Source organism: Maritimibacter harenae, assembly GCF_009882975.1.
GTDB classification, from domain to species: domain Bacteria; phylum Pseudomonadota; class Alphaproteobacteria; order Rhodobacterales; family Rhodobacteraceae; genus Maritimibacter; species Maritimibacter harenae.
The window spans coordinates 309-53,669 of the sequence record NZ_WTUX01000013.1 but is presented as its reverse complement, the minus strand read 5'-3'; the positions used below and the strand labels follow the sequence as shown (position 1 = coordinate 53,669).

Genomic DNA, 53,361 nt, shown 5'->3' with positions numbered 1-53,361 from the left:
TGAGGAAGCTTCTGAACAGAAATATCAGGGGGGTCACTTTTGGACGCCGATTACCCCAATACAGGGGTCAATCTTGCATGCCGGTTCACAGGAAACACTGCGCCAATCGCTTCTTCAGTCGGGGGGTTGTCGATCGGCACAGAGAGGTTGAGCTCAAGGTACCCAAAGGCCGGTATCATGCCAGCCATCGACGATGCAACGCCCATCGCAGCCGGTACGACACCGCTTTCAAGAGCATCCAGCGTTTCCGGGATCGACACGAGCGCGGCGTTCGTAACCGGCTCAAGTGTCAGCGCGCCATCGGTGGCTTCAGCAACCTCTGCCGCCCATTCCTTGCCAATCTTGGTGAACTGGCTTTCGTCGTTAAACGGCAGCGAATACGGTAGGTCTGCGGCAACAGCCTGCGAGCTGATAAGACACGTGGTGGCGACGCCAGCTTTCAAGAACTTCATCGGATTTCCTCCCTTAATGACCGCCAGTGAAGGCGGCTTGGATTTCGTCTTGCCCAATGTGTAGGCGGAGACCAGTGGGTGGCCTTCAGCCGGCATGGGTGAAAATCACTTCACACTGAGGGCCTACCCCCTAGAAGAAGCGGCATCTCGTGCCACGTTTCCGGAGGCATTGTCAGATGTGCCCACCAGCCAATGCGATTTCCGGGATTCACAAGTTCCTGGTCCTCCAAGCTTCAAACGCGGCCTGCGAATTGGTCAGAAAGCCCATGCTGCTTGCCGGTCCGCTTCAAAGCTTAGGCATCTTACTTGCTCCTCCCCCTGCAATAATGCGGAATTGCTTGCCTTAATCAAATTGATATAGCATGGGCATACTATGTCCATCGTGAATATTGGTATGCCATGAGGAACCTAAACAGCCTCGACCTGAACCTACTGAAGGTGTTCGACGCTATCTACCGCGAGCGGAGCGTATCGATCGCGTCGGAGCGACTGAACATGACCCAGCCTGCGACATCGAACGCCCTGAATCGCCTGCGCCACGCCTTAGACGACCAGCTTTTCGTCCGCACGCGCAATGGGATGGAACCCACGCTCTTTGCGCAATCCATCGCAGCTTCGGTCCAGCGGGGGCTAAGAGAGATCACCGAATCTATACTGCAAGGCTTGTGGTTCGATCCGACGGAGACGCCTCGCCGCTTCACGATACTCGCAACGGATGTAGGCGAAGAGACCTATATCGCCGAACTAGTGCGGCGACTCGAACGGGAAGCCCCCTTCATAGACATCCGCGTGCTGGAGGCGCCGCTGGACGAATACGAAACGCTGCTTGAATTCGGTTATGCCGACCTCGCTATAGGGCGACTGACTCTTCCCGAGAAGTTCATGCAAGAGAAGATTGCGGCCTGTGGCTATGCCATCGTGATGTGCGAAAATCATGCGAAAGCTCTGGGCCTTTCCGATGGCGAAACGATGCCCTACGATGTCTATATGCAACAGCGTCACTTGCATGTCTTGCCCAGAGCGACTGGCGCCAAACATCATCCGGTCGACATTGCATTGGGTATCGAAGGACAGAACCGACGCATAGCGGTCACGCTGCCGCATACCTCGGTGTTGTCTGAAATCCTACCCGGTACAAGCCTGGTCGCCACCGTGCCGACACCAGGCGTCGCGCCAATGAAAGGCCGGGCACGTCTTGTTCGGCTAGAACTTCCCTATGAAACCGAGCGGTTGGATATTCTGCTTGTCTGGCATAGACGCCACCAGCTCGACAAGGGCCATGCATGGTTGCGCGAACAGGTGCGGGCTTTGCCGATGTCGGACTGGAACACCATGCAACAATCTAATTCCTAGATGCGCCACCGAATCCTTTATTCACCCTGTTGATTTACGGTCCATCCAAAATCAATTTGAGATACAACTACAGCTGACAGTAGCTTCCACCCAAGCTTTGGAGAGCCAACTCTGGCCATGCCGTGATCACCGATCCAGCAGGCCCGACGAGTCCAGGGAGTGACTGGCATGGGCAAGCAAGACAGCGTCGCGGTTGCGCCGCCGCGAGACCGCAGAACAATCAACGGCGCCGATCTCGTAGTGGAAGCGTTGTTGGAGGTCGGGGCCGAGAAAGTATTCAGTATCATTGGCTTGGGTATGCTCGGATTGGGCCGTGCCTTCTATGACCGGCGCGATGAAATCGGATACGTGGGCCACCTTAACGAAACGAACTTGACCATGATGGCGCAAGGATATGCGCGCCAGACGGGCAAACCGACCTTCTGTTTCGTCTATCACGCCTCTGGCACCGCCCTGTCGATGATGTCGATGACAACAGCTTGGGCCGACAATGTCCCTATGGTGTTCGTCTCGACCTCAAGCGCCCGTTCGACCATTGGTCGGGATCAATATGCAGGCATCCCTCGCTCACCAATTGAAATGAGTTCCCAGTTCACGAAATGGAGCCACGACATCTCCGCTGCGGAGCGTATCCCTGAGATTCTCGCACGCGCATGGGAAATTGCATCGACCGTGCCCATGGGGCCTGTGCACATTTCTATCCCCTCGGATCTGTATGACGTGGAGGTTGCCACCCACCTAGCCCGCAAGTCTCTCAAGGATACCCAACGGTTTGTGGAAACCGCGCCGGACAATGCAGGAACCGCCGAAGTCGCAAGACTTCTGGCGAACGCAGAGTACCCCGTCCTCCTCTGCGGAAGCGAAGTTGGAAATCTCAAGGTGTGGAAAGAGATGGTAGCGCTTGCCGAAGCTACCGGCGCGCCTGTCATATGTGAGCAGGATCCCTCATATCTTGGGTTTCCTACTAGCCATGCGCAATACATCGGGACACCAGCTTCGAATGCCGACGTGCTTGCGGAGGCCGATCTGGCGATTGCGGTTGGTTATGAGTTCACTGAGAAAGGTATTCCGGGCGAAGCTCCCATTCTGCCGGCCTCGGTCAAGCTCGTCACCGTCTCGTCCGACCCTCTGCTCCACGGTAAGCAACTCAGGCCTGACGTCGCCCTTCAGGGACATCTGGCGAAAAGCCTGCCTCTGCTGGCGCAAGAAATCCAAAAGGTGCCAGCCACCCAAAAGACGATGAAGGCCCGCGCCGCAGTTTGTCACGCAAAGCGTGAGGCACGCGCCGCTGCCATTGCCGAGGCTGACGCCATGTCGCGCGATTTATCGCCGATCCCACAAAAGCGCGTTCTGCGCGAACTTTGCGATAAAGCCGAGAAGGACTGGATCGTGGTTCAAGCGGGCAGCACGCTCGGCTGGCACCTTGAGTCTATGTACGAATTTGACGATCCGACCAACTTTCATGCCGTCTCCGGAAAAGCAAGCGCCCAAGGTTGGGGCGCGCCCGCCGCACTTGGCATACAGCTTGGCGAACCGGACAGGCGCGTCCTTGCCGTATTGGGCGACGGGAACTTCATGTTCAGCGCCACCTGCATTTGGAGCGCCGCGCAGCAAGACCTTCCCGCTATTTTCGTGGTGAATAACAATTCTGGATGGGTTTGTGTGCCGGACGCCATTGACGCCGCTTACGACCGGGAAACCGATGGCCCTGGCCGTGATGCAATGGCATGGACGTGGGGCGAGGCAGAGATTGATTATGTCGGTTTTGCTCGCAGCTTCGGGCTTGAGGCCCGCCGTGTCGCCACCTCCTCCGAGCTTGGCGATGCGTTGGAAGAGGCAAAGCAAAGCAACCGTGCATGGCTGATCGAAGTGTGCGGTGTTTAACCTTGGCGATTGAAGAATAGATATATTGAAAAACCACTCCGTCTATCCTGTCCGGCGCCGTTGGCGAGCGAAAGCGGGACCTGAGTGGTGTATGCCTCGTAGGTAGCTGCGCCGATCGAAGCGACCCGTACGCCGTCGGGCGGCTGTCATGACGCTTTTATGGGCGGGCGGGTGGAAGGGGTACACGACCTCCCGCTGGCAACTCATGTTTCGGATGGTCTCGCGTGCTCGGCGTCTTATCCTCGTTACAGGAAATCTAATTGCTACGTTAGATGTTTTCGATAAGACGGCGGGCCATTTCCGAGCGAGCTTCGTGCGCTCCTGCTTGATCGCATAAAATGATCCTTGAATGCGCCTTAATCCGGCGACCGAAGGATTGCAGCACCTCGGCACAATCCGGCGGAAACCCTGGATAGGAAGTGCGCCACCGGCTCCCGCACTAGCACGCGAATTTTGCGGGTTTCCTCCAGCGTGAACAAGTCCGCAGCAAGCGCGGCGGCTACCGGCGCCATGATCAGCGCGACCTACCACAATTCCAGGAAAGGCACTTGCACTAGGCTCATGGCGCGGCTGGCGCGGGTCGAAAGCCGGTCGATACTGGACAGGCGGACCTCAATCCGTCGCGATATCGGCCGCACGACCAGCCCCTAGCTTTCAAGTTGCTGCGATCCTTCGCGGGCCGTTGACGCGAGACCCAGAGAAGCTCAGCCAGCTCGATTTCGCCGGTCCTGCGAATGATCCCCGCGACCGGCATGTTGGCCACCGGGGTCTGTGCGTGGACGGCATGGATGTTGCACGGATTAGACTGCGAAATGACCGGGCCGAACAGACCATCTGCACAAGTTGTCCCAGCAGCATCCGCGTGGGATATCCGGCCTTGTAGATCTCCGATACCATCACGCCGCTCATCACTGCGGTCGGCACGATAGCCGCAGCCGATGACGGCGGATATAAATGCATTCGCGAGTATGTTACCATAGGTCCGATCCGCACGTACCGGCACGACCGCCATCCGGCTGATGGCGATAAGGCGCGCCGTGATCCACACTCGTTTATCAGCGTGTTAGTGATGAATAATAGGTATCGCGAGCAGGCCCAAGTTCCCAAGAAACGTCGAAAAGCTGAAGCAAGAAGTCATCAAAGAGCGCCTTGACCAAGGCGATGTCCGGGCCCACCTCGGTCGAGATGGCCAAGGATCGGGTGCTTTTGAAAGCCAAACTCTTTTTCATGGACCAACCGGTCAGCAAAGTAAGTTTCGCTCTCGGTTTTTTCAGCCCGATTGCAATCGGTTCTTTAACTAGGCTGCCGGCGTCGCTTTGTGCGCGTAGCCGATCGGAGGTACCTAAAGGGCATCGCCCATCGCGACTGGTTCTTGGGCGATGCCCAGCCCGAAACGCGCGCCGACGCGCTCTTTCGCAAGGCTGGGGAGGGCCGCGAAGTCCTTATGGCGGGCCGCGCCGTGGTTCACCAGCACCAGCGCGTTTTTGTCCGAGAACCCGGCGCCTCCGATCCGGTGTCCCTTGAGGCCCACGGCCTCGATCAGTCACGCGGCCGAGAGCTTGCGCCCACCCGGCACGGAATGGCCCGGAAGATCGGCGAACTCCGGGGCGACGGGCACGATGGCGTTCATGAAAAACGAGCCTGCATTGCCCTGTTCGCGCCAATCCGGCAACTTAGCGGCCCGCAGCGCCAGAACCCTGTAGCGCCCCTCGGCCGGATCCTGCGCGCGGGCGAGATCTTCGAGGCCCGCGTAGGTCGTGACGGGCGTCCATGCCACCGGCAGTCGCAGCGTGACTTGGATGACGACAAAACGCCCCGGCTCGTACTTGAACCGGCTGTGGCGGCAAGTAAACTGGCACTCGTCGCGGGAAAATTCGACCGGGGCGGCGGGTCCGGGTGTCGAGCGCGGTTAGGTGTTCAATGAGATCGGACAGCTCGCGCCCATAGGCCCCGATTTTCGGGATCGGGGCTACGCCGAGAGTGCCGGGTATGCCCGCGAGGTTTTCCGATCCGCCTATGCCCTCGGCCAAATTCCAATCGACAAGGCCGGGCCAGTCTTCGCCCGCCGCGGCGATGATGCGGACCGCGTCGCTATCGCCGCGGTCGATCCGCATGCCCATCATCCGGTTCAACCCGACGATGCCCGGTACATGCGGCGCAAGGACCACGTTGCTCCCCCCCGCCGATCACGTGAAACGGCTGCCCTGTTTCGGCGGCATGGTCGAGCGCGAACACGAGGTCGGGCAGGTAGGCAAGCGGCTTCACCGCGTCCGCCCGCGAGGACAGACCCAGCGTGTTGTAGGGGGTCAGATCGCCCGCGTCGCTCATTCCTCGCCTTCGGTGATCCGGTAGGTACAGCGCCGCCCGCCACCGACGATGTGTTCGACCCGTACGATATTGGCCTCGGGGCCGAGAAGCTCGGAGAACACCGCCTTTTCGGCGCGGCAGAACCGCTGACAGGTGGTCGCGGCGGCGCAGATCGGACAGTGGTTCTCGACCAGAAGAAGCGCGCCGTCCTCGTCCGCGCCAACCTCGGCCATGTACCCCTCTTCGGCGCGTAACTCGGCCAATTTCGCAACCCTGTCGTCTAGCGTGGTACAGTCGGCCATTTCGACCCGATACCGGGCCTGCGTCGTCGTTTCGCGCGCAGCGATGATACGATCGAGCGCTTCGGTGCCGAGAACGCCCTCGATGGACTGGAGCAATTCGACGGTTAGGTCGGCGTGCGTGTCGGGAAACCGCGTCTGGCCCAGATCGGTGACGTGCCAGTAGATGGCGGGCCGCCCCCGCCCGGTAGAGCGGCTTTCGTCGCGCACTAACCCCGCCTCGCCCAGTTTGACGAGCTGTTGGCGCGCGGCCTCGCCAGTGATGTCGAGCCGCTGCCCGACCTGCGCCGAGGTCAGCGCGCCGTGCATTTTCAGGGCCATCAACACGCGATCCGAGGGCGAGCGGGGCGCCCAAGCCGTTTTTTCCAAGCTAACACTTGACATATTGTCGCCGATAATTTTCAAAGCCTTTACTTGATTAAATATCAGTCCGCTGCGATCGACGCAAGACGAGCCTTGGAAAAGGAGACCGACATGGCTTTCGAACTGCCGAGCCTACCCTATTCTCACGCCGCTTTGGCCGAACGCGGGATGAGTCAGGAAACGCTGGAACTTCACCACGACAAACACCATCAGGCCTATGTCACGGCCTTGAACGGTTTCGTCGAAAAGGACGCTGCGCTTCAGGGCAAATCGCTCGAAGAGCTGGTGACGTTGACCTATGGTGACGACGCCCGCGCCGGGGTGTTCAACCAAGCCGGTCAGCATTGGAACCACCTCCATTTCTGGAATGCGCTGTCGCCCACGGGGGGTGGCCTGCCCGGCAAGCTGGAGGGGCTGCTGGTCGAGGGCTTTGGATCGGTCGATGCCTTCAAGGACATGTTCAAGACCGCCGCGACCACGCAATTCGGTTCGGGCTGGGCCTGGCTCATCCAGAAGGATGACGGCAGCCTTGGCGTGACCAAGACGCCCAATGGGGTCAATCCGCTGGCCACCGGCGAAGGCACCGCGCTCCTCGGTCTCGATGTTTGGGAGCACAGCTATTACGTCGATTTCCGCAACCGGCGGCCCGATTACGTGACCAATTTCCTCGACAACCTAGCGAATTACGAATTCGCAGAAAGCAACCTGCGCTGAACGGGCGCCCCTGTCGCCCACGCGCGGCGGGGGCACCCTTCGGAGCTGCGCATGACCTATATCGTCAACGACAACTGCATCGCCTTCAAACACACCGATTGCGTTACCGTATGCCCGGTCGATTCCTTTTACGAAGGTGAGAGTATGCTGGTGAACCACCCGGACGAGTGCATCGACTGTGGAGTCTGCGAGCCGGAATGCCCCGTGGATGCGATCCGACCCGACAGCGATCCGGAGGCCAAGGATTGGGTCGGCTTCAACCGCAAGTATGCCAAGCTTTGGCCTATCGTCATCGAGCAGAAGCCGCCCCTGCCCGGGCCCGACGAAATGGACGGGGCTGTGGGCAAGTTGGAGACGCATTTCTCGGAAAAGCCCGGAGGAATTTCGGAGGGGCAGGGGCGCACGATGTCCTTGTTGGTGCCGATCAGCTTGATCACCGCTTGTACCTCGGCCTGCCAATCGCGAATCGGTGCGGCGAGCGCGACGAGACAGGGGATATAGTCGCCTGACACCGGGGAATAGCCCCCGGCGCGAATGCTGCCGCAAAGCGCCTCGACCCTCGCGCGGCTGGGGGTGAAATCGGCATAGAGTTCCGGCGCCTTACGGGCACGGGCGAGTTCGGTCGCCAGCAGTTTTTCAAGAGGAGGTCGCGGTCCATAGATGAGAAACACGCGACCCGTGGACGAGTTCAGAAGCGGCAGCGTGGTGCCAAACCTCATGGAGGTCACGACCGGCGAGGCGGCGCGTTCCCACTGGACGACCGTCGGGCCCGCAGCGCCCAGACCGACAGCAGCACGGTCAGCCCGGTGTCCTCGCGAAGTTCGGCCAAGGGGCCTGTCAGGGGAACTTGTCTTGAGGCAAGGTATGATGCTGGCTAGCGTTCGAGCATGCCCAAGCCAAGTTTCTCTGACAGACCCTGCATTCGGAATTGCTATAACTTCCATCCGCGATCCACATAACGGTGCATCGGGGCACTGTAGCTAAGGTCGTCATCGACACAACACCCATCCTACGCGAAGACAGGAGACATGCGATGTCAGACAAGGTGATCGTAACCGTTGCGCCGACGTCGAATTTCCACGGCAAGGACGCGAACCCCGCATTGCCCGAGCAGCCGGCCGAAATCGCCCAGTCGGTGCGCGAAGCGTACGACGCCGGCGCCTGCCTCGCACATATGCACGCGCGTGATGCGAACGGGGTGCAAAGCACCGACCCCGCGATCGTCACGCAGATCAACGCTCAAGTGCGCGCCGCCTGCCCTGTCATCATCCAGAACTCTATCGCGCCTGCGATGGGGGCGAATGCGGAGGATGCCGGCACCGGGATGCGAACTCTAGACGCCTTTCCCGAGATGTCCTCGATCGACCTTGGCTACGCAGTGATCAATCTTCCGCAGGGCGAGCACCATATCGGCTGGTCCCTGTCTTTTCTGCGCAAGGCCGCCTTGATCATGAAAGAACGCGGCATTCGCCCCGAGATGGAGATATTCAACAATAGCCAGCTCGACCTTGCTGCGACCTTGATCGCCGAAGGGCTGATCGAGCCGCCGCTGTCCTATTCCTTCGTCATGGGCATGAACCGCGCGAACCAGAGCGCCATGGGCTGGCATCCGGCGACCCTGTTCTCGATGGTGCAACTTCTGCCCGCCGGCGCCAAGTTCTCCACCCTCGGGGTGGGTCCGGCGCAGCATCCGGCCACCGTGCAATCGCTGATCCTCGGCGGCGGGGTCCGGGTCGGGTTCGAGGATTCCATCACCTACCGCAAGGGCGAACCGGCAACATCGAACGCGCAGCTCGTGGAGCGCATTGTGACGATCATTCGCGATCTGGGGATGGAGCCGGCAACACCCGCAGAGGCCCGGGAAATGCTGGGCGTGCCCCAGCTCGGGACGCCGGAATCGATCGAAACCCGACATCCGGAATACCGCGTGATCCGCGAGCCGGCCTGAGACGGCCCACACAAAGGCCATAGGCAGAGTTACGCCCTTCTCCTATCGTTATGCAGATTCTGATGAGTGACCGGGCAAGGTCGGGGGGAGCGCGTGGAAGTCCGACAAGTCGAGATGTTCCTGAGAATCTGCGAGCACGGGAGCATCAACAAGGCCGCCGCCGCGCTGCGGATGTCGCAACCGTCACTGTCGCGCTGGATCGCGCTGCTGGAACGCGACCTCGGCACGCAGCTGTTTGTCCGCACGCGCCAGGGCATCCGGCTGACCGATGCGGGCCAGGTGCTCGCCGATCGTGCGCGCCCCGTGTTGCGGCAGTTCGAACTCCTGCGCGATGATGTGGGGAACAAGTCGCTGCGGCAGGTAAACCTCGCCATTCCGCTTTCGATGCAGCGCTTGCTTACTGCCCCTTTCGCGGACCGGGTCCTGTCACGAAGCCCCGAACTCAGGATGCGGGTCTACGAGGGGATCAACAATTCGATCCGGGTGTGGATGGAAAACGGGCTGCTGGACACCGCGGTGATCGTGGAGACGGAACGCGTACCCGAGAATTTCACCAGCCGTCCTCTCCTGCGTGAGAACCTCATGCTCGTCGGGGACCACGCAGCGGGGCTTTCGCTCGATGCACCGGTGCCATTGAGCAAGTTGGACGACCTGCCGATCATCCTGCCCGGGCCGCCCAACTCGATCAGCGCGCAGGTGGCCCACGCGCTCGCGCGTGCAGGCTACAGCTACAACAACGTTTTCGAAGCCGAGATTCTGTCTCTGTGCCTTGAGCTCGCCGGTCGCGGCCGCGGATATACCGTGATGCCCTATTGCGCGCTCGAAGGACGCCTTGGTCCCGATGCCGCCCTGACCGCTGCGCCAATCGAGGGCCTGAATGTCGTCTGGAAGCTCTGCATCAACAAGTCACGGGCCTATGCCGTGGCGAACCGCTCGCTGGTCGACGAACTGACCGAATTCATCGCGACGCAGGTCGAAAACGGTGCGTGGACCTTCACTGAACTCTTTTGAGGCCCAGGCCAGCTATACGCCGGTTCTATAACCGAGATAGCGACTGAGTATTCATGGCCGAACGCCCCGCCTGACATGCTGAGCCGGAACGGTGCCTCCGGGCACCCGGGCTATTACGAAAGGTCGCGTGGTTCGGTGGGCATCGACAGTCAGAACAGGGTATTTCATGTCGGCACCGATGTCGGCGGCACGTTCACAGACCTTTGGGTCAGTGATGGCGCGGGACCTGCACGGGTCTTCAAGACGCCGACGACACCGGACGTGATGACCGGCGTGATGGATGCGGTGGCGCTGGCCGCCGGGACGCTCGGCCTTTCGATCGGTGACTTCTGCGTCCGCATCCGGCGGTTTGGTCACGGCACGACCGTCGGACTGAACGCACTTCTGACCGGCACTTCTGCACGTACGGGCGTGATCGCGACCGAAGGCTTCGGAGATACTCTCGAGATCGGGCGTATCCGACGACAGACCTCGGGTCTCAGCGAATACGAGGTGACGGATTTCCACCTCCACAACCGGTATCCACCGATCGTCCCGAGACACCTCGTGCGAGAAGTCCGCGAGCGTGTCGACGCGACGGGTCGCGTGCTCATCCCGCTGGACGAGGCGCAGGCGGGCGCGGCCCTCGAAGAGCTTGCCGAAGCCGGTGTCGAAGCGCTCGCGATCTGCACGCTCTGGGCGCAGGCCAACCCAGTCCACGAGGCCCGCCTTAAGGACATGGCGCGCGAGGTGCTGTCGGACGCCTTCCTGTGCGTCTCGCACAAGATCGCCCCTGTGGTGGGAGAGTATGGGCGCATGGCCACCACTGCGGCGAATGCTGCCCTCGGCCCGGTTGCAGGACGATACCTATCGCGGCTCGAACAGTCGCTGCGCGATCACGGGATGACCGTGCCGCTGCTGGTCATGACCAATGCGGGCGGTGTGCTGCCGACCTCAGCGCTGAACGACCGCCCGGCTTTCACTCTGTTTTCCGGACCGGCGGCGGGCGTCATCGGCTCGCGGGTGATGGCGGACCGGCTCGGTCGCGACAACATCCTGACGACGGATATTGGTGGCACCAGCTTCGACGTGGGCGTGATCGCCGAGGGGCGTCCATTGGCAAGCACCGAGTTTTCGGTCGCGGGCGCCGACCTGCGCCTGCCCTCGATCGACATCGCCTCGATAGGCACCGGAGGCGGCTCCATCGCGTCGGTCGAATTCGGAGACCTGACGGTAGGACCCCGCAGCGCCGGGTCCACACCGGGGCCCGTCTGCTACGGGCGCGGCGGGCAGGAACCGACCGCGACCGATGCCGACCTCGTGCTCGGGATCCTCAATCCGGACGATTTCCTCGGCGGTCGAATGCGGCTCGACACCGAAGCGGCGCGGGAGGCGATCGAGACCCGGATCGCCCGGCCCCTCGGGCTCGACACCATCCGGGCGGCTTGGGGCATTCGCGAGATCCTCGACAACAATATGGCGGACCTCTTGCGCCGCGTGACGATCGAGCGCGGGCATGATCCTTTGACCTTCACCCTCCTGGCCAACGGGGGTGCGGGGCCGTCGCATGCCTGGTCGATCGCGCGAGAACTCGGGCTCGGCGGCTTCGTCGTGCCCGCCGCGGCCACCGCGCATTCCGCATTCGGGTGCGGTACCGGCGATCTCGGCATGTCCGAAAGCACGGCCGTCTATGTCCGCGTAAGGCATGGGGAGCGCCCGTCCGACGCGGCGCTCGGAGCGGCGCGTGACGCGTTGGAGAGGATCGAGCGAGTCGTGACGTATCACCTTGCCGCCGCCGGTGCCGAAGGGGACGTGACACTCGAACGCTTCGCCGCCGTACGCTTCCGCGGACAGACCAACGCGCTCGACGTGCCGTTCGGGGGCGCTGGCTTCGACGCCACCATCTACGACACGGTGATCGACGGGTTCGAAGCAGCTTACGAGCGGTTGTTCGGACGCGGTGCCGGGTACCGGCAGGCCGGGTTCGAGATCGTGGAACTGCGTGTGTCGGGCACGGCGGCGCTTGCGGCCGCGACGGCCACGGGCCACGGCGACACGCCGCGCGCACATGGAAGCCGTCCGGTCGTCTTTGACGACCCCGATGCGCCGGTGGACACCACGATCTACCATGTCGACTACCCCGCACCGGACAGCGAGGTCCATGGCCCCGCGATCATCGAATTCCCGGGCCAGAGCGTCGTCGTGCCCCCGGGTGCGATCGCCCGCGCGGATGCGTATGGAAACCTGCATGTTACGTTGGAGGCACGGCCATGACCGACCAATCCCCGATCCTATACGAGATCATCCGCTCGCGGCTTATGGCGATCACCGAGGAGATGCGGATCGCGCTTCAGAGCGTGTCGGGTTCGCCCACCGTCACCGACGCGTCGGATTTCTTCACGGGGCTGTTCCGCCCGAATGGCGACTTCGCGACCATGGGGTTCCAGGTCACCTACCAGGCCCCGGTCGTCGGACACCTGATCCGTCACATCAACGCGGCCCCGGACAAGTACCGTCCCGGTCCCGGTGACATGTTCCTCGGCAACGACCCCTATGTCGGGGCGCTGCACCAGAACGATGTGCAGATGTGCGGCCCGATCTATGCCGGGGACCGGATCATAGCCTGGGCCGGCGTGGAAGCGCACGAGACCGACGTGGGCGGCATGGATTTTGCCAGCTGGTCGCCGAAGGCGCGCGACGTGCGGCAGGAGGGGTTCCGCGTCCCATGCATGAAGCTTATTGACGCGGGCGTTCTGCGCGAGGACGTACTCGACACGATCCTCACGGCTTCGCGTCTGCCCGATCAGCTGGGGCTCGACATCCGAGCCTTCATCGCGACGATCAACGTGGCGCAGAACCGGATCGACCAGCTTGTCGCCCGGTACGGCGCGGAGGTGATCACCGGCGTCATGGAGCGCATGATCGACGGGTCCGAAGCGCGCGTCCGCGCGCGGCTGGCGGATCTCCCGGACGGGACTTTCCGGGCGACGGATTTCCTCGAACATGACGGGCACGACAACCGCCTCTACCGGATCAGCGTCGCGATGACCAAGACCGGCGACAGGCTGACGTTCGACTTCTCGGGGTCGAGCCCACAGGCCCCCGGTTTCGTCAACTGCACCCGGTCGGGGCTCGAAGGCGGGGTGGCCGGCGCAATGCTGGCCATGCTCGCCTACGACGTACCCTGGAACGAGGGCGTTCTAAGGACCGCGGCGATCGAGGCCCGCGACGGGCTGATCTGTACCGCGCAGTTCCCTGCCCCGGTCGGCGCCGCGACGGTGGAGGCGATCTGGGTCGTTTCCAATGTCGCCGTGGCCGCGATCAACAAGATGCTGGCCTGTTCTGCCGGGCATGCACACCGCGCACAGGCGGTCAGCAGCGGAACCATGGCCACCTTCAACCTCGGTGGCGTGAACCAGTACGGTGAACCCTTCGGGCTTCACCTGATGGATCCGCTCGCGGGGGGATCGGGGGCCTTCGCCGACAAGGACGGGATCTGCGCCGGCGGACCGATCAACGCGCCGATGCCCAGCATCGCGGACGTGGAGCGCAATGAACTCGTCGCGCCACTCTTCTACCTCTACCGCCGCATGGGCCACGACACCGGAGGCGCAGGCGCGATGCGCGGCGGGCGCGGCGTCGAGATCGGGCTCACTCTCGGCGGCATCTCCGAAGCCGAGGCGCTGATCATGACCCACGGGGCCGAGGTACCCAACACCGCCGGCGGTTTTGGCAGCTGGCCGGGCGCGACAGTCACCCAGGCCATGGTCTGGGGCGGCGTCGAGGCAGGCGCGCGCGCCACGGGCGAAACCGAGAGCTTCGGTCCGAAACCCGGACTGATGCGGATGACCGACCGCGACCTGTTCTGCGTGACCTGGCAGGGCGGTGGCGGCTGGGGTGACCCGCTCGACCGAGAACCCGAAGCAGTCAGGGCCGATATCGCCTCCGGCGCCGTTTCACCCGAAGCCACCCTCACCCTGTTCGGCGTGGGCGAAAACGAGGACGCGGCAACCACGGCCCGGCGCCGGTCGGATATGAGGGCCGCCCGGATCGGGCGGGCGCCCTCCTCTGCCGAGGTCTCCGGCCGAACGCGGATGTCGATCGGCCCGAACCTGCGGGTTGTCGAGCTGGACGGCGCATATCACGTGGTGTCCGCCGCCGGTGCGCGGCTGTCGACCGATCACACCCGCTGGCGCGAGGGCGCGATTACCGTCGACCTGACCGGCGAAACAGGGGCCCAGCGCATTGCACTGCACGAGGACTTGCGTATGACGGGCTACTATTGTCCCCTTTCCGGCCAATGCCTTGCCATCGACGTACATGAAAGGGACGGTCTGCCCGCTGACGACATCGACCTCGCTCTGCCATGAGGGTCGCAGGTCATGCCGCCGCGCGCCTTCCCCGGGCTCAGTTATGCCGATCCGATATAACGGTTATTGCTTTCAACCGGCTACGATCTCGGCCCGTCTGTTCTTTAGATGAGCATACCGAGGGGAGGAGCGCGGTGCGCCACTCGCACGCCCCGCAAGGGTTGCAACTCAAAGCCGCCGCACAGACAAGCCCGCGACAAGGCCGCGCCGGAAGCAGGCAGGAGGTGAAAAGACCGCCGGATGACACGAAAGGTGCGCGGCGACGGGGCAGACACCGGAGGGACAGCGACCCGGTCCGCGCATGATGCGAGACGGGCAAACGCTGACCATTCGGCATTCCGGGCGGACGTTGCGCCGGCCGGCCGGAGGTTCGGGAGGAACCTTCGGGCACAGCAACGACACTTAGGGAGGACACCATGAAGTATATGATTTCCGCGATGTGTGCGGGTTCACTGTTCCTGACGACGGGCGCCGGCCATGCCGAGTCTCTCGTCCAGCGTTATCTCGACGGCGACCCCGCGGTCGCACTGTCGACGCAGCTTGACTACGACGGCCCAACCGTCCGCATCCGGTATTCCACGCTCGCGCCGAGCGCGGGGATGTCGGGCGAGTTCTTCGGGGCTCTCTTTGACCGGCTTGAGGCGGACACCGACGGCAAGATCGTCATCGATCCGTATTACTCGAGCTCGCTGGCCGACACGCAGGCGGGCGGGTTCGAATCCGTGCGGTCGGGTTTGACCGACATCGGCACCTGCTACATGCAGTTCAACCCGTCGGGCTTCGACCTGCAATTCGGCATCCAGCTGCCGGGGATCGTGTCCCAGGCCGATGCCGGGCTTCTCGTCTACGAAGAGGCCTATGCCGAGTATTTCAAGGAAAACTACGAGCGCCGCGAGGTCTACCTCGCCCATCTCGGGCTCGGTGCGCCGAACCAGATCTACTCCAAGGAGCCGCTCGCCAGCCTCGAGGACTTCGAAGGTCAACGGGCCTGGGCAAATGGCGACGTCGCGAGCCGGACCCTGACCGCCCTCGGCATGGAGCCGACGAACGTCAACATGTCCGACTTCTACCCGGCGTTTCAGACCGGCGTGTTCGACGTCGCACCGTTCCACGACCTCGGCGCTGTGGTGTTCCGGCTGCCGGACATCGCCGACTATCGCACCGGCGTCGATCTGTGGGGCAACCCGAACGAGAACTGCATGAACATCGACTTCTGGGAAGGGCTGGACCCGGCCGTGCAGGAATACCTGTACCACTGGTTCCAGGTCTGGGGCATGGCCTATACCCAGTCGCTCATGGTCGAAGGCGGGGACTACGTCCGCGAGAACGTGCTGGCGGAGCAAGGCATCAACTTCGTCGAACTGTCCGACGAGGACCAGGCCGAGATCGACGCCGTGCTGACGCAACTGGTCGATGACTGGGCCGCCGAACGCGACGCGGACGGTCAGCCGGGCAGCGAACTTATCGCCATGATGCGCGACCGGTACGAGCACTATAACGCCATGACGGCCGACGAACGGTTCCAGAAGGTTCTGGACGAACCCGTGCCGGGCCTTGTCAACGGCTTCTAAGACCGGCTTAGAAGAGGATAACCCCGACCGGCTCTGCGCCGGTCGGGGCATCTTTGTGGAGTCATTCGCATGCTGTGGTTCATAGAAAAGACGGCCTATGCCCTTGGGGTCATCGGGGGGATCGCGCTGCTTCTGCCCATGTGCCTTGTCGTCATCTTCGACATCGGAAGCCGGCTCCTGCTCGGCAGCGGACTGCCATGGGCGGTGGATGCGGGATCGGTCATGATGGTCAGTTTCGTGTTCGCCATTCTCCCGTGGTCGCTGGTACGAGGCTCACACATCCGGATGGACATCCTCTACATCATGGCAGGACACCGGTTCCGCATCGTCGCCGATTTCATCGCGATCCTCGGCGCCGCCACGTTCTTCGGCCTGATCGGCTGGGGCGCCATCAACACGATCCCCCGTTACCTGAGGATCGGCACCGGTAGCCCCAACGTCTCGATCCCCTATTGGCCCTTCGCCGCGCTCATTCTTTTCGTATGCGCCCTCTCGCTCGTGATCCTCGTGCTTCAGATTTTCGGCCGCATGAAGAAACCGGAACAGATCCTCCATGATTGACCCCACCCTCATCGGCTACGGCACTTTCATCGTCCTTGTCGCGCTGATCCTCATCGGCGTGCCGATCGCTTGGGCGATTTCCGGCGTGTCCTTCGGCGCGCTTTTCCTCATCTACGGGATCGGCCCCACCATTTCGCAGTTCTACACCACCGCTTTCTCGAGCGCGGGCGAGTTCCTGTTTTCGGCGGTGCCGCTCTTCATCTTCGCCGGGCAGCTGATCAGCAAGGCGCGCATCGGCGAAGACCTGTTCGACACGATGCACAAGTGGTTCGGGCGCCTGCCCGGCGGCCTTCTCGTGTCGACGGTGTCCGCTTCGGCCGCCTTCGGGGCTGTCACCGGCGTCAGCGCCGCCGCCGTGGGCACGATGGCCAAGGTCGCGATGCCCGAGATGATCAGGTACAAGTACGACGTGAAGATGTCGGCCGGCGCGATCGCCTGTGCATCGACGATCGCGATCATGCTGCCGCCCAGTCTTCTGCTGATCCTCTACGGACTCCAGACCGAGACATCGATCAGCAAGCTGTTCATCGCGGGCATCGTGCCCGGCCTCATGATGGCCTTCGTCTTTTCCGCATACAACGTCATCCGGTGCAGCCTGAAGCCCGAACTGGGCCCGCCGGGCCCCCGGTTTTCGTGGCGCGAGCGGCTCGTGTCGCTGGGCAAGCTGTCACCGGTCGTCATCATCTTCGGCGTGGTGATCGGCGGACTCTACAACGGTTTCTTCACACCGGGCGAATCCGCCGCCGTCTGCGCGTTCTCGGTCCTCGTCTACGCGCTCGTCACGCGTCGCGTGAAGCTCAAGGAGATCATCGAAGCGGCCTATGACGCGGTCAGCCTGTCAGCGATGGTGTTCGCCATCCTCATCGCGATGACCGTTTTCTCGCGTGTCCTGATCGCGACGCGGGTGACGAGCGACCTCGTCGACCTGATCTCGTCTGCAGGCCTGAACAGCTATGTCGTCTTCGCCCTGTTCATCCTTCTGCTGCTCGTCCTCGCCATGTTCCTCGACGCGCTCGGTATGATCCTGCTGACACTTCCGTTCATGTTTCCCGTCATGATGGGGCTGGGGTTCGATCCGATCTGGTTCGGCATCGTGCTGGTGCTGATGAGCGAAGTCGGGCTGATCACCCCGCCAGTGGGAATGAACATCTTCATACTATCGAAGTCGTTACCATCCGTACCGACGATCCAGATGTTCCAGGGCGCTTGGCCCTATGTAGCGCTGTGCATCGGGCTCGTGATCCTGTTCACCATCTTCCCGCAGCTGGTCCTGTGGCTCCCGAACTCGATGTAGGCAACGAGGCCGGATCAGAGCAGTTTAGCGAACTTCCACTCCCCGTCCTTCATGCGCTGGCGCATCAGGTCGGTCATCGCGTTGATCAGCGAATTGTTTGAGGTCGAGAATGGCCGGGAACTGTTCACGCAGAGCTTCCACACGATGTTCAGCCCCCGGATCGGGGCAGCGTGTAGGTCGGGATCACGGTCCAGCCGGGAACTCAACGCGCAATAGGGCATGACGGTGTACCCCATCCCCCGCTGCGCGAGATCGATGCACAACGACAGGCTGTCGGCCTCGAACGCATGATTGAACCGGTACCCCTGCCGCTTCACCGCGCTTGCGACATGGCTGCTGATGGAGCTGGGCGGACCCGGCAGGATGATCGGCAATTCGTGGATGTCAGCGATCTCGACCGGAGTTTCCAGGCTCAGCTCGGTCTCCGAGTTGCCCACCAGCATGAGACCCTCGGAGAGGATCGGCGTCGTACTGAAATGCTCCGGCACCGACTCCATCTCGACGATCAGCGCACTGTCCAGCATGCCGTTTTCCATCCACACGCGAATGGTATGATTGATGCCCTCGAACACGCGCATCGAGATTTCGGGACGATCCCGGATGACCATCTCGGCAAAAGGCGCGGTCAGCAGGTGCTGCATCGAGAAGGGGAACGCCACGTTGATCTGGCGCTGGGACTTATTGCCGATCTGTTCACGCAAAAGGTCGAAATGGCGCAACATCTGCGGCGCGTGGTCGGCAAGAACCTTGCCCGCGTCCGTGAGCTGAATGCCCTGGCGCGTCCGCACGAACAGCTGCGCACCGAGATCGCGTTCGAGAAGTGCGAGCCAACGCGACAACGACGGTTGAGACATGCGAAGTTCGGCGGCGGCCTTGTTGATGCTGCCGTGTTCGCAGGTCCTCATGAAAAGCTCGATCTGACGGACTTCCATGTCCCCTCCTCCCGGTCGACATGCGGCAACGCACCGATGACGACCTCGACCTACTCGCGGAATCGATAACCATTATAGGCGATCAGAGTGACCCTATAGAACAACTCCGGGGCGGTTCAAAGGCCCTCGGAAACTGGGATCAGCAGTATTGCACGGCCATCCGGATCCATAGAGATCATTCTTTCTTTAATTCTACATTTTGAAGAATTTTTATTCTGTTTTTGCGAAACTAAGCAGAATTTCCAAAGGACATTTTCCGCCTCTTTCGCCTAAAAAAACCGAAGGGAAGGAAAGGTCATTCAGTGAGATTCAACTGCACAGAACCCGTCCAGACAGCGAGCCGAGTACTCGATATCGCGCGCCGACTCGGGCTGGAATTCGACGACTACCGCTTCACGCGCGAAGGCGCCGGGCGCAACGTGATCGAGCTTCGGCTGAGCGACCCGGACTGCCATGCCGCAACGATTTTCGAGGCCCGCCTCATGGAGATGGTCGACCTCGAACGGGAGCACGCCGATGCCTGAAGAGCGCGCACCACACCTCAACGTCCCTGCCCCGGGAATCCGCCCCGGCGGTGAACCCGATTTCACCCATGTCAGCATCCCGGCCGCCGGCGAGGTCGATCGCCCTGCCCCGGACACGCCGCCTGAAGAGATGCGCGACCTGGCCTTCACAATCATCCGCGTTCTGAACCGCAAGGGCGAAGCGGTCGGGCCATGGGCCCCCGAGGTCGCGCCCGAGATGCTGCTTCAGGGCCTGCGCGACATGGTGAAGCTGCGTACCTACGACGCGCGGATGATGACGGCGCAGCGACAGGGCAAAACGTCGTTCTACATGCAGCACCTCGGGGAGGAGGCGATTTCCTGCGCCTTCCAGCGGGCCCTGCGTAAGGGCGACATGAACTTCCCGACCTACAGGCAGGCGGGGCTCCTGATCGCGGCGGGCTATCCGCTCGTGAACATGATGAACCAGGTCTATTCCAACGACGCCGACCCTGTGCGGGGCCGGCAACTTCCGGTGTTCTACAGCTCGAAGCAGCACGGATTCTTCTCGATCTCCGGCAACCTCGCCACCCAGTATCCACAGGCGGTTGGATGGGCGATGGCGGCCGCGATCAAGCGCGAAAAGAAGCTAGCGGCGGCCTGGATCGGAGACGGCTCCACCGCCGAGAGCGACTTTCACGGCGCGCTCGTCTTCGCCTCGACATACAAGCCGCCGGTGATCCTGAACATCGTGAACAACCAATGGGCTATCTCGACGTTCCAGGGCATTGCCCGGGGTGGCGCGGGGACCTTCGCCGCCCGCGGCCATGGCTTCGGAATCCCGGCCCTCAGGGTCGACGGAAACGACTACCTCGCCGTCTACGCCGCCGCGCAATGGGCCACGGAACGCGCCCGCGCCGACCTCGGCCCAACCATCATCGAATTCGTCACCTACCGCACCGGCGGCCATTCCACCTCCGACGATCCATCGGCCTACCGCCCGAAGGAGGAAGGCTTGGCCTGGCCGCTCGGCGATCCGATCCTGCGCCTCAAAGCCCACCTGATCGCGCTCGGCGTCTGGTCCGAAGACCGCCATACGCAAGCCGAAGCCGAAATCAAGGCCGAAGTCGTCGCCGCCCAGAAAGAGGCCGAGGCCATCGGCACGCTCCACACCGGGCGCCGCCCCTCGCCGCGCGACATGTTCGAGGACGTCTTTGCCGAGATGCCCCCGCACCTTGTCCGCCAGCGCCACGAAGTGGGGTACTGACATGACGCGTATGACGATGATCGAGGCAATCCGCGACGCCCACGCCGTCGCCATGGAGGCCGACGACGACGTGATCGTAATGGGCGAGGATGTCGGGTTCTTCGGTGGCGTGTTCCGCTGCACCGCCGGGCTTCAGCAACGGTTCGGCGTGGACCGGTGCTTCGACACGCCGATCAGCGAGTTGGGGATCGTCGGCACGGCGGTCGGCATGGCCGCCTATGGCCTCAAACCCGTGGTCGAAATCCAGTTCGCGGACTACATGTATCCCGGCTACGACCAGATCGTGAGCGAGGCGGCACGCCTGCGCTATCGCTCTGCGGGCGAGTTCACCTGCCCCATGGTCGTACGCATGCCCACCGGCGGCGGTATCTATGGCGCGCAGACGCACAGCCAGTCTCCCGAAGCGCTGTTCACCCACGTTGCGGGGCTCAAGACCGTGGTGCCTTCGAACCCGGCCGACGCCAAGGGCCTGTTACTCGCGGCCATCGCCGAGCCCGATCCGGTGATCTTCCTCGAACCCAAACGCCTCTACAACGGTCCCTACGACGGCCATCACGACCGCCCCTCGGTGCCCTGGTCGAAACACCCGGATGGCGAAGTTGGGAACGGGCATTGCATTACCCCGCTCGGCAAGGCCCGGGTAATGCGCGAAGGCACGCAGGCGACACTTCTCACGTACGGCACCATGGTGCACGTCGCGCTCGCCGCCGTGGAAGAGGCGGGCGTGGATGTCGAGGTCATCGACCTGCGCACCCTTCTGCCGCTGGACCTGGACGCCATCGTCGCCTCCGTCAACAAAACGGGGCGCTGCGTGGTCCTGCACGAGGCGACGCTAACCTCTGGTTTCGGGGCGGAGCTTGCCGCACAGGTACAGGCCGAATGCTTCTACCACCTCGAGGCGCCCGTGCTTCGCGTCGCCGGCTGGGACACGCCATACCCACACGCGCAGGAATGGGATTACTTCCCCGGCCCCGACCGGGTGCGCCGTGCCATCGAAACGGTGATGGAGGACTGAGATATGGCCGAAAGGACGTTCAAGCTCCCCGACATCGGCGAGGGGATTGCCGAGGCCGAGATCGCCGACTGGCTCGTCAAGGTCGGGGACATTGTGCAGGAAGACGACCTGATCTGCGAGGTGACGACCGACAAGGCGACGGTCGAGATCCCCGCCTCGGCTGGCGGCCGCGTCACGTGGCTGGGCGGTGAACCCGGCGAAACGATGGCGATCGGCGGCGACCTGATCCGCATCGACACGGACGACGCGGCGGCGGATGACGTGGGCCGCGAGGCGAAGGCACCGGAGGAGCCGGACGCTGTGCACTCGCCGGAGCCGGTGGAAAGCCCTCCCGCCCCCCAACCGGCTCCGTCACGAGCCCCCCAGTCCACAGCGCCCTCGATGCTTGGCGCACGGGACGCGACCGGCAATCCGCTTGCCGCCCCATCGGTGCGCGGGCGCGCCCGGGAGGCCGGGGTCGACCTCAGGCGCGTGCGCGGCACGGGGCCCGCGGGGCGCATCCTTCACTCGGACCTCGAGGATTTCATCGCGCATGGCGCCGCCATGCAGGGCACCGGCCCGGAACCACGCACCGCCACGACCGAGATCCCCGTCACAGGCGTACGTCGCGCAATCGCGGAGCGAATGGCCGACGCCAAGCGCCACATCCCGCATTTCTCGATCATCGAAGAGGTGGAAGTCGAGGCGCTGGAAGAGCTGCGCGGTCGGCTCAATGACCGCTTCGGCGCTGACCGGGGCAAGCTCACGCTGCTCCCGTTCATCATCCGCGCCGTGTCGGAGGCGATCCTCGACCACCCCGAGATCAACGCGCATTTCGACGACGAGGCGGGGGTCGTCACCCGGTACGAGGCACTGCATGCTGGCATCGCGACCCAGACCTACCAGGGGCTCATGGTCCCCGTGATCGAACATGCCGAAGCCTTGTCGCTGTGGGAGACCGCGGCCGAACTGCGCCGCCTTTCCGATGCCGCCCGAGCACGGCGCGCAGGCCCGAAGGAGCTCACGGGTTCGACCCTGTCGATCACGTCGCTCGGCCCCCTCGGCGCCATCGCGACGACACCGATCATCAACCGGCCCGAGGTCGCAATCGTCGGCATCAACAAGATGTCGGTGCGCCCGGTTTGGAACGGTGGCAAATTCGTGCCCCGCCGCATGATGAACCTGTCATGCAGCTTCGATCACCGCGTGGTCGACGGCTGGGTTGCGGCGGAGTTCGTGGCCAAACTCAAATCCCTACTCGAAGTGCCCGCAATGCTGTTCATGGAGTACCGCGATGAATGAAGTGAATACCAGCCTGCTCGTCATCGGCGGCGGCCCCGGCGGATATGTCTGCGCGGCGCGTGCGGCACGGCTGGGCGTCGATACCTTGCTTGTCGAAAAGGACCGTCTGGGGGGTACCTGCCTGAACGTCGGGTGCATCCCGTCGAAGGCGCTGATCCACGCGGCGGGCAAATACGCCACCGCATTGTCGCAGGCAGAGGGCGGCACCTGCGGTGTGTCGGTGGCCGACCCTGTGCTCGATTTCGCAAAAACGCGCAGATGGATGGACGAGGTGACGGGAAAGCTCCGCTCGGGTGTGACCGGGATGATGGAACAGCATGGGGTCAAGACCATGCAGGGTGTGGCCCGGTTTCGCGACGGAAAGACCGTCGAGGTGACGGGCGAGACCGGAACGACGCTGGTGCGCGCGGATCACGTGGTCATCGCCACCGGGTCCCGGCCGGTCGAGCTGCCCGGACTTCCAACCGGCGGCAAAGTGCTCGACAGTACCGCCGCGCTCGCACTCAACGACGTACCAGATCGGATCGCCGTGATCGGCGCAGGATACATCGGCCTCGAACTCGGCACCGCCTTCGCCAAACTGGGCGCGCAAGTGACCTTGATCGAGGCCGCCGATGCCCTGCTGCCGCAATACGACCGGAGGCTCACCAGTTCTGTTGTGAAACGGCTGGGCGCGCTCGGCGTCACCCTGATGACCGATACCCGCGTGACCGGCTGGGACGAGGGCGGCGGCACGCTCGATCTCGAAGGCGCACGGGGCAAGAGTGCGCTTGAAGTCGACAACGTGCTCGTCACCGTCGGGCGCACCGCAAACACGGATGGCCTCGGGCTCGAGGAGCTTCAGCTACGTATGACCGGGGCATTCATCCGGATCGACGACGAATGCCGCACATCCATGCGCGGGGTCTATGCGATCGGGGACGTTACAGCGGGGCCCATGCTGGCCCACCGCGCCACCGCGCAGGCGGAGGTGGTCGCGGATATCGTTGCAGGGCATCCGGCGGCATGGGACAAGTCCTGTGTCCCAGCCGTGTGCTTCACCGACCCCGAGATCGTGAGCGTTGGACTGCTTCCGGACGAACCGGAAGGAGCGGTGGAGAACTCGGAGTTTTCGTTCCGGGCCAATGGGCGCGCCCTATCGCTCGAGGACGCCGAGGGCTTCGTACGCGTGATCGCCCGGCGCGAGGACCACGTGGTCTTGGGCGTCCAGGCGACGGGACCCGGCGTGTCGGAGCTGGCCGCGGGCTTCGCCATCGCGATCGAGGCCGGACTGAGGGTCGAAGACGTCGCCGCGACGATCCATCCGCACCCCACCCTGAGCGAAGCATTCCAGGAAAGCGCTCTCGGACTGGCTTCCTTCCCAAACCATCGCTGATGTGGATGGCCATCAGCCAGATTCCGAAACAGACTTTCTCTCGGACCTGATTTCAAAGTAGAATATCTTCGGATTTGTTGATGCCGGAGAAGAAATGACCAGCCGTCCGCTCGACCGCCTCGACAGCCGTATCCTCGCCATTCTGTCCGAGGACGGCCGCATCTCGAACGCGAATCTCGCGCAGGCCGTGGGCCTGTCGCCCAGCCCATGCTGGCAGCGCGTCCGGCGGCTCGAGGAAGAGGGTGTGATCTCGGGCTACCGGGCGATCGTGGACCGTGCCAAACTCGGCAGCTCCGAGATCGTGATGATCGAGGTCATCCTCGACCGCCACGACGACGAAGTGCTCGAAAACTTTGGCCGCGCGATGCAGGAGATGCCCGAAGTGCTCGAGGTCATGTTGACCACAGGGGAGTACGACTACCTCATCAAGGTCGCCGTGAGCGGTACGCGCGCCTACGAGGAATTCCTGCGATCGAAGCTCTACCGCGTGCCGGGTATACGCCATTCGCGGTCCAGCTTCGTGCTGCGCTCGCTCAAGGAACGCCAGTACGACCCAAGCCTCCAGGCCGGTTGACGCACGCGGCCAGCGCCATAACGCGAAATCGTTATAGCACCTATAGACCAAGTTTATTATCGCCCTCCCTTCATCTCGCTAGCCTGCAACATGGACAGGTCCGGAGCACGGCTTCGGGCAGGTATTTCCGAACGTTGGGAGGAGCGTATGACGCAAGTTCGTGATGGTATGATGATCGATTGGGACGTGCCGATCGAAATGGACGACGGGATCGTGCTGCGTGCCGATATCTATCGCCCCGAGAAAGCCGGCAAGTACCCGGTGCTGATTTCGTACGGGCCCTATGGCAAGGGGCTCGCGTTCTATGACGCGCATTTCAAGGTGGTGTGGGACTCGCTAACCGAGGCCTACCCCGAGGTCGCGTCGCATTCATCGAACAAGTACATGGCCTGGGAGCTCCCCGATCCCGAGCGTTGGACCCGCGAGGGCTATATCTGCGTGCGCGTGGACAGCCGTGGCTCCGGCCGCTCGCCCGGCGTGCTCGACATGTTCTCGCCGCGACAGGCACAGGATTTCCACGACTGCATCGAATGGGTCGGGGCGCAGGACTGGTGCACCGGTGATGTCGGGATTAGCGGCGTATCGTACTACGCCAGCACGCAGTGGCAGGTCGCCGCCCTTCAGCCGCCGAGCCTCAAGGCCATGTTCGCCTTCGAAGGCGCGTCCGATTTCTACCGCGAGCTCGCCCGCCACGGCGGCATCCTGACGACGTTCTGGGACAACCTGCTCGCGCAGGTCGAGAACCTCCAGCATGGCATGGGCAAACGTGGACTGCGCAGCAAGGTGACGGGCGATCTCGTGTCGGGGCCCGAAACCCTGTCGCCCGAGGAGCTGCACGCGAACTACCGCAACATCTACAAGGAATTCATCGAGCGCGAGACCGAGGACGAGTACTACACCGCGCGCAACCCTGACTGGAGCAAGGTGACCGTCCCCTTCGTCTCGGCGACCAACATCGGCGGCCAGGCGCTCCACCAACGCGGTAATATCGAAGCGTTTGCGAACGCCGCGTCCGAGGAGAAGTACCTCGAAATCCACGGCGGCGAGCACTGGACCCACTTCTTCACGGACTATGGCTTCGAGATGCAGAAGGCGTTCTTCGACTGCTACCTGAAGGGCGACAAGGAAGCGTGGAAGAACCACCCACGCGTCTACCTGCAGGTGCGAAAGCCCGACGACACTCTGTTCCAGCGTGACGAGCAGGAATGGCCGCTGGCACGGACGGATTGGACCAAGTTCTACATCGACGCCGAGAACATGCGCCTGAGCACCACGCCCCCGACCGGAGAGGCAACGGTCAGCTACGAGGGCTTCGGGGACGGCGTGACCTTCCTGTCAGATCCGTTCGAGGAGACCACGGAGATCACGGGACCCAGCGTGGCGAAGGTGACGGTGTCTTCGGAAACCGAGGATGCCGACCTCTTCCTCGTTCTGCGCCTGTTCGGTCCGGACATGAAGGAATGCAACTTCATCGGTGCAGCCGATGCGGCCACGCCCCTCACGCATGGCTGGCTACGTGCGTCACACCGCAAGCTCGACGAGGAGAAGTCGCTGCCATGGCGCCCGTTCCACAGCCACGATGAGATCCAGAAGCTGACGCCGGGCGATCCCGTCGATCTCGACGTTGAGGTCTGGCCGACCGCCATCGAGGTTCCGAAGGGCTACCGCATCGCGCTCAGCATCCAGGGCAAGGACTATTCCTCGCCGGCGGTCAAGCTGATGCCAAAGGGCGTGATGCCCCGCATCTCCAACAACGGCGTCGGGTTCCTCACGCACCAGAGTGGCCGTGACCGCCCGCCGGAGGTCTTCGGCAAGACCGTGACGCTGCACACCGGGCATGACGGCGAAAATGCACCGCACGTGATGCTCCCGGTCATTCCGGCCAAGTGAGAATGACGTCGGCAGGTCCTTCAGGGTCTGTCGACCCTGCCATCACGATGGCAAATCCCGATCCAACCTGCGAATAAACCGAGCATGAGAAGCACCGACAGCTATTTCTGCATTGACGATTTCGTCGCCGGAGCACGGCGATACCTGCCCCGCATGATGTTCGATTTCGCGGCGGGCGCGGTGTTCGACGACGTGACATTCCGGCGCAACCGCTCGGCTTTCCAGCGCTACATCCTGAAACAACGTGTCCTCGTCGACATGTCGACACGGGACATCGGCATCGACCTGTTCGGCAAGCGCCGCGACCTGCCGCTCATCATCGCGCCGACCGGCCCGGCCGGCATGGTGCGCTACAAGGGCGAAGTCGCGCTCGCCCGTCAGGCGGCTGCGACAGGCATCCCCTTCACCCTGTCCTCAGCCTCGTCCACACCCCTTGAGGAGGTCGCGCGCGACGGCGGTGGAGACTGCTGGTTCCAGCTTTACGTCAGCCCCGATCTCCCGCGGTCCTATGAGGTGGTGAGGCGAGCGGAAACGGCCGGATACGAGGCGCTCGTGCTTACGGTCGACAGCAATTTCGGCCACGCCCGCGAACGGGACCTGAAGAACGGGCTGACCATTCCCTATGGCCTGAACCGGCGCAACGCGTTCGACCTTCTGTCGCACCCGGGCTGGCTGACTACGACCGTTCTGCCCTATCTCATGCGCGGCGGCATTCCCGGCTTTCCGAATTTCGCGACAGCGCGCGACGACCAGGGGAACGAGAGGTTCCTGAAATTTCCGGGCTTCAACTGGAGCCACCTGGACGAGCTGCGGTCGGCCTGGCCGCGCAAGCTCATACTCAAAGGCATCCTGACGCCGGAAGACGCCCGGCGCGCCGCCGATGCCGGGGCCGACGCGATCATCGTGTCGAACCATGGCGGGAACGTCTTCGATGCCGCACCCGCGACGCTCGATGCCTTGCCCACCATTGTCGAGGCGGTCGGCGACCGCATGACGGTAATCGTGGACGGCGGCGTCCGGCGCGGGTCGGACGTGGTGACGGCGATGGCGCTCGGCGCCGATGCGGTGATGATCGGGCGCGCCACCCTGCTCGCTCTCGCCGCCGCGGGCGAGCCGGGCGTGAAATGTGCACTCGACATTCTAAGGGGCGAGATCGACCATACGCTCGCAATGATCGGCCAGCCCGAGCTGGCCCGCGTGGACGACAGCATCGTGTCGCGCGCCCCGGCCTGATCCGGGAGCGACACCGGGTGCAATCCCTGGGGGAGAGGACGCTATGATACGGACCATGTCATTGGTCGGGGCCGGCAACGTCGGACGCACCCTGGCCAGCCTTTTCACGCAAAACGGGATCGACGTGACCGGCGTGACCAGCCGCAGCGCGGGCTCGACCAAGCGGGCGGCCGACTTGTTCGGGGCCACACCGGTCGAGCGGATCGAGGATCTGCCCGAAACCGATCTCGTTCTCATCACCACGCCTGACGACCTGATCGCCGACGCGGCGGCACGCCTTGCCGGATCGGGACGGCTGGCCGAGGGAGCGGTCCTTCTGCATTGCAGCGGCGCGACGCCGTCCTCCGTCCTGCGCCACGACAGCCCCCGCCCATACCACGTGGCGAGCGTTCACCCGGTCAAGACCTTCACCGATCCGATCCGTGACGCGGCCAGTTTCCCCGGCACGTATTGCGGCGCGGAGGGCGATCCAGAGGCGCTCGATGCGCTGTTGGCGCTGTTCGAAAAGATCGGTGCTCGATGCTTTCGCATCCGTGAAGAGCACAAACTGCTCTACCACACGGCCAGCGTCTACGCGAGCGCCTACCTCTTCGGAATCATCAAGATTGCCTTTGACCTCTACGAGGTCGCGGGGGTGGACCGCGACGTGGCAGCGGAAATCCTCGACCCGATCATGCACGCCACCGTGTCCAATGCCCTGACGCACGGACCGGAGAAGACCGTGACCGGTCCCGTCTCGCGTGGCGACGTGGGCGTCGTCGAACGTCAGATCGCGGCACTCGAGAAGAATTTCCCGGACCGTGCGGCGCTCTACAAGGCGCTCGGCCGCGAAGCTCTCGACCTGTCCGAAGCCAAGGGCGCGGCCTCTCCCGAAAGCATTGCTCGTCTGAAAGATGTGCTGGGGTCCTGAGCCCCGGTGCGACAAACAAGAAGGATCATCGCCATGAGCGCAGACACCGGAGACTCCGCCCGACGCGCCTCTACAGAAACGCGGCATCAGAACCTCGGTCGACTGTTCAACCCGCGCTCGATCGCTGTGGTCGGTGCTTCGTCCGATCCGGCGAAGGCAGGGTCACAGGCCCTGTCAACCCTTTCGCGGTTCCCCGGCACGCTGGTCGGCGTGCACCCGCGCGAAACCGACATCCGGGGGGTGCCTTGTTACCCGAGCTTCGCAGATCTGCCAAAACCCGTCGACCTCGCCGTCCTCGCGATCCCCGCGAAAGCCTGCGTCGCAGCAGCGGCTGACGCAGCCGAAAGTGGCGTCGGCGGTGTCTTCATCGTCTCTGGCGGCTTCGGCGAAAGCGGCGAAGACGGCGCACGTCTTCAGGAAGAGCTGGGCGAAATCTGCCGACGCACCGGCATGCGGTTGCTGGGACCCAACACATCCGGCTTCGTCAAACCCTCGACCCGGTGCATTGCGAGTTTCGTGCCTGGTGTCGATACGATCGGGGCCGGACACATCGCCGTTGTCGCGCAGTCCGGCGGCGTGAACCTGAGCATCGGCTACATGCTCGACACGCTCGGCGAGGGTGTGTCGATCGCCGCGGGGCTGGGAAATGCCGTGGACATCGGTACAGCCGACATGCTCGACCTTCTCGCCGACGACCCCGACACCAAGGCCATCGCGCTGCACCTCGAGGGCGTTACCGAAGGACGCGCCCTGTACGAGGCGCTGTGCCGCGTCACCCCGCGCAAGCCGGTTGTGGCCGTTGTCGCGGGCCGCTCGGATATTGGGGAGTTCGCCGTGTCGCATACCGGCAACCTGATGGGGTCGCGCGATCGGCCAGTGGCCGCGCTCACACAGGGCGGCGCGGTCGTGGTCGATACGCTGGACGATCTGGCGCAGGCTGTATCGGTGCTGGCGCATCGTCGCCTGCCCGCCCGACCCGCGACGGGGTTGGCGCTGATCACAGGCCAGGCCGGGCCCGGCCTCCTGATCACAGACGCGCTCAAGACCGCCGGTGTCGGGGTTCCGGAACTCGCCCCCGCCACGGTGGACGATATCCAGGGCCGGCTACCTCCGATGACCTTCGTGAAGAACCCGGTCGATACGGGGCGCCCCGGCCCGGGCTTTCCCGACATCGTGAAGGCCGCGGCCGCAGATCCGGGCGTCGACGCGGTGCTGGTCTTCGGGATCAGCGAGCCATCAGTCCTGAACCCATCCGAGGCGCTGACGCCCGCATACACTGACACAGGCAAGACGGTCGTCTTCGGCACGCTCGGCCCGGACGAGGACGTGGCGGTCACGCGCGCCGGCCTCGAAGAGGCAGGCATCCCGATGGTGCTGGGCCCCGATCGGCTCGCCCTTGGCGGCATTGTGCTGGCCCGTGACGCCCGGCACCAATGGTTGCTGTCCGAACGCGGTAGCGCCCAGCCGGAGCCCCCCGCCGCTCCTTTGACCGGAGCCTTCGACGAAGCTCGAGCCAAGGAATTGCTGCGCGACTACGGCATCGCGGCCCCTCAGAGCCGCCTGTGCGAAACCCGTGCCGAGGCCGAGGCTGCCTTCGCAGAGCTGTCCAAGCCCGTGGTCGTCAAGATTGCTGCGGCGGACATCGCGCACAAGACCGAGGCGGGCGGTGTTGTCCTCGACGTCGCGACCGACGCGGACCTCGCGGCCGCGCTGAACCGGATCGCGGCCATCCCGACAGCCACACCGGAACGCGTACTCATCGAGGAGATGGCCCCCGACGGCATCGAGCTCATCATCGGAGGTATTCGCGATCCGTCATGGGGTCCTTGCGTGGTGCTGGGACTGGGCGGCATCCTCGCCGAGGCCGTGTCGGACAGCGCAGTAGGCATCGCCCCCCTGTCGGACATGGACGTGGACAACATGCTCGAGGGGCTTCGTGGCAAGGCGCTGCTCGACGGCTTCCGGGGTCTTCCCCGGGCCGATCGCAGCGCGGTCTCGGCAGCCGCGATGGCCGTGGGGCGCATCCTCGCCGAGCACCCCGAGATTGCCGAGATCGAGATCAATCCACTGCGCGTGAACGAAGCGGGCGCGGTCGCGCTCGACGCGCTCGTCGTGATTGAAGACTGAAAGAAAAAAACCGCGGCCCCTCGGGCCGCGGTTCTTTTTGCCTGCCTCAGTCGAGGAAGCCTTCAGGCGGCGGGCTGCCCCACATGTTCGCAGCGAGCTGGATATCTTCCCAAGTCTTGCCCTTCTGCGGGAATTCCTGGTGCGTGCGGCGCGGCTCATAGGTGCCGAGCTCCTCGTTCACGCGGTCGAGTTCGCAGAACAGCTCGATGATCTGGCCATCCGCGTTGCGATGGTAGGTCGAGATGTTGTGCCCGATCCCGTGGCGCACCGGCCCCCAGACGAGAGGGATGCGGTCCTGCGCGAGCCAGTCGCAGGCATCGCGGATATGGGTCCAGTCGCGCAGCTCGAACGCGATGTGGTGCATCTTCGACTTGGCCCCGTCCACGAGGTTGATCGTGTGATGATCCGGCCCGCAGCGCAGGAAGGCAAAGAAATCGCCCATCCAGTCGCTGACCGTGAAACCCAGAACGTCGCAATAGAACTTCACCGTCGATTGCGTGTCGGTGCAGTTGAACGCCACGTGCCCGAGCTTGTTGGGCGAAATGCCCGAGGGCTGGAACCCGACGCCGGCCGGCTCCGCCTCGACGAAGGCTTCGACATTGGTGCCGTTGTTGTCGGAAAATATCAGCGCGTCCTTGATGTCCGGCTGTGCGTCGGTGCGGCGCTCGGTCTTGATGCCGTGCGCCTGCACCTGCTTTTCATACGCGTCCAGATCGGTGCCCGGCGGAAGCTGGAACCCGACGGCATCGCAGCGCGCCTCGCCCCCCTTGCGCAAGGCTACCGTGTGGTGGTCGCCACCGGCCGACAGGTAGGCCGCGTCGCCATCCTGTTCGACGAGCGTGAGCCCCATGATCTTAGTGTAATGTTCGACCTGCGCTTCCAAGTCCGGCGTCTCGAACGCCGTGTATACGATGCGGTTGACCTTTATCATCTCCGTCTCACCCTTTGATTAGACAAACCTGTTTTCCAATGTCCCCAGACCGGCGACCGTCACCTTGACGGTATCACCGGATGCGAGGAATTCCTGCGGATGCTGACCATAGCCGACGCCGGCCGGTGTGCCCGTGGCGATGATGTCGCCCGGCTCGAGCGTCATGATCCCGGCCAGGTGGCGCAGGATAGGAGCGACGCCGAAGATCATGTTGCCCGTGTTCGACTTCTGTTTGACGGCCCCGTTGACCGTCAGCTCGATGTCGAGGTTGTCGGGATCTTCGACGAAGCGCGCGGGCGTGATCCAGGGACCCGTCGGCTGGAACCCGTCCCAGGCCTTCTGCATCACCCAGTCGATACCGACGAAGGGACGGCTGGCGATCCAGTCGCGCGCGGAGACGTCATTGATGACCGTGTAACCCGCCACCGCTTCCATCGGGTCGCGCGTGTCGCCGGGGCCATATGCCTGTCCGATGACGATGCCCAGTTCGGCCTCCCAGTCGTTCATCTTCGCGCCGGTCGGCAGCGCCACTTCTTCGCCATGGGCGGCGAGACAAGTCTGCGGACGCAGGAACGCATAGGGAAAGTCGGGCAGCGACGTGACTTTCATCTCCTCGACATGGTCGTGGTAGTTCGTCCCGATGCAGACCACCTTGCGCGGGTTGGACAGCGGGGTTAGGAACGTCACGGCGTCGGCCTGCAACGGCGAGGCATCCGGCGACACCACGCTGGTCCCGATTGTCTGGTCCATCGCCTTCCAGTTCGCGAAAACCTCCTCCAGCGTCGCCGGGGCATGCCCTTTCAGGATATCCGACAGACGATAGATGTCCTTGCCGACAAGGACGAGCGGCGTGTGCACGCCATCCACGTGCCCCATGCCAAGCTTGTATTCACTCATGATTTCTTCTTTCCTTTTGGCTCTGCAATCGGCAGCCCCGCAGCCTTGGCGAACGCGGCATAGACCGCGGCGACATCGACATCGCCGTATCCGTCCTCGATCGCGGTCTCATAGAAGGGCCGCACATTCTTGAGGATCGGCATCGGCGCACCAAGCTCGGTGCCAGTTTTCTCAATCATGCGAATGTCCTTGGCGAGCAACGCTGTCGAAGCGAGGACGTTATCCCACTCCCCCCGTGCCATGCGCCCCGCGCGGGCCATGAATTGGATCGATCCGCCGGCGCCGTCGCGGAGCGCCTCGACAAGCTTCTCTTGGTCGAGCCCCATCAGCGCGCCGAACGCCAGCGTTTCCGCCGTGGAGGCGATGTTCGCTGCGACCAGCATGTTGGCGCAGAGCTTGGTCTTCATCGCCGCGCCGAAGTCGCCCATGTAGAAGTGCTTCCCGGTCAGCGCATCGAAGACCGGACGCAGCTTTTCATAGGCCGCTTCCTCACCGCTCAGCATGTAGACGGCCGTGCGCGCAACCACCATCGGGGGCAGGCCGCTGATCGCGCCGTCGAGCATGAGACCGCCCTGCCCCGACATGGCCGCCGCCTGCGCCGCCTTGACCTCGGGCGTCAGCGTCGACAGCTCCGCCAGGATCTTGCCGGTGCAATCCGCGCTCGCGATCCCTTCCGGCCCGCTGACGATCTCCTCCAGAGCCGCGTCGCTGGGAATGCAACACACGATGATGTCGGTCTCTTCGGCCACGGCGCGCGGCGAGGTCATCGCCCGGCCGCCCAGCGCCTCGAAGTCCGACGCATCGCCGCGCCGATAGCCCAGGACATCGTAGCCGGCATCGATCAGGATCTTCGCCATGGGCATACCCATGTTGCCCAGACCGATGAGTCCGATTGCCGTCATATCGTTTCCTCCCTCAATTGGGCCTTGCCCGTTCGGATTACGCGAAAGGCCCCGCCGGGGCCGTCGCGCCGCACGCAGTGGCGTCCGATCGCAAACCGCACAATTTCCAAATATTTCCCTCTGTTCCAAAATCATGGACTTATCGGAAAACGTCAAGCATGTTCGGCACGGACCGGACACATCGTCGGCGCCTCGCGCCTGTGAACCGGAACAGCCCCCACGCGTGAAAGGAGACACCATCATGACTTTTGCACAAAAGGCCGGCGAGCCCCCCGTGATCCGCGCCATCGTCTTTCCCGGCGGGTTCAATTGGCCGATCTTCGCGGCACGGCGGCTGGGATTCTTTGCTGCGCAGGGCATTGAGGTCACGCTGGAACCGACCACCGATTCCAAGCACCAGATGGCCGGCTTGATCGACGGGGAATACGACCTCGCTATGACGGCTATAGACAATGTGTATGCCTACAACGCCGGTCAGGGCGAGGCACCGACACGCAACGTCGCCGACCTCATCGCGGTCATGGGCGCCGATTCGGGTTTCCTGAACCTCGTGGGCGTGCCCGGGACGGAAAGCATCGCCGGGCTGGCCGGTCGGCGCGTGGGCGTCGATGCCCTGACCACCGGCTATGCCTTCGTGCTGCTCCGGATGCTGGAGCAGGCGGGCGTGGGCCGCGAGGATGTCGACTTCGTGGGATCCGGCGGCGTGATGGCGCGCTTTGGCGCTTTGATGAACCGCGAATTCGACGCCACGCTTCTGGTCTCCCCGTTCGACGCGGCCGCCACGAAACAGGGTTTCGTCCATCTCGAAAGTGGCCTCGAGGCGCTCGGCAGCTACCAGGGTGTGGTGGCCACGGTTCGCCGCGATTGGGCCGCGAAGAACGAGGCGGCCGTGACGGGGTATATCCGGGCGTGGCGGCAGGCCGTCGCGTGGCTGTTCGATCCGGCCAACCGGGAGGCCGCGATCGGGTTGCTTCTGGAAGAAGTGCCGCAGATGGACCCGGACGTCGCGGCGATCTCCTACGAGGTTCTCCTCGACCCCACGACCGGCTTTTACAGCGACGGCGCGATCAACATGGACGGCGCACGCGTGGCGCTCGAATTGCGCCGTGCCTATGGCGCGCCTGACGCCCGGCTGGGGCAAGTCGCGGACCATCTGGATACCCGGTATCATGCCGCGAGCGGCGGGGCCTGACAGCCCCGCCCTCACAGCGCGATAAGGGCGATCTGCGGCACCAGCGCCACCAGCGCCAGAACGGAGAGCATGGTGAGGAAGAACGGGAACGACCCGATGAAGATGTCGCGGATCGTCACGTCCTCGCGGTTCAGCGTCGCCTTGACCACGAAGCATGACAGCCCGAGCGGCGGCGTGAGCAGACCGATTTCGACGGCGATCACCGACAGCACGCCGAACCACAAAAGGTCCAGCCCGAACTGGTTGGCGAAGACCAGCGCAAAGGGCACCACGATCAGCAGGATCGACATTGAATCGAGGAAAGTACCCAGCAGGATCAGCAGCAGGAGATAGAGGATCACGAAGCCGACCGCACCGATCCCGCTCGCGGTCATCCAGTCGTTCAGCGTCATGGGCAGCCCGGTCAGCGTCAGCATCTGCGAATAGATCTGCGCCGCCATGAGCAGGAAGATGATCGAAGCGGTGACGCGCCCGGTCTCGAGCACGACATCCCAGATATTCCTGAGCGTGAGTTCGCGCCTGAGAAGGCCAATGACGATCGCAGCGAGCGCGCCGACGGCCCCCGCCTCGGTGGGCGTGAAGAACCCGCCATAGATTCCCCCCAGCACGACAAAGACGAGCGCGCCCACAGGGATCAGCGGCTTGATCGCGATCCAGATGCCGGCCATGGCCGATCGGGTCGCGGCCTGCGACTCAGCCGCCGTTGGCGCCCCGTCGGCATGGACGAAGCCAGGGGCGAAGACCGACAACAGGAAGATGGTGACGCAGAAGGCGACCGCCATCAGCGCGCCGGGGACGATCGCCGCGATGAACAGCTCCCCGATCGACACGTTCGCGATTACCCCGAAAATGATGAAGAGCAGGCTCGGTGGAATGAGCATTCCGAGGATCGAACTTCCGGCGACCACACCGACGGAGAACCGGGTCGTGTATCCCAGCCGCTCGAGCTCGGGCACCGCGATCCGCGTGAAGACCGAGGCCGAGGCGATCGAGGTTCCCGTGCAGGCCGCGAACACCGCATTCGCGATGACCGTGGACATCCCGAGCCCGCCGCGCACACGCTTCATCAGGTTACCGGAGGCGTCGAACAGGTCTCTTCCGAGACTTGTCACCGAGACCACCAACCCCATGAGTACGAAGAGTGGAATGACACCGAACAGGTAGCTCGAAATCGACGAGACCGAGGACGCCGCCAGCATACGGCCGGCCGGTTCGATGCCGATGACCATGCTGACACCGAACAGAGACAACAGCATCAGTGCGACCGCAATATGCATGCCGGACTGAACCAGCACGAGACAGCCGAGGATACAGCCGATCCCGATCCAGGTTTCCAAGATCATGATTTTTCAACTTTCCCGGTTTCGGGTTGCGCCGACAGGGCCTTTGCGACCGCGGTCACGGATTGCACGATGAACTGAAGATGCGTCATGACCGCACCGAGCACCACGAGCGAGAGCACTGGCCATGTCGGGATGGTGAAAACACCGGGTGTGCCGACATAGTAGGAGCCATTGTAGGCCGTCGTGAGGATCGGGATCGCGTACCAGACGATGAAGCCCATGAGCACGGCCCCGGTCAGGCTGTAGATCGCCTCGAGGCTCTGTCCGACCCGCGGGCGGGTCATCTTCATCCGCACGAGGAACATGTCCGAGCGAATGTGGCGCCCCGACCGCAGGGTCTCTGCAAGTTGCAAAAATACGATCCCCGCGATCGAGACGCCGACCGCCTCTTTTACACCGACGATGGGGCGACCGACGACGTTCAGGCTGAACACGTCGAGATTGATCATGATCAGCAGGAGCAGGATCCAGACGGTCGCCACCAGGTTCAGAGCCATGGTGACAAAGTGGAGCCAGCGCACAGGGCGGTGAAAGAAACGGGCCGGCTCCATCAGATCACTCTTTGTCCCAGTCGCGCTCGCAGGTGACGCCGGCCTCGCGCAGCGCGTTCATGTAGCCCTCGAGCACCTCACGCCCCGGAAGACCGGCGGCCTCCTGCGCGGCGGCCCATTCCTTGGCGAGGTTGTCCATGTCGTTTGCCCATGCCGTGCGTTCTTCGGCGGGGTAATCGATGCGCTCGGTCCCCTCCATCTGGCCCACGATCTCGAACGCCTTTTCACCAGCGGTTTCATAGGCTTGGTCGGCGACCTTACCGTATTCCTTTCCGACCTCCAGGATGATCTTCTGGACTTCTTCGGGCAACTCGGCGAGCGAGTCTTTGTTCATGGTGAGAACGGCAGCGTACATCGCGCCGTAGTTCAGCTCGGTCACGTAAGGGGCGACCTCGGCGTAGTTCATCCCCGGCATGGTCGACGGCATGATGATGAACGCGTCGTACACGCCGCTCTGGGTCGAGTTGTAGTATTCCATCATGTTGGACTGCACCGGCACGACGTCGACGCCCTTCATCCATGCGGTCGCGGCCCCGGCGGTGCCGATCTTCATGCCACGCATGTCTTCAAAGGTCCGGACGGGCTTGCTGCTGATCAGTTCGTAGGAATCGACGCCGGTTCCGGCCAGCCGCACCTGGTTGAACTTGTCGTATTGCTCGGCCATCGCCGGAATGTCTTCGTAGAGCTTTTCCATCGCGTCGGTCACGGCCGCCACGTCGGTTGTGCAGAACGGGGTGACGAAACTCAGCTGTTCGAGCGGAAGCTTGTCGGGATGGAAGATCGACGGCACGTAGCCGATGTCGGCGATCCCGTCCGCGACGCCCTGCAGCACGCTGCCGGCCTTCAGAAGCGACCCGGCATAAGCCTCCTGGAATCTGATTTCGTGACCGGTCCCCGATTCTTCGAGACGACGCTGAACCTCCGGAATGAAGAACTCCTGAACGGCAGCGAGCGACGGCAGCGCCTGCGGCGCCTGCCCCCCTGCCACGGTCAGCCGGAACGTGTCCGACATCGCAGGCGTGAAAGTGGCGCCGGTGACGACGGCAGCCGCGCCGATGAGATGTGTAATACGCATGTCTTTCCTCCCTTAGCGACCCATTCCGACCGCGGCGTTCCCGGGCCCACGTGGGTCAATCACAAGCGTTTGCCTGAACATTGGTGCCAGCCCTCCCGGAGCCGGTCATTAACGACACAGTATGAGGGTCGCGTTTCGTGAGCAAGATATTTTGGAAAATTTATCACAACTTCCAATATCTGGACATTCTGTTCATTTTTGTAGAATGATGGAAAAATTGAAAAGTGTCGGCTGCCCCTCGGGCGGACCGGTCCAAGGGAAGGATGTAATGCCAAGTATTCTGGATGAAACCTGTAACCTCACCCTGACGGTCAACGGTCGCGCGGAGACAGTGACAGTCCCGACCGATGCGACTCTGCTCGAGGTTCTGCGCGAGCGGCTCGGCCTGATGGGAACGCGGTTCGGATGCGGTCAGGAACAATGCGGAGCGTGCATGGTCCTGGTCGACGACTCCCCTGTTTTCGCCTGTACCCGCCTGGTCGATTCGCTCGACGGAAGCGAGATCCGGACGGTCGAGGGGCTTGGTGAAGACGACCCGCTCATCGCCGCTCTGCTCGAGCATCAGGCAGCGCAATGCGCCTTCTGCCTGCCGGGAATCATCATGTCGGCGAAGGCACTCCTGGATCGCACGCCGTCGCCGGAAAGGTCCGACATTCTCGAAGCGCTCGACCCGCACCTTTGCCGCTGCGGCGCACATCCACGGATTGTCGATGCGATCCTGTCGGTGGCCCAGCCATGATTTCACCGTCGCTCATGTCTGCGAAAATGGTCGGCGACTGGATCGACCTGTCCACACCCGGGACCGTCACGATCCGCACCGGCAAGGTCGAATTGGGCCAAGGCGTTCTGACCGCACTCGTCCAGATCGCATCCGAAACCCTCGCCCTGCCCGCTGAACGGATCGAGATCGTTTCCGGCATCACCGGCGCGACACCGAACGAGGGGTACACGGCCGGGAGCCTCAGCATCCCGCATGCAGGGACCGCCATAGAAGCCGCCTGCGGTACCTGCATATCCGTCATGCGTGACCGCGTCGCCGCCTCCATGGGGGCCTCACCCGGTGACGTGACGCTGTCCGATGGCGCGTTCCACTGCGACGGGGAACAAACGGATCACACGCTGTGGTCGCTCGCGGAAGATATCGGGCTGGACTTCGAAGTGGCCGAGCCCGCTCAGCCGCACCGCGCCAACCGCCAACCGGCATCGCTGCCCCGCATCGACCTCGCCCGGAAGCTACGTGGCGGCGGCATGATCCAGGACATCCGCACGCCCGATATGCTCCACGCCCGGGTGCTGCGTCCCCCACACCTCGGCGCCCGGCTGATGACCGACGCGCTGTCCGAGGACGATCGCGCATCGCTGGTGATCGAGGGCAGTTTCGTGGCGGTCGTCGATGACGATCCGCTACGCCTGACCCGGCGGGCCCAACGGATGATCCCACGCCTGAAATGGACCGGGGGGACGGAGCTCACCTCGGGGATACTCCGGCCCGATGCGCTGGCCGTCCTGCCGGGCGAGACGATCGAGATCGGCGAGGCCGCCGAGTCGAGCCCGGACACCGGAACTGTCACCGCGCGTTATGAGCGGCCCTATCTCATGCACGGCTCTATCGGATGCGTGACCGCCCTCGCCCATTGGAGCGAGGACGGCCACTTGACCGTCACGAGCCAGAGCCAGGGCCCCTACCAGCTGCGTGACGCGATCGCGGTCATGATGGACCTCGGCCTGGAGCGCGTCGAGGTTCGCCATGCGGCGGGCGCCGGGTGCTATGGCCACAACGGGGCAGACGACGTGGCCGCCGACGCCGCGCTGATCGCCCGGCATTTCCCCGGCCGGACAATCCGGGTGATGTGGACCCGTGCCGAGGAATTCGCGCACGCCCCCTTGTCCACCGCGGGCGAAGTCGAAATCAGCGCGGGCCTGAACGAAGCGGGCCGGCCGGACTGGATGACTCTCCAGATCGCAAGCGGCACCCACGCCCGGCGCCCCGGCACGGCGCCTAGCGGCACCCTGCTCGCCGAACTGCTACGCGATGAGATCGAAACGCTGTCGCCGCCCATTGAACTGCCCGAGATGCATGGGCTCGGCGGCCTGCGCAACGCGATCTCGCCCTACGGCATTCCAAACCAGGCCGCGGCCCTGAAGCTTGTCGATCAACCGGGCCTCAGGACATCTGCAATGCGCGGGCTGGGCACGCACCTGAACGTGTTCGCGATCGAATCCTTCATCGACGAACTGGCCCGGCGGGCGAACGAGGATCCCCTTGACTACCGGCTCTCGCTTCTCGAGGGCGAAGAGCGGGCAAGCGCTGTCCTGCGCCGCGTCGCCGAACGATCCGGCTGGGCCGACCGGCCCGAAGGCGGCGACGGCACCGGATGGGGCATCGCCTACAGCCGGTACAAGAACCGCGCCGCCTATGTCGCGATGGTCGCGAAGATCAGCATCGACCACGACGTTCGGATCGAAAAACTGTGGTGCTGCGCCGACGCCGGGCGCGTCGTGAACATGGACGGGGTGCGCAACCAGATCGAGGGCGGAATCGTCCAGTCGATGAGCTGGGCATTGTACGAGGAAGTCGGCCTCACCGCCGACGAAACCCTGCCGCAAAGCTGGGAGGACTATCCCATCCTGAGGTTCACCAATCTTCCCGAGATCGAGCTGGAGGTCGTCGCATCTCCCGACCCCGTGCCGCTCGGTGCCGGCGAGGTAGCCGTGGGCCCAGCAACAGCTGCCATAGCGAACGCGGTCGCGGATGCGTTAGGAGGGCCTGTCCGCAGCCTTCCCTTATCGCGGGAAAAGGTCATAAGTGCTCTTTTGGAGACATGACATGATACGATATCGTGCCATCGCCCGGACTTCGGATGTAAGCTCCAAAGGTCCGAAGCGTCAGCGCCAAACCTTGGCTTTGAGGAAAATCGAATGAAAAGTGTCTCCGGTCATGTCGCTGCCGAGGGCTTACCGCCGCCGAAGACGATTGCAGAGTCCGTGTATCGCAGGTTGCGATCAGACATCATCTGGGGTGTTCTCGCCCCCGGTGCGGCCCTGCGCTCGGACTCTCTGCGAAAAACGTACGATTGCGGGATCAGCCCTCTCCGCGAGGCCCTGTCCCGGCTGGCCAGCGAAAGACTCGTCACCTCTTCGGGCCAGCGCGGCTTTCGCGTCGCGCCCATCGGGGCCTATGACGTCGTGGACATCATGGAAACGCGGCTCGTAATCGAGGGCGCAGCCCTTGCACGGTCGATCGAAATCGGCGACGTCGCCTGGGAAACCCGGGTCGTGGGCACCTACCACGCCCTGTCGCGCGCACCGTTCCCGACGTCGCAGGGTCCGGACGCCGAAGTCTGGACCGCCAATCACAAGGCGTTTCACATGGCCCTCCTCTCGGCCAGCAAATCCGAGTGGCAGATGTACCTTGCCGACCTTCTGTTCGATCAGGCCGAACGGTTCCGGATCTTGCGAGCGGTCAAGACCGCGGAGCAATCCAACCCGCGCGACCCGGCGAAGGAGCACCAGAGGATCGTGGATGCGGTGCTCGACCGTGACGTGGAGGCTTCGCTCGAGGCCCTGCGCGTGCACTACGACGTGACGAAGGAAATGGCGCTCGAGGCGCTTCGCCAGCAGCAGTGAGACCTTGAACGCCGCGACACCATCGCCGGAGACGCCAAACCTGTACTTGACCCGGAAAATTTCCAAGTTACGATGTTTGTTAGAAATTATGCGCGAGCCGTTTCATCTGCGCGAATTGCGACCGAATGGAGAAACCATGAACATCGAAAGCCCGCTTGCCTCCTTTTACAGCGGACTGGACGAAGGCCTCGCCTCTCAGGAAGGTCGCTCGGCGCTTCTCGCGCGCCTGTCGGACGATTTTCAGTGGGAAATCAGTCTTCCCGACAAGACCAACGAGGGCAACAAGGACGATTTCGCAGGTTTTCTGGAGGCACGCGCCAAGGCCGCTCTGAGGAAAAAGGCCGGGCACCACGTCACGATGAGCACGCGCGACGGATCGCGTGAAGTCATCATGGGATACCTCAAAATGGCCGGTGCCGCGCCGAGCCCGTTCGTGGCGGCCGCGAGCATCGACGCGGATGGACGGATCGCGCGACTGATGCTGCGTCGCTCACTCCTCGACCTCTAGGCCGGAACGGGCCGCGCCGGATCGAACGCCAATAAGGAAGAGCGGGCATGAGCGAACCCGAAGACACAGTCGAGGATCTCCTGGGTCGGATGATGGCGCGGGAATTCTATCTCGTCGAAAACAAGCTGGCCGCGGAGCCGTCGGAGCTCGGCCCGGTCCTCAAGGATCACCTGCTATACATGATCGAGCTCGAGAAATCGGGCGTCCTCTTCCTGTCCGGACCGCTCTACGACCGCGACGGGACAATGACCTTCGAGGGTGTGACAATCCTGCGCGCGAAGTCTTTCGAAGAGGCCGAGCGCATCGCGGCGCGCGACCCCTTCGTCGTCTCCGGTCTGCGCACCCCGAAGGTCCACAAATGGGTTGTGAACGAGGGGCGGCTGAACATCAGCGTCTCGCTGTCGAATAAGAGCGCCTCATTCGACTGACGGCAATGCGTGCGCCCTGAAGGGTCAGGGCAAATCCCGTTGCATGTCGGGTGGAAGGTCCGCAATCCGAACCCCGGTGTCGAGGCTCTGCGCAGCCGTCCAAAGCGTCCGCGCCCGGATCGACGGAGTGACCCGGCCAACGGCATCGATCCAGCCGGGAAAGTGGACACGCTCGTCCCACGCCGCCGCATCGAGGTCGCGCCACTCCACGTTGAGGTGGATCTGCGAGTGGTCGAACAGGTAGCGCAGCGCATGGGCCGGCAACGTCACCGTCATCCCGACATCAGGGCGCCATTCCTCCTCCTCTTCGGTCAGCGGGGCGCGCAAGGCCTTGACCGCGAGCGCCATGGCGCGGGCCTGAAGGCTGACTTCGGCAATCACGCGGTGCCGGGCTTTCGTCAGCTCATCATCCGACAACCGGTTCAGACAGCGCGCGAAGTCCGCCGTGGCGCGCCGCGCGACGAGCAGGTCCCCGGAGGGCGCGGTCTCGGCGTCGTAGCGGGCCCCGGCGCCCCGTCGGGCCCGGAGCGCCGCGCGGGCGTCGTCATCAGTCATCCGCGCCCGAAACCTTGGTGCGCATGAAGTTCAACCGTTCCATGATCGGCGCGTCCGAGAACCGGAAAAGCTCGAACTGGGTCTCGGCCTGCAACGACCAGGTGATCCACGACGGCACGACGAACATGTCGCCCTTGGAAAGTTTCCGGGTTTCGCCGTCGAGCACGACACTGCCCTCGCCGTCGAACACCTGGAACACGGACGAGCCGACCTCCTGCGTCACCGGAGTCTCGGTGCCTGCGCGCAGGCGGTGGAACTCGCAGCGTATCGTCGACATCACGTCGCCGCCCGTCGTGGGGTTGGTGTAGCGGATCGCGGCATGGCCTGGTCCGAACGTGGCCGGATGCCCCTCATCCTCGAGCAGAAGCTGCTCTGTCAGCGCCCGGTCGGTGTACTCCCAGCGATAAGCCCCGATGGGTGAGGACACGGTGTCCTGCAACTGCGACAGGGGCCGCAGGCCGGGATGGCACCACAGACGCTCACCGCGCGAGTGGTTGGGGGTCGCATAATCCGTCACGCGGTCCGAGCCGAATTCGAAGAAGCCAACGTCCATCTGCTGGCTGAAGGGAATGTCGAGCCCATCGATCCACGCCATCGGGTGGTCGGTGTCGTTGTGGTGTCCGTGGAAATGCCAGCCTGGGGTGAGCAGCAGGTCGCCTCGCGACATGCGCACCGGGTCGCCGTTCACGACCGTCCAGACCCCGTCACCCTCGACCACGAAGCGGAAGGCGTTTTGCGAGTGGCGATGCTCGGGCGCGGTTTCTCGCGGCCCGAGATACTGGATCGCGGCCCAGAGCGTGGGCGAGATATAGGCGTGTGGCGCGAGCCCGGGATTCGCGAGGCCAAGCGCGCGGCGCTCGCCGCCTCGACCCACCGGAACCAGCTCGCCCGCCTTCTCGGCCAACGGCAGAAGTTCGGCCCATTTCCACAGGTACGGGACCGCCTTCGATTTGGGGTGCACCGGCATCAGGTCGCCCAGCTGGGTCCAGAGAGGCTTGATGCTCAGGTTCTCGAAGCTGTCGTAAAGCTCGCGAAGTTCAGGACTTTCCTCGGGCTGCATGCCGTGGGCGACATTCTCGTGGTTGAGTTCTTCGTTCATGTGACCCTCCTGTCGGGTTGTGCTTGGGCCGCGTCCGGCTGCTTGGGCGGCGCGGCATCCGCGAACGCGGGGATCGCGTCCAGATGCTTGAAGATCCGTTCGATAGCCGGCCAGGTCTCCACCGGGATACCGAACCGCTTGTTGTTCCAGACCTGCGCGTAAAGGCAGATGTCGGCCAGCGTCGGAGTATCGCCGAGGCAGCATGTGCCGGACTGCCCAGCTCCCACGAGCTCTGCCTCGAATGCGTCGAAGGTCAAGATCACCCAGTGGGTGAACCATTTCTTCTGCGCCTCCTCGTCGGCCCCGAACTGGTCGCGCAGACGGAATAGGACACGCAGGTTATTCAGCGGGTGGATTTCGCAGGCGACCATGTAGGCAAGCGACCGGACCCAGGCCCGGTCATCGATGTCTTTGGGCAGGAGCGCGGGCTCCGGCCGCACCTCTTCCAGCCACTCGATGATCGCAAGCGATTGCGTAAGGTTCACGCCGTCGCCCCGTTCGAGCGTCGGCACCAGCCCCTGCCGGTTGCGGCCGAGATACTCCGGCGTACGGGTTTCGCCGTCCCGAAGGACGTAGGGGACGTATTCGAAGGGCAGTCCCTTGATGTTCAGCGCCGCCCTTACGCGGGTCGACGTCGACGAGCGAAAGAAGTTGTGCAGCTTCAGGTCCATCTCTTTCACCGCTCCATTTCAGACTTTCGGCCCGATTTTGGTCTCGATGGCACCCAGGCCTTCGATCTCGACCCTGCAGACGTCCCCTTCGACAAGCGGGCCCACGCCTTCGGGCGTGCCGGTCATGATGAGGTCGCCGGGGGCGAGCGCAATGGAATGGGACAGGATCGAGATGACTTCCGGCACCTTCCAGATCAGGGCGGCCAGGTCGCTGTCCTGCTTCGTCTCCCCATTGACCGTGAGGCGGATCGCGCCGCGCTCCAGGTGGCCAACCTTGTCGACCGAATGGAGCGGACCGATCACGGCCGAGTTGTCGAAGGCCTTGCCCCAGTCCCATGGACGTCCCTGTTCGCGGGCCTGAAGCTGCAGGTCGCGGCGCGTCAGGTCGTTGCCGATCGCGTAACCCCAGACATGGTCCAGCGCGTCATCCTCGGAGATATTCGCACCCGCCTTGCCGATGGCCACGATCAGCTCGGCCTCATAATGCAGGTTCTCGGTCTCGGGCGGATATGGCATGGTCTGCGCGTCATCCAGCACGGCATCGGCCGGCTTGGTGAAGAAGAACGGCAAGTCACGGTCGGGATCCTTGCCCATCTCGCGCGCATGGGCGGCATAGTTGCGGCCGACACAGAAGATCCGGCGCACCGGAAAGCGGTCGTCGGAGCCGTTGACGGCCACGCTGGCCTGTGCGGGAGGGTCGATTACGTAAGTCATGTCTTATCCTTCGATTGTCAGGTATCGGTCATTTGCGCGCCGGCCCGGGCCGGTCGCCCCGAGGCCGCCAGAAGCCACATCGCGAAGAGCAGTATGAGCCCCGCGCCGTTTAGCCAAAGGGTGGCCAGTCCGCCAACGCCCGGAGGCACGATCAGGAGCACGCCGGCCAGCCCGATGGCGATGCGGGCCGCGAGCCCGACCACGCCGCGCATCCAGCCGACGAACGCCGCCGAGATGGCATAGACCCCGAGCACGGCCGAGCCGACGGCCAGCACGATCTCGAGCGGATCGCCGATCAGCAGCAGTGCGGGCGAGAAAACGAACAGGAACGGGACGATGTAGGCGGTCCATCCGAAGCGCATCGCCTCCCACGCCGTCTTCATGGGCGGCGCGTTGGCGATGGTCGCCGCGAAGAAGGCGCCGATGCCGATCGGAGGCGTCACCATCGACATCATGCCGAGATAGAAGATGAACAGGTGCGCGGCGATCGGCTCGACCCCGGTTTCCACCAGCGACGGCGCGATAAGCACGGCGAGCAGGAGATAAACGCCCACCGTTGGCATGCCCATGCCCAGCACGAGGCACACCAGCGCCGAGATGAAAAGCAGGAGGAATAGGCTCCCCTGCCCGAGGTCCACGAGCGCGAAGGTCGCGGCAAAGCCGAGGCCGGTCACGTTTAGCACCCCGATGATGAACCCCGCAGCGGCCGAGATCATGATGATCTCCGTGATCGAGCGCCCGGTCTCGACGGCGGCGCCCCAGAGGTCACGGAAGCTCATGCGCGTCTTGCCGTAGCCGACCACCAGCCCGATCACGATCGCGCCGAGGCTGCCCCAGAGAGCGGCTGTCTCGGCCCGCTGGTTGAACGAGAAGAGCGCGAGGATGATCGCCGCGAAGGGAAGGATGAAGACCCAGCCCTTCTTAATCACTCTGCCCACCGCGGGCATGTCGGCGGTATCGAGCGGCTTGATCTCCTGCTTGGCGGCCTGAAGATCAGCCTGCACGAAGAGCGCCACGTAGTACAGCAGCGCCGGCACGATCGCCGCGACGACGATCTCGGTGTAGGGCCTCTGCAGGATATCCGCCATCAGGAAGGCGACCGCTCCCATCACCGGGGGCGCGATCTGCCCCCCGGTCGACGCGGTCGCCTCGACGGCGCCCGCCGTCGATCGCCGGAACCCCGACTGAACCATGAGCCGGATCGTGACCACGCCGGTCGCCACAATGTTCGACACCACGACGCCCGAGATCGACCCGAAGAGGCCCGAGGCGACGATCGAGATCTTGGCCGCGCCTCCGCGCCGGTGGCCCATCGAGGCCATGGCGATATCATTGAAGAAGTCCGCCCCGCCTGAGCGCAGCAGGAGTTGGCCGAAAAAGACGAAAGCGACGACCACGGTGGCCGCGACACCCAGCGTCAGACCGAGTAGCCCGTTTGGATCGAAGCCGAGATAGACCGCCAAGCGCGGCGGCGCGACCTCGCGGGTCTGAAGCGCCCCGGGGACGAGATGCCCGATCAGCCCGTAGCCGACGATCGCCAGCACGACGATCACCAGCGTCCAGCCAACCGTGCGGCGCAGGCCTTCGAGGACCAGAACGAAAAGCGCGATCCCGATGATGAGCGCGTCCCACGGCAGCGACATGGCCCGGCCGACAAGACCGGGATAGGCCATGGTGACATAGAGCGACAGACCCAAGCCCAAGACTGACAGGACCCAGTCGAGCGGACCGGGCGAGCACCGCTCTCCCCCAGCATGCTTGGCGCGCCAGGGCATCAGGAACACGAGCGCGAGGCTCAGCCCCAGCACGAGCGCGAGAAACTGCTCGGTGTAATAGGAATAGCCCAGACGCGACGGGATGTCGGCCGCCTGCCCCACCGCCACGAGCGTCAGCAGTCCAGCCAGCGCGCCGACGACCGGCCCGGGCCGGGGGGCATCGTTTCCGATATCTGTGTTCTCGCGCACGTCGGTTCCTTTCGGACGGACGGGCCCGGGGGCCCGCCCGTTCTCGGGTTACTGGGCGGGAGCCATGTCGACACCGCGCTTTTCGAAGAAGGCGACCGCGCCGGGGTGATATTCGACGCCCGGATATTCCCTGTATGCCGTCTCGAGATTGAGCGCGCCGAGCGGCGGATAGGCTCCGGCGATAGCTTCCCGTTGATCGAAGATCACTTCCATCAGCTGGGCTACCTGCTCATCCGGGACGTGGGTGCCGGCGACCAACACGTTATCCCAGGTGACGAAGGCCATCGGCTCCTTCACACCAACGCGCACCGGCGCCGGCTCGACCTCGGAGAAGTAGAATGCAGGCCGCACGTCCTGGATCTTCGCGAGCGTTTCGTCGTTCGCCTCGACCGTGAGAAAGCGCACGCCTCCCACCGAAGCGTCGACCTCTGCGACCTTGGGGCCGCCGACCGCGAAGAACGCGCTGTCGACCCGGCCAGACGCCATATCGTCCGAGCCCCGGATCAGCTCCGGTACCGGCACCTGGTCGACGTCGTCCCAGCTCAGCCCACCTGCGGCGAGGATCGCCGAGATGTGCGAGCGTGCGATCGGAAACGCATCCCATCCCGAGGGCACGCTCTTGCCCGCGAGGTCGGACACTGCGGTCATGCCGCTGTCTTCCTTGACGTACAGTCCCACTGGGAATGGGTTAATACGAGCCACGACGCGCAGGTTCGGCATCGTCATGTCGTACTCGCCCGTGCCGGAAACGGCAGTGATGACGTCGTTCACATCATTGAGCGAGAACTCTGCAAGCTGGTCGTTGACGGCCTGCATCATCTGCGCGTTGCCGCCGTAGGGCTGCACTACAAGGCGCATGTCGGTGCTTTCGCGGGCCTCGCCAGAGATGACGCTGGCCATGGTATTCCACACGGAGCCCTGCGGGGGCGTCGAAAAGGACGACACCTGCGCCATCGCAGCACCGCCGCTCGTGACCATAGCCACGGCAGCCAGCGTCGAGAACAGATTTCGGTTTATGAGTTTCATCGCGTTTCCTCCCTTTGGTGACTTGTGTCAGTCAGCAGTCGTCGGTGTGCCCATCAGCGCCTGCCGGTCGATCTTGCCGGTCCCGGTCTTGGGCAGCTCCTCGACGAATTCGATCAGACGCGGGGACTTGTAGGGTGTGAGCACGGACTTGACGTGATCGCGCAGAACCTTCGTCTCCGCCTCGCCGGCCTCGACCCCGTCGCGCAGAGCCACAACGGCGCGCAACACCGTGCGCCTGTCTTCCTGCTGCACAGCTAACACCGCGCATTCGTAAACGTCGGGGTGCTCGTTCATGCAGCGCTCGACCTCGAGCGGCCATACCCACTGGCCCGACACCTTCACGAGGTCGTCTGCACGGCCCTGGAAATAGTAGAACCCGTCCTTCTCGATGAACCGGTCGCCGGTATAGATCCAATCGCCCCGCATCGTGTCGGCGGTCTTGTCCGGCCGGTTCCAATAGGTCGGCGCCGAGGAGTGGCCCCGCACAAGCATCACACCCTCTTCACCGGGCTGTACAGTGCCGCCATCCGCGGTCTCGAGCCGGATTTCGTACCCCGGCACCCGCGCCCCGGCCGAACCCAGCCGGTGATCGTCAAGCGTGTTGGACAGGTAGACGTGCAGCATCTCGGTCGAACCGAGCCCTTCGGTCGGGCCATGCCCCACGAGCGCCTGCCACGCGCTGTAGATGTCGGCAGACAAGGTTTCGGCCGCCGACATCGACTGCCGGATCGACGACAAGTCACGCGCCTTCACGTCCGGCGCGTTGGCGAGCGCCGTGTAAAGCGTTGGCAGGCCGTAAAGCACCGTGGGTTTGTAGGCCTCGATCGCGTCCAGCACCACGTCAGGTCGCGGCTGACCGGGGACGAGCAGCGAGGTCGCCCCGATCGAGAAGGGAAACACCAACGAGTTTCCGAAGCCATAGGCGAAGTAGGCCTTGGGCACGGAATAACAGATGTCGTCAGTGGCCAGCTTGAGCACCCTCCTGGCAAAACTCGCCTCGATATAGGCCACGTCGTGGTGGAGATGGACGATCCCCTTGGGCCGACCCGTAGAACCCGAGGAATACATCCAGAAGGCCATGTCGTCGGGACCGGTATCGGCTACGTCCAGCGTCGTCGATTGCCCTTCGAGAAACGCATCTGCCGCCGTGCGCCCGGCTTCGGCCGGCGAGCCGTTCGCAACGATGGTGGTGGCGAGCACGGTATCCTTGATTGTGTCGCCACTGAACATGTCGGCAAGCGCGGCATCGACCAACGCGACACGCGCTCCGCTGTCCCTGAGGAAATAGTTCAGCACATCCGCACGCGTCTGCGTGTTCAGGAGCACCGGCACAAGCCCCGCGCGCACGGCGCCGTAGAAGGCGGCCGGGAACACCGGCGTGTCGTCGAGGAAGAAGGCGATCCGCTCGCCTCGTTCCAGCCCAGCACCGACGAAGGCATTGCCCCAGCGCGACGCTTCGGCGACCAGGTCGCGATATGTCATGTCTCCCGCCGGCCCGCTCACCGCGATGGCGTCGGGGTTGCGGTCGAGGTTCTGCCACAGGATATCCGAACAGTTCGGATGATCTGCTTTGTCGAAGCCGATTTCCAACGCGCCGGGCACATCCTGTGCGACCGGGTCAGCGATGGAAGTAGTCTGCGCGTCTGTCGTTCCCGACATCCTGTCCTCCCATTTGAAATACGCCGCGCCCGCTCACCCCGGATGCGACGGATACCGGCCTCTCAGCCGGTGGCGGCCTTCTCGGCCTCGTATCGGGCGGCGAAGCCCGGCGCGATCTGACGCAACCGATCCTCGGACAACCGGCCCGAGCGCATCAGGTAGTCATGTGCGAAGTCCAACGGATCGAGATGCATCTTCTCGCCGAACGTCTCGTACCAGTAGGCCGAGGTGTTCGCAGCGTTGACGATCTTGCGCGCGATGGGCTGGCGGCGTTCCTGGTAGGCGGCGAGCGCTGCGTCCACGTCGTCGAATTCCTCGAGTGACTTGACCAACGCGATCGCATCCTCGAGCGCGAGCCGCGTGCCCGATCCGATCGAGAAGTGCGCCGTATGCACGGAGTCGCCCAGCAGCACGTACCGCCCGGCGACCCAACTTTCACACCACAGGCGCGGAAACTGCCGCCACATCGACTTGTTCGTGATTAGCTGCGCGCCCTTGAGCACGTCGCTGAAAAGGCCACTGCACAGCTTGGCACTTTCGTTCTCGCCCATCTCGGCGAAACCCCACTTCTCGAACGTCACATCCTCGCATTCGACGATGAAGGTCGAACGTTCCGGCGAGAACCGGTAATGGTGCGCGTTCATCGGCCCGTGCTCTGTCTCGATGAAAGTCTGGGTAAGGGTGTCGAACGGCACTTCTACCCCGAACCACGCGAAATGGTTGTCGAAGAATTCCATCGAGGGGCGGAACGTATCCTCGAAGCTTCGCCGGACCAGCGAATTCAGGCCATCCGCGCCGACCACGAGATCGGCCTCAAGCGTATCCAGGTCCTCGACCAGAGTGTTGAACCGGATCTCGACGCCCAGGCCCCGGGCCCGGTCCTTCAGAAGCTCGATCAGCTCGAGCCGTCCGATGGCGGTGAACCCCACGCCGGCCAGCGTGACGGTGTCGCCGGGCAGGTTCAGCGTCATGTTGCGCCAGCGCTCCATGTGCGGCGTGACGAGGTCATGGGTCTCCGGGTCGTCGGCACGCAGGAATTCCAGCGCCTGATCCGAGAACACGACGCCGAAGCCGAATGTTGCACCTTCAGGGTTCTGCTCGGTCACCCGGACCTTAACACTAGGCATCAGGCGCCGCAGCAGGATCGCGGTGTACAGGCCAGCAGGACCGCCGCCCAGGATTTCAACTGTCTTCAATACGCTCATCGCTTCTCCCCAAGTCGCTCGACATTTCATGAGGCGTAACCTAAAGTTCCATAATGTGCAACTTGTATCATAATACGGAATAACTTATGCGGCCACTCGTCTACCAGAAGATCAGGAAGCTGGACGCGGATCCAAAAACGAATGGAGTTCATGAACTTACGGCGAGCCGGCTCGCTCCGCTGCAAACAGCTTCACGGGCTGGACGGTGAGTACAGTTCGCCGACGAGAGACATGAGGCCCGTCGCCTTTTCAAATCCCGCGACACGGCTATGTTCGGCGCGAAAACGAACGAAATGCTGAAAAGGTAGAAAGGTGACGCGGATGGCTGAGACCGAAGGCCCGGGTCCCGGGCTGAAATCACTTGATGCGGCGCTTGGCGTGCTCGCGCACATGGCACGGGCGGACGGGGCGCAATCGCTGTCCGACATCGCGCGCGACTGCGGCATGCCTCGCAGCAAGGTCCATCGCTACCTCGCATCGTTCGTCGCCGCCGGGCTCGCCAAGCAGGAGGGACGCTCCGGCCGCTATGACCTCGGCAAGGAAGCGATCCATCTTGGCCTCTCCGCGCTGGCCCGGCACGACTTCGTCAACCATGCGGCCGAGGATCTGCCCGACCTCGCAGCGCTCTCAGGTATGACCGTCCTGTTGTCTGTCTGGGGAAACGACGGCGCCACGGTCGTCCGCTGGGAACGCGGCGCATCGCCCGCCGTCACGTCGATGGGGCTGGGTACGACCCTGCCCCTGCTCAATTCTGCGACAGGGCGCGGGTTCCTAGCCTGGGCACCGGAGGGCGCCATCGGCCGCATCCGTGACCAGGAGCTGCGCCGAGCCACGCGCAACCCCCTCCTCTTGCCCGACGCGACGCCAAGCCGCGCTGGCCTGCGCAGCCTCGTGGCCAAGCTGCGCCAGCGTGGCTACGCCTCGGTCGATGGGGACTTCATCCCAGGTCTCGTCGCGCTCGCGGCACCCGTCCTCGACTGGCAGAACGAAGCGCAGGCGGTCATTACCCTGATCGGTGTCGACCCGGCCGTACTCGACCCCGACTCCGAAGCGGTGAAAATCCTTCGCGACTACTGCGCCCGTAAATCCGTACAGACAGCACCCGCAACGACATAGCCGGATCATTTACGCCGCTCGGGCGTCCCGCCAGCACTGTATGGACGCGAAAGGACCGCGGCTCGAGAGGCTGCGTTCCTGGTTGAAATGATCTGAGGCTGAGACGTGGACGGACGCGAACTTCCGGAAACTTCGCATGCGCCGGAACCGGCGCATGGCGCTTTCCCGTCGTCGGAACGGCAGGTGTCAATTTTCTGCCCGGTTGTTGAGCCAGTGACCGCAGGTCTGCCGATGGGTGGCGCCCTGATCGTTCAGCGCGGCCCAGTAGGAGCGCAATCGGTCGGTCACGATCTCATCTGCGCGCTCATGCTTGCGCATTGCTTTTCTTATGAATTTCATGGCGGCTTCCGGTCCCGGGTCTTGGTCACAAAGCTTTCGAGCACCTCGCCTTCATGATCGACCGCGTGCCATAGCTAACAGCGTTCACCGTTGATTTTCACAAACATCTCGTCGAGGTGCCACCACCAGCGACTGGACTGCATTCCCTCACTCCGACGCTTGCGGATCTCGGCCGCGAAAAGCGGTCCGAACCTGTGCCACCAATATCGGACCGTTTCGTGGCTCACATCGACGCCGCGTTCGTGGAGCAGGTCCTCGACATTTCGAAGCGAGAGCGGGAAACGGACATACAAGAACGGGGCCTCCAGGAACTGCTCGTCGATCTGCCGCATCAGGCCGAGGTTCTGTTCGGTCTCTCCCTTCGGCG

Annotated in this window: 48 protein-coding genes and 2 pseudogenes; 28 read left to right on the top strand and 22 right to left on the bottom strand. The window is 63.7% G+C overall.

The genetic code is table 11. The features are described 5' to 3' along the window. Positions 1-50: 50 nt before the first annotated feature. Positions 51-548, bottom strand: a complete 498-nt coding sequence (locus GQE99_RS11850) for a type 2 periplasmic-binding domain-containing protein (protein ID WP_161351845.1) — start codon at positions 546-548, stop codon at positions 51-53. 303 nt (positions 549-851) lie between these two features. Here GQE99_RS11850 and GQE99_RS11845 point away from each other — a divergent pair, with 303 nt between their 5' ends. Continuing rightward, a complete protein-coding gene (locus GQE99_RS11845; protein ID WP_161351844.1) occupies positions 852-1,805 on the top strand; it encodes a LysR family transcriptional regulator in 954 nt (317 codons plus the stop codon). 168 nt (positions 1,806-1,973) lie between these two features. Continuing rightward, on the top strand, positions 1,974-3,689 hold the full coding sequence (locus GQE99_RS11840) for a thiamine pyrophosphate-binding protein (RefSeq protein WP_161351843.1): 1,716 nt from the start codon (positions 1,974-1,976) through the stop codon (positions 3,687-3,689). A gap of 1,055 nt (positions 3,690-4,744) precedes the next feature. Here the strand turns inward: GQE99_RS11840 and GQE99_RS11835 are convergent. The 5 genes from GQE99_RS11835 to GQE99_RS11820 form a co-directional block, all read right to left on the bottom strand. Then, positions 4,745-4,918 (bottom strand): hypothetical protein, encoded by a 174-nt coding sequence (locus tag GQE99_RS11835; RefSeq protein ID WP_161351842.1) that lies wholly within the window; start codon positions 4,916-4,918, stop codon positions 4,745-4,747. 113 nt (positions 4,919-5,031) lie between these two features. Beyond that, a complete protein-coding gene (locus tag GQE99_RS11830; protein WP_161351841.1) occupies positions 5,032-5,220 on the bottom strand; it encodes a hypothetical protein in 189 nt (62 codons plus the stop codon). Positions 5,221-5,232: 12 nt separating this feature from the next. Next, complete coding sequence (locus GQE99_RS21305; protein WP_202530763.1) at positions 5,233-5,466, bottom strand: UDP-N-acetylmuramate dehydrogenase; 234 nt, start codon at positions 5,464-5,466, stop codon at positions 5,233-5,235. A gap of 314 nt (positions 5,467-5,780) precedes the next feature. Continuing rightward, positions 5,781-6,017: a hypothetical protein gene (locus GQE99_RS21300; RefSeq protein ID WP_202530761.1), complete on the bottom strand. Its 237-nt coding sequence runs from the start codon at positions 6,015-6,017 to the stop codon at positions 5,781-5,783. Beyond that, on the bottom strand, positions 6,014-6,616 hold the full coding sequence (locus GQE99_RS11820) for a helix-turn-helix transcriptional regulator (protein WP_202530759.1): 603 nt from the start codon (positions 6,614-6,616) through the stop codon (positions 6,014-6,016). Before GQE99_RS11820 ends, GQE99_RS21300 begins: the two co-directional genes overlap by 4 nt. Positions 6,617-6,769: 153 nt before the next feature. On the opposite strand from GQE99_RS11820, the gene GQE99_RS11815 reads away from it, so the two are divergent. The 9 genes and pseudogenes from GQE99_RS11815 (at position 6,770) to GQE99_RS11770 (ending at position 18,106) form a co-directional block, all read left to right on the top strand. Then, positions 6,770-7,372, top strand: a complete 603-nt coding sequence (locus GQE99_RS11815) for a superoxide dismutase (RefSeq protein WP_161351839.1) — start codon at positions 6,770-6,772, stop codon at positions 7,370-7,372. Positions 7,373-7,423: 51 nt separating this feature from the next. Next, a pseudogene (fdxA, locus tag GQE99_RS11810) lies at positions 7,424-7,750 on the top strand (ferredoxin FdxA); the annotation flags it as partial. 655 nt (positions 7,751-8,405) lie between these two features. Next, positions 8,406-9,320 (top strand): BKACE family enzyme, encoded by a 915-nt coding sequence (locus GQE99_RS11800; protein WP_161351837.1) that lies wholly within the window; start codon positions 8,406-8,408, stop codon positions 9,318-9,320. Between the two features lie 93 nt (positions 9,321-9,413). Next, positions 9,414-10,331: a LysR family transcriptional regulator gene (locus GQE99_RS11795; protein WP_161351836.1), complete on the top strand. Its 918-nt coding sequence runs from the start codon at positions 9,414-9,416 to the stop codon at positions 10,329-10,331. A gap of 75 nt (positions 10,332-10,406) precedes the next feature. Then, positions 10,407-12,584, top strand: coding sequence for a hydantoinase/oxoprolinase family protein (locus GQE99_RS11790; RefSeq protein ID WP_161351835.1), 2,178 nt, complete (start codon positions 10,407-10,409; stop codon positions 12,582-12,584). Next, the gene (locus GQE99_RS11785; RefSeq protein ID WP_161351834.1) at positions 12,581-14,680 is read left to right on the top strand and encodes a hydantoinase B/oxoprolinase family protein; all 2,100 of its coding nucleotides are present in this window, start codon (positions 12,581-12,583) and stop codon (positions 14,678-14,680) included. Before GQE99_RS11790 ends, GQE99_RS11785 begins: the two co-directional genes overlap by 4 nt. A 416-nt stretch (positions 14,681-15,096) precedes the next feature. Next, positions 15,097-16,251, top strand: coding sequence for a TRAP transporter substrate-binding protein DctP (gene dctP, locus GQE99_RS11780; protein WP_161351833.1), 1,155 nt, complete (start codon positions 15,097-15,099; stop codon positions 16,249-16,251). A gap of 69 nt (positions 16,252-16,320) precedes the next feature. Further along, positions 16,321-16,812 (top strand): TRAP transporter small permease, encoded by a 492-nt coding sequence (locus tag GQE99_RS11775; RefSeq protein WP_161351832.1) that lies wholly within the window; start codon positions 16,321-16,323, stop codon positions 16,810-16,812. Continuing rightward, complete coding sequence (locus GQE99_RS11770; protein ID WP_161351831.1) at positions 16,805-18,106, top strand: TRAP transporter large permease; 1,302 nt, start codon at positions 16,805-16,807, stop codon at positions 18,104-18,106. The genes GQE99_RS11775 and GQE99_RS11770 overlap by 8 nt, the downstream gene beginning before the upstream one ends. A 14-nt stretch (positions 18,107-18,120) precedes the next feature. On the opposite strand, the gene GQE99_RS11765 is transcribed toward GQE99_RS11770, so the two are convergent. Beyond that, on the bottom strand, positions 18,121-19,038 hold the full coding sequence (locus GQE99_RS11765) for a LysR family transcriptional regulator (protein WP_161351830.1): 918 nt from the start codon (positions 19,036-19,038) through the stop codon (positions 18,121-18,123). Positions 19,039-19,340: 302 nt separating this feature from the next. Between GQE99_RS11765 and GQE99_RS11760 the strand changes: the two genes are divergently transcribed. From GQE99_RS11760 to GQE99_RS11715, 10 genes are all read left to right on the top strand, one after another. Further along, positions 19,341-19,562: a hypothetical protein gene (locus tag GQE99_RS11760; RefSeq protein ID WP_161351829.1), complete on the top strand. Its 222-nt coding sequence runs from the start codon at positions 19,341-19,343 to the stop codon at positions 19,560-19,562. Then, complete coding sequence (locus GQE99_RS11755) at positions 19,555-20,787, top strand: thiamine pyrophosphate-dependent enzyme (RefSeq protein ID WP_161351828.1); 1,233 nt, start codon at positions 19,555-19,557, stop codon at positions 20,785-20,787. The genes GQE99_RS11760 and GQE99_RS11755 overlap by 8 nt, the downstream gene beginning before the upstream one ends. Before the next feature lies 1 nt (position 20,788). Beyond that, a complete protein-coding gene (locus tag GQE99_RS11750; protein WP_161351827.1) occupies positions 20,789-21,802 on the top strand; it encodes an alpha-ketoacid dehydrogenase subunit beta in 1,014 nt (337 codons plus the stop codon). A gap of 3 nt (positions 21,803-21,805) precedes the next feature. Then, a complete protein-coding gene (locus tag GQE99_RS11745) occupies positions 21,806-23,083 on the top strand; it encodes a dihydrolipoamide acetyltransferase family protein (protein WP_161351826.1) in 1,278 nt (425 codons plus the stop codon). Then, a complete protein-coding gene (gene lpdA, locus GQE99_RS11740) occupies positions 23,076-24,458 on the top strand; it encodes a dihydrolipoyl dehydrogenase (RefSeq protein WP_161351825.1) in 1,383 nt (460 codons plus the stop codon). The genes GQE99_RS11745 and lpdA overlap by 8 nt, the downstream gene beginning before the upstream one ends. Positions 24,459-24,552: 94 nt before the next feature. Further along, on the top strand, positions 24,553-25,032 hold the full coding sequence (locus tag GQE99_RS11735) for an Lrp/AsnC family transcriptional regulator (protein WP_161351824.1): 480 nt from the start codon (positions 24,553-24,555) through the stop codon (positions 25,030-25,032). A gap of 147 nt (positions 25,033-25,179) precedes the next feature. Continuing rightward, on the top strand, positions 25,180-26,922 hold the full coding sequence (locus GQE99_RS11730; RefSeq protein WP_202530757.1) for a CocE/NonD family hydrolase: 1,743 nt from the start codon (positions 25,180-25,182) through the stop codon (positions 26,920-26,922). Positions 26,923-27,006: 84 nt separating this feature from the next. Beyond that, positions 27,007-28,155, top strand: coding sequence for an alpha-hydroxy acid oxidase (locus GQE99_RS11725; RefSeq protein ID WP_161351823.1), 1,149 nt, complete (start codon positions 27,007-27,009; stop codon positions 28,153-28,155). 43 nt (positions 28,156-28,198) lie between these two features. Next, positions 28,199-29,065: a Rossmann-like and DUF2520 domain-containing protein gene (locus GQE99_RS11720; RefSeq protein WP_161351822.1), complete on the top strand. Its 867-nt coding sequence runs from the start codon at positions 28,199-28,201 to the stop codon at positions 29,063-29,065. Positions 29,066-29,098: 33 nt separating this feature from the next. Next, on the top strand, positions 29,099-31,192 hold the full coding sequence (locus tag GQE99_RS11715; RefSeq protein ID WP_161351821.1) for an acetate--CoA ligase family protein: 2,094 nt from the start codon (positions 29,099-29,101) through the stop codon (positions 31,190-31,192). Positions 31,193-31,238: 46 nt separating this feature from the next. Here GQE99_RS11715 and GQE99_RS11710 read toward each other — a convergent pair whose 3' ends face one another. The 3 genes from GQE99_RS11710 to GQE99_RS11700 are packed head-to-tail and all read right to left on the bottom strand — an operon-like array spanning position 31,239 to position 33,922. Further along, on the bottom strand, positions 31,239-32,123 hold the full coding sequence (locus tag GQE99_RS11710) for a VOC family protein (RefSeq protein WP_161351820.1): 885 nt from the start codon (positions 32,121-32,123) through the stop codon (positions 31,239-31,241). A gap of 18 nt (positions 32,124-32,141) precedes the next feature. Further along, entirely contained in the window at positions 32,142-33,020 is an 879-nt protein-coding gene (locus GQE99_RS11705) for a fumarylacetoacetate hydrolase family protein (RefSeq protein WP_161351819.1), read from the bottom strand. Next, positions 33,017-33,922, bottom strand: coding sequence for an NAD(P)-dependent oxidoreductase (locus tag GQE99_RS11700; RefSeq protein WP_161351818.1), 906 nt, complete (start codon positions 33,920-33,922; stop codon positions 33,017-33,019). The genes GQE99_RS11705 and GQE99_RS11700 overlap by 4 nt, the downstream gene beginning before the upstream one ends. 241 nt (positions 33,923-34,163) lie before the next feature. Here GQE99_RS11700 and GQE99_RS11695 point away from each other — a divergent pair, with 241 nt between their 5' ends. Next, complete coding sequence (locus GQE99_RS11695) at positions 34,164-35,114, top strand: ABC transporter substrate-binding protein (RefSeq protein ID WP_161351817.1); 951 nt, start codon at positions 34,164-34,166, stop codon at positions 35,112-35,114. Between the two features lie 11 nt (positions 35,115-35,125). Here GQE99_RS11695 and GQE99_RS11690 read toward each other — a convergent pair whose 3' ends face one another. The 3 genes from GQE99_RS11690 to GQE99_RS11680 are packed head-to-tail and all read right to left on the bottom strand — an operon-like array spanning position 35,126 to position 38,083. Continuing rightward, positions 35,126-36,457, bottom strand: a complete 1,332-nt coding sequence (locus GQE99_RS11690) for a TRAP transporter large permease (protein ID WP_161351816.1) — start codon at positions 36,455-36,457, stop codon at positions 35,126-35,128. Further along, positions 36,454-36,954, bottom strand: a complete 501-nt coding sequence (locus tag GQE99_RS11685) for a TRAP transporter small permease subunit (RefSeq protein ID WP_161351815.1) — start codon at positions 36,952-36,954, stop codon at positions 36,454-36,456. The genes GQE99_RS11690 and GQE99_RS11685 overlap by 4 nt, the downstream gene beginning before the upstream one ends. Positions 36,955-37,012: 58 nt before the next feature. Beyond that, positions 37,013-38,083: a C4-dicarboxylate TRAP transporter substrate-binding protein gene (locus GQE99_RS11680; RefSeq protein ID WP_161351814.1), complete on the bottom strand. Its 1,071-nt coding sequence runs from the start codon at positions 38,081-38,083 to the stop codon at positions 37,013-37,015. A 205-nt stretch (positions 38,084-38,288) separates the two neighbouring features. On the opposite strand from GQE99_RS11680, the gene GQE99_RS11675 reads away from it, so the two are divergent. The 5 genes from GQE99_RS11675 (at position 38,289) to GQE99_RS11655 (ending at position 42,646) form a co-directional block, all read left to right on the top strand. Beyond that, positions 38,289-38,822 carry a (2Fe-2S)-binding protein gene (locus GQE99_RS11675; protein ID WP_235917205.1) on the top strand — a complete coding sequence of 178 codons (534 nt, stop codon included), beginning with the start codon at positions 38,289-38,291 and terminating at the stop codon, positions 38,820-38,822. 26 nt (positions 38,823-38,848) lie between these two features. Then, the gene (locus tag GQE99_RS11670) at positions 38,849-40,909 is read left to right on the top strand and encodes a molybdopterin cofactor-binding domain-containing protein (protein WP_161351813.1); all 2,061 of its coding nucleotides are present in this window, start codon (positions 38,849-38,851) and stop codon (positions 40,907-40,909) included. A gap of 93 nt (positions 40,910-41,002) precedes the next feature. After that, complete coding sequence (locus tag GQE99_RS11665; RefSeq protein ID WP_161351812.1) at positions 41,003-41,710, top strand: GntR family transcriptional regulator; 708 nt, start codon at positions 41,003-41,005, stop codon at positions 41,708-41,710. 136 nt (positions 41,711-41,846) lie between these two features. After that, complete coding sequence (locus tag GQE99_RS11660) at positions 41,847-42,218, top strand: hypothetical protein (RefSeq protein WP_161351811.1); 372 nt, start codon at positions 41,847-41,849, stop codon at positions 42,216-42,218. A gap of 47 nt (positions 42,219-42,265) precedes the next feature. Next, on the top strand, positions 42,266-42,646 hold the full coding sequence (locus tag GQE99_RS11655) for a YciI family protein (protein WP_161351810.1): 381 nt from the start codon (positions 42,266-42,268) through the stop codon (positions 42,644-42,646). Between the two features lie 24 nt (positions 42,647-42,670). Here the strand turns inward: GQE99_RS11655 and GQE99_RS11650 are convergent, their stop codons facing one another. From GQE99_RS11650 to GQE99_RS11615, 8 genes are all read right to left on the bottom strand, one after another. Next, the gene (locus GQE99_RS11650) at positions 42,671-43,201 is read right to left on the bottom strand and encodes a DinB family protein (protein ID WP_161351809.1); all 531 of its coding nucleotides are present in this window, start codon (positions 43,199-43,201) and stop codon (positions 42,671-42,673) included. Continuing rightward, on the bottom strand, positions 43,194-44,300 hold the full coding sequence (locus GQE99_RS11645) for a cupin domain-containing protein (RefSeq protein WP_161351808.1): 1,107 nt from the start codon (positions 44,298-44,300) through the stop codon (positions 43,194-43,196). The genes GQE99_RS11650 and GQE99_RS11645 overlap by 8 nt, the downstream gene beginning before the upstream one ends. Beyond that, positions 44,297-44,971, bottom strand: a complete 675-nt coding sequence (gene maiA, locus GQE99_RS11640; protein ID WP_161351807.1) for a maleylacetoacetate isomerase — start codon at positions 44,969-44,971, stop codon at positions 44,297-44,299. The genes GQE99_RS11645 and maiA overlap by 4 nt, the downstream gene beginning before the upstream one ends. Before the next feature lie 18 nt (positions 44,972-44,989). After that, on the bottom strand, positions 44,990-45,685 hold the full coding sequence (locus tag GQE99_RS11635; RefSeq protein ID WP_161351806.1) for a fumarylacetoacetate hydrolase family protein: 696 nt from the start codon (positions 45,683-45,685) through the stop codon (positions 44,990-44,992). Positions 45,686-45,702: 17 nt separating this feature from the next. After that, positions 45,703-47,649 (bottom strand): TRAP transporter permease, encoded by a 1,947-nt coding sequence (locus GQE99_RS11630; RefSeq protein ID WP_161351805.1) that lies wholly within the window; start codon positions 47,647-47,649, stop codon positions 45,703-45,705. Positions 47,650-47,697: 48 nt separating this feature from the next. Continuing rightward, entirely contained in the window at positions 47,698-48,675 is a 978-nt protein-coding gene (locus GQE99_RS11625; RefSeq protein WP_161351804.1) for a TAXI family TRAP transporter solute-binding subunit, read from the bottom strand. A 27-nt stretch (positions 48,676-48,702) separates the two neighbouring features. Beyond that, positions 48,703-50,334, bottom strand: a complete 1,632-nt coding sequence (locus tag GQE99_RS11620; protein WP_161351803.1) for a benzoate-CoA ligase family protein — start codon at positions 50,332-50,334, stop codon at positions 48,703-48,705. A gap of 62 nt (positions 50,335-50,396) precedes the next feature. Then, positions 50,397-51,539, bottom strand: coding sequence for an FAD-dependent monooxygenase (locus GQE99_RS11615; RefSeq protein ID WP_161351802.1), 1,143 nt, complete (start codon positions 51,537-51,539; stop codon positions 50,397-50,399). Positions 51,540-51,860: 321 nt separating this feature from the next. Here GQE99_RS11615 and GQE99_RS11610 point away from each other — a divergent pair, with 321 nt between their 5' ends. Continuing rightward, entirely contained in the window at positions 51,861-52,655 is a 795-nt protein-coding gene (locus GQE99_RS11610; protein WP_138421451.1) for an IclR family transcriptional regulator, read from the top strand. A 9-nt stretch (positions 52,656-52,664) separates the two neighbouring features. On the opposite strand, the pseudogene GQE99_RS11605 reads toward GQE99_RS11610, so the two are convergent. Further along, positions 52,665-53,326 (bottom strand): annotated as a pseudogene (locus tag GQE99_RS11605) (IS6 family transposase). Positions 53,327-53,361 lie beyond the last annotated feature (35 nt).

Excerpts from the sequence above, each read along its gene's own strand:
- GQE99_RS11790 (WP_161351835.1), top strand. The coding sequence starts at position 10,407 with ATGCTGAGCCGGAACGGTGCCTCCGGGCACCCGGGCTATTACGAAAGG.
- GQE99_RS11725 (WP_161351823.1), top strand. The coding sequence starts at position 27,007 with ATGAGAAGCACCGACAGCTATTTCTGCATTGACGATTTCGTCGCCGGA.
- GQE99_RS11655 (WP_161351810.1), top strand. The coding sequence starts at position 42,266 with ATGAGCGAACCCGAAGACACAGTCGAGGATCTCCTGGGTCGGATGATG.
- GQE99_RS11735 (WP_161351824.1), top strand. The coding sequence starts at position 24,553 with ATGACCAGCCGTCCGCTCGACCGCCTCGACAGCCGTATCCTCGCCATT.
- GQE99_RS11610 (WP_138421451.1), top strand. The coding sequence starts at position 51,861 with ATGGCTGAGACCGAAGGCCCGGGTCCCGGGCTGAAATCACTTGATGCG.
- GQE99_RS11720 (WP_161351822.1), top strand. The coding sequence starts at position 28,199 with ATGATACGGACCATGTCATTGGTCGGGGCCGGCAACGTCGGACGCACC.
- GQE99_RS11615 (WP_161351802.1), bottom strand. The coding sequence starts at position 51,539 with ATGAGCGTATTGAAGACAGTTGAAATCCTGGGCGGCGGTCCTGCTGGC.
- lpdA (WP_161351825.1), top strand. The coding sequence starts at position 23,076 with ATGAATGAAGTGAATACCAGCCTGCTCGTCATCGGCGGCGGCCCCGGC.
- GQE99_RS11845 (WP_161351844.1), top strand. The coding sequence starts at position 852 with ATGAGGAACCTAAACAGCCTCGACCTGAACCTACTGAAGGTGTTCGAC.
- GQE99_RS11850 (WP_161351845.1), bottom strand. The coding sequence starts at position 548 with ATGCCGGCTGAAGGCCACCCACTGGTCTCCGCCTACACATTGGGCAAG.
- GQE99_RS11785 (WP_161351834.1), top strand. The coding sequence starts at position 12,581 with ATGACCGACCAATCCCCGATCCTATACGAGATCATCCGCTCGCGGCTT.
- GQE99_RS11680 (WP_161351814.1), bottom strand. The coding sequence starts at position 38,083 with ATGCGTATTACACATCTCATCGGCGCGGCTGCCGTCGTCACCGGCGCC.
- maiA (WP_161351807.1), bottom strand. The coding sequence starts at position 44,971 with ATGGACCTGAAGCTGCACAACTTCTTTCGCTCGTCGACGTCGACCCGC.
- GQE99_RS11620 (WP_161351803.1), bottom strand. The coding sequence starts at position 50,334 with ATGTCGGGAACGACAGACGCGCAGACTACTTCCATCGCTGACCCGGTC.
- GQE99_RS11770 (WP_161351831.1), top strand. The coding sequence starts at position 16,805 with ATGATTGACCCCACCCTCATCGGCTACGGCACTTTCATCGTCCTTGTC.
- GQE99_RS11660 (WP_161351811.1), top strand. The coding sequence starts at position 41,847 with ATGAACATCGAAAGCCCGCTTGCCTCCTTTTACAGCGGACTGGACGAA.
- GQE99_RS11690 (WP_161351816.1), bottom strand. The coding sequence starts at position 36,457 with ATGATCTTGGAAACCTGGATCGGGATCGGCTGTATCCTCGGCTGTCTC.
- GQE99_RS11835 (WP_161351842.1), bottom strand. The coding sequence starts at position 4,918 with ATGAAAAAGAGTTTGGCTTTCAAAAGCACCCGATCCTTGGCCATCTCG.
- GQE99_RS11705 (WP_161351819.1), bottom strand. The coding sequence starts at position 33,020 with ATGAGTGAATACAAGCTTGGCATGGGGCACGTGGATGGCGTGCACACG.
- GQE99_RS11635 (WP_161351806.1), bottom strand. The coding sequence starts at position 45,685 with ATGACTTACGTAATCGACCCTCCCGCACAGGCCAGCGTGGCCGTCAAC.
- GQE99_RS11685 (WP_161351815.1), bottom strand. The coding sequence starts at position 36,954 with ATGGCTCTGAACCTGGTGGCGACCGTCTGGATCCTGCTCCTGCTGATC.
- GQE99_RS11755 (WP_161351828.1), top strand. The coding sequence starts at position 19,555 with ATGCCTGAAGAGCGCGCACCACACCTCAACGTCCCTGCCCCGGGAATC.
- GQE99_RS11750 (WP_161351827.1), top strand. The coding sequence starts at position 20,789 with ATGACGCGTATGACGATGATCGAGGCAATCCGCGACGCCCACGCCGTC.
- GQE99_RS11625 (WP_161351804.1), bottom strand. The coding sequence starts at position 48,675 with ATGAAACTCATAAACCGAAATCTGTTCTCGACGCTGGCTGCCGTGGCT.
- GQE99_RS11670 (WP_161351813.1), top strand. The coding sequence starts at position 38,849 with ATGGTCGGCGACTGGATCGACCTGTCCACACCCGGGACCGTCACGATC.
- GQE99_RS11645 (WP_161351808.1), bottom strand. The coding sequence starts at position 44,300 with ATGAACGAAGAACTCAACCACGAGAATGTCGCCCACGGCATGCAGCCC.
- dctP (WP_161351833.1), top strand. The coding sequence starts at position 15,097 with ATGAAGTATATGATTTCCGCGATGTGTGCGGGTTCACTGTTCCTGACG.
- GQE99_RS11820 (WP_202530759.1), bottom strand. The coding sequence starts at position 6,616 with ATGGCCCTGAAAATGCACGGCGCGCTGACCTCGGCGCAGGTCGGGCAG.
- GQE99_RS11715 (WP_161351821.1), top strand. The coding sequence starts at position 29,099 with ATGAGCGCAGACACCGGAGACTCCGCCCGACGCGCCTCTACAGAAACG.
- GQE99_RS11650 (WP_161351809.1), bottom strand. The coding sequence starts at position 43,201 with ATGACTGATGACGACGCCCGCGCGGCGCTCCGGGCCCGACGGGGCGCC.
- GQE99_RS11840 (WP_161351843.1), top strand. The coding sequence starts at position 1,974 with ATGGGCAAGCAAGACAGCGTCGCGGTTGCGCCGCCGCGAGACCGCAGA.
- GQE99_RS11730 (WP_202530757.1), top strand. The coding sequence starts at position 25,180 with ATGACGCAAGTTCGTGATGGTATGATGATCGATTGGGACGTGCCGATC.
- GQE99_RS11710 (WP_161351820.1), bottom strand. The coding sequence starts at position 32,123 with ATGATAAAGGTCAACCGCATCGTATACACGGCGTTCGAGACGCCGGAC.
- GQE99_RS11700 (WP_161351818.1), bottom strand. The coding sequence starts at position 33,922 with ATGACGGCAATCGGACTCATCGGTCTGGGCAACATGGGTATGCCCATG.
- GQE99_RS11675 (WP_235917205.1), top strand. The coding sequence starts at position 38,289 with ATGATGGAAAAATTGAAAAGTGTCGGCTGCCCCTCGGGCGGACCGGTC.
- GQE99_RS11765 (WP_161351830.1), bottom strand. The coding sequence starts at position 19,038 with ATGGAAGTCCGTCAGATCGAGCTTTTCATGAGGACCTGCGAACACGGC.
- GQE99_RS11800 (WP_161351837.1), top strand. The coding sequence starts at position 8,406 with ATGTCAGACAAGGTGATCGTAACCGTTGCGCCGACGTCGAATTTCCAC.
- GQE99_RS11665 (WP_161351812.1), top strand. The coding sequence starts at position 41,003 with ATGAAAAGTGTCTCCGGTCATGTCGCTGCCGAGGGCTTACCGCCGCCG.
- GQE99_RS11745 (WP_161351826.1), top strand. The coding sequence starts at position 21,806 with ATGGCCGAAAGGACGTTCAAGCTCCCCGACATCGGCGAGGGGATTGCC.
- GQE99_RS11695 (WP_161351817.1), top strand. The coding sequence starts at position 34,164 with ATGACTTTTGCACAAAAGGCCGGCGAGCCCCCCGTGATCCGCGCCATC.
- GQE99_RS11815 (WP_161351839.1), top strand. The coding sequence starts at position 6,770 with ATGGCTTTCGAACTGCCGAGCCTACCCTATTCTCACGCCGCTTTGGCC.
- GQE99_RS11775 (WP_161351832.1), top strand. The coding sequence starts at position 16,321 with ATGCTGTGGTTCATAGAAAAGACGGCCTATGCCCTTGGGGTCATCGGG.
- GQE99_RS21300 (WP_202530761.1), bottom strand. The coding sequence starts at position 6,017 with ATGAGCGACGCGGGCGATCTGACCCCCTACAACACGCTGGGTCTGTCC.